The 54,568-nt window shown below is 71.9% G+C and carries 59 protein-coding genes and 2 pseudogenes (2 of these 61 running past the window's edge); 25 read left to right on the top strand and 36 right to left on the bottom strand.

Annotated features, from left to right (window positions below; translation table 11 throughout):
* The 3 genes from IE257_RS18000 to IE257_RS17990 all read right to left on the bottom strand — a co-directional run.
* A protein-coding gene (locus IE257_RS18000) for a bile acid:sodium symporter (protein ID WP_189970182.1) crosses the window boundary here: on the bottom strand, nt 1–592 show its 5' portion. The gene continues 380 nt to the left of window position 1, outside the view; the window shows 592 of its 972 coding nt (coding positions 1–592); its start codon is at nt 590–592; its stop codon lies off the left edge, out of view.
* A 119-nt stretch (nt 593–711) separates the two neighbouring features.
* The gene (locus IE257_RS17995; RefSeq protein WP_189969772.1) at nt 712–1,500 is read right to left on the bottom strand and encodes a MerR family transcriptional regulator; all 789 of its coding nucleotides are present in this window, start codon (nt 1,498–1,500) and stop codon (nt 712–714) included.
* A 122-nt stretch (nt 1,501–1,622) separates the two neighbouring features.
* The gene (locus IE257_RS17990) at nt 1,623–1,940 is read right to left on the bottom strand and encodes a hypothetical protein (protein WP_189969770.1); all 318 of its coding nucleotides are present in this window, start codon (nt 1,938–1,940) and stop codon (nt 1,623–1,625) included.
* A gap of 71 nt (nt 1,941–2,011) precedes the next feature.
* Here IE257_RS17990 and IE257_RS38405 point away from each other — a divergent pair.
* Nucleotides 2,012–2,245, top strand: a pseudogene (locus IE257_RS38405) (TetR family transcriptional regulator); the annotation flags it as partial.
* Nucleotides 2,246–2,330: 85 nt separating this feature from the next.
* Here the strand turns inward: IE257_RS38405 and IE257_RS17985 are convergent.
* Nucleotides 2,331–2,627, bottom strand: a complete 297-nt coding sequence (locus tag IE257_RS17985; protein WP_189969768.1) for a zinc-ribbon domain-containing protein — start codon at nt 2,625–2,627, stop codon at nt 2,331–2,333.
* Between the two features lie 171 nt (nt 2,628–2,798).
* Nucleotides 2,799–3,062 carry a helix-turn-helix domain-containing protein gene (locus IE257_RS17980; protein WP_372453075.1) on the bottom strand — a complete coding sequence of 88 codons (264 nt, stop codon included), beginning with the start codon at nt 3,060–3,062 and terminating at the stop codon, nt 2,799–2,801.
* Nucleotides 3,063–3,173: 111 nt separating this feature from the next.
* Here IE257_RS17980 and IE257_RS17975 point away from each other — a divergent pair, with 111 nt between their 5' ends.
* From IE257_RS17975 to IE257_RS17955, 5 genes are all read left to right on the top strand, one after another.
* Entirely contained in the window at nt 3,174–4,283 is a 1,110-nt protein-coding gene (locus tag IE257_RS17975; protein WP_229920466.1) for an MFS transporter, read from the top strand.
* 248 nt (nt 4,284–4,531) lie between these two features.
* Nucleotides 4,532–5,773 carry a 4-hydroxybenzoate 3-monooxygenase gene (locus IE257_RS17970; protein WP_189969767.1) on the top strand — a complete coding sequence of 414 codons (1,242 nt, stop codon included), beginning with the start codon at nt 4,532–4,534 and terminating at the stop codon, nt 5,771–5,773.
* Nucleotides 5,774–5,878: 105 nt separating this feature from the next.
* Nucleotides 5,879–7,675, top strand: coding sequence for a methyltransferase (locus IE257_RS17965; RefSeq protein WP_189969765.1), 1,797 nt, complete (start codon nt 5,879–5,881; stop codon nt 7,673–7,675).
* 543 nt (nt 7,676–8,218) lie between these two features.
* On the top strand, nt 8,219–8,800 hold the full coding sequence (locus IE257_RS17960; RefSeq protein WP_229920465.1) for a helix-turn-helix transcriptional regulator: 582 nt from the start codon (nt 8,219–8,221) through the stop codon (nt 8,798–8,800).
* Between the two features lie 236 nt (nt 8,801–9,036).
* Nucleotides 9,037–9,543 carry a nuclear transport factor 2 family protein gene (locus IE257_RS17955; protein WP_209468393.1) on the top strand — a complete coding sequence of 169 codons (507 nt, stop codon included), beginning with the start codon at nt 9,037–9,039 and terminating at the stop codon, nt 9,541–9,543.
* A 134-nt stretch (nt 9,544–9,677) separates the two neighbouring features.
* On the opposite strand, the gene IE257_RS17950 is transcribed toward IE257_RS17955, so the two are convergent.
* Nucleotides 9,678–10,349, bottom strand: coding sequence for a DUF4232 domain-containing protein (locus tag IE257_RS17950; protein WP_189969762.1), 672 nt, complete (start codon nt 10,347–10,349; stop codon nt 9,678–9,680).
* Nucleotides 10,350–10,923: 574 nt separating this feature from the next.
* Here IE257_RS17950 and IE257_RS17945 point away from each other — a divergent pair.
* Nucleotides 10,924–11,472, top strand: coding sequence for a hypothetical protein (locus IE257_RS17945; RefSeq protein ID WP_229920464.1), 549 nt, complete (start codon nt 10,924–10,926; stop codon nt 11,470–11,472).
* Nucleotides 11,473–11,518: 46 nt separating this feature from the next.
* Here IE257_RS17945 and IE257_RS17940 read toward each other — a convergent pair whose 3' ends face one another.
* Nucleotides 11,519–12,316, bottom strand: coding sequence for an arylamine N-acetyltransferase family protein (locus IE257_RS17940; protein ID WP_229920463.1), 798 nt, complete (start codon nt 12,314–12,316; stop codon nt 11,519–11,521).
* A gap of 48 nt (nt 12,317–12,364) precedes the next feature.
* A pseudogene (locus tag IE257_RS38400) lies at nt 12,365–12,496 on the bottom strand (flavodoxin); the annotation flags it as partial.
* On the opposite strand from IE257_RS38400, the gene IE257_RS17935 reads away from it, so the two are divergent.
* Complete coding sequence (locus tag IE257_RS17935; protein ID WP_229920502.1) at nt 12,496–12,903, top strand: GNAT family N-acetyltransferase; 408 nt, start codon at nt 12,496–12,498, stop codon at nt 12,901–12,903. The pseudogene IE257_RS38400 and the gene IE257_RS17935 sit on opposite strands and share 1 nt — an antisense overlap.
* 92 nt (nt 12,904–12,995) lie before the next feature.
* On the opposite strand, the gene IE257_RS17930 is transcribed toward IE257_RS17935, so the two are convergent.
* The 4 genes from IE257_RS17930 to IE257_RS17915 form a co-directional block, all read right to left on the bottom strand.
* The gene (locus tag IE257_RS17930; protein WP_030386649.1) at nt 12,996–13,202 is read right to left on the bottom strand and encodes an MbtH family protein; all 207 of its coding nucleotides are present in this window, start codon (nt 13,200–13,202) and stop codon (nt 12,996–12,998) included.
* 49 nt (nt 13,203–13,251) lie between these two features.
* Nucleotides 13,252–13,578, bottom strand: a complete 327-nt coding sequence (locus tag IE257_RS17925) for a hypothetical protein (RefSeq protein ID WP_189969756.1) — start codon at nt 13,576–13,578, stop codon at nt 13,252–13,254.
* Nucleotides 13,579–13,927: 349 nt separating this feature from the next.
* Complete coding sequence (locus IE257_RS17920; RefSeq protein ID WP_229920462.1) at nt 13,928–14,581, bottom strand: serine/threonine-protein kinase; 654 nt, start codon at nt 14,579–14,581, stop codon at nt 13,928–13,930.
* Between the two features lie 342 nt (nt 14,582–14,923).
* Nucleotides 14,924–16,093: an alpha/beta hydrolase family protein gene (locus IE257_RS17915; RefSeq protein ID WP_189969752.1), complete on the bottom strand. Its 1,170-nt coding sequence runs from the start codon at nt 16,091–16,093 to the stop codon at nt 14,924–14,926.
* 396 nt (nt 16,094–16,489) lie between these two features.
* On the opposite strand from IE257_RS17915, the gene IE257_RS17910 reads away from it, so the two are divergent.
* Entirely contained in the window at nt 16,490–16,915 is a 426-nt protein-coding gene (locus IE257_RS17910) for a subtilase-type protease inhibitor (RefSeq protein WP_189969750.1), read from the top strand.
* 17 nt (nt 16,916–16,932) lie between these two features.
* Here the strand turns inward: IE257_RS17910 and IE257_RS17905 are convergent, their stop codons facing one another.
* Nucleotides 16,933–17,313, bottom strand: a complete 381-nt coding sequence (locus IE257_RS17905; RefSeq protein WP_189969748.1) for a winged helix-turn-helix transcriptional regulator — start codon at nt 17,311–17,313, stop codon at nt 16,933–16,935.
* Nucleotides 17,314–17,416: 103 nt separating this feature from the next.
* Between IE257_RS17905 and IE257_RS17900 the strand changes: the two genes are divergently transcribed.
* Nucleotides 17,417–17,824, top strand: a complete 408-nt coding sequence (locus IE257_RS17900) for a RidA family protein (protein ID WP_189969746.1) — start codon at nt 17,417–17,419, stop codon at nt 17,822–17,824.
* A 72-nt stretch (nt 17,825–17,896) separates the two neighbouring features.
* On the opposite strand, the gene IE257_RS17895 is transcribed toward IE257_RS17900, so the two are convergent.
* The 3 genes from IE257_RS17895 to IE257_RS17885 form a co-directional block, all read right to left on the bottom strand.
* Nucleotides 17,897–20,929, bottom strand: coding sequence for an acyltransferase family protein (locus tag IE257_RS17895; protein WP_189970176.1), 3,033 nt, complete (start codon nt 20,927–20,929; stop codon nt 17,897–17,899).
* A 14-nt stretch (nt 20,930–20,943) separates the two neighbouring features.
* A complete protein-coding gene (locus tag IE257_RS17890) occupies nt 20,944–22,626 on the bottom strand; it encodes a glycosyltransferase family 2 protein (RefSeq protein ID WP_189969744.1) in 1,683 nt (560 codons plus the stop codon).
* Nucleotides 22,627–23,379: 753 nt separating this feature from the next.
* A complete protein-coding gene (locus tag IE257_RS17885; protein ID WP_229920461.1) occupies nt 23,380–24,024 on the bottom strand; it encodes a ScbR family autoregulator-binding transcription factor in 645 nt (214 codons plus the stop codon).
* Between the two features lie 274 nt (nt 24,025–24,298).
* Here IE257_RS17885 and IE257_RS17880 point away from each other — a divergent pair, with 274 nt between their 5' ends.
* From IE257_RS17880 to IE257_RS17870, 3 genes are all read left to right on the top strand, one after another.
* Nucleotides 24,299–25,483 (top strand): epoxide hydrolase family protein, encoded by a 1,185-nt coding sequence (locus IE257_RS17880; protein ID WP_189969742.1) that lies wholly within the window; start codon nt 24,299–24,301, stop codon nt 25,481–25,483.
* 79 nt (nt 25,484–25,562) lie between these two features.
* Nucleotides 25,563–26,159 carry an MBL fold metallo-hydrolase gene (locus tag IE257_RS17875; protein WP_189969740.1) on the top strand — a complete coding sequence of 199 codons (597 nt, stop codon included), beginning with the start codon at nt 25,563–25,565 and terminating at the stop codon, nt 26,157–26,159.
* A gap of 65 nt (nt 26,160–26,224) precedes the next feature.
* A complete protein-coding gene (locus IE257_RS17870) occupies nt 26,225–27,532 on the top strand; it encodes an MFS transporter (protein ID WP_189969738.1) in 1,308 nt (435 codons plus the stop codon).
* Here IE257_RS17870 and IE257_RS17865 read toward each other — a convergent pair.
* Nucleotides 27,514–28,011 carry a C40 family peptidase gene (locus IE257_RS17865; protein ID WP_189969736.1) on the bottom strand — a complete coding sequence of 166 codons (498 nt, stop codon included), beginning with the start codon at nt 28,009–28,011 and terminating at the stop codon, nt 27,514–27,516. The genes IE257_RS17870 and IE257_RS17865 overlap by 19 nt on opposite strands.
* Nucleotides 28,012–28,296: 285 nt before the next feature.
* On the opposite strand from IE257_RS17865, the gene IE257_RS17860 reads away from it, so the two are divergent.
* Nucleotides 28,297–29,340, top strand: coding sequence for a S66 family peptidase (locus IE257_RS17860; RefSeq protein ID WP_189969734.1), 1,044 nt, complete (start codon nt 28,297–28,299; stop codon nt 29,338–29,340).
* Nucleotides 29,341–29,407: 67 nt separating this feature from the next.
* On the opposite strand, the gene IE257_RS17855 is transcribed toward IE257_RS17860, so the two are convergent.
* From IE257_RS17855 to IE257_RS17840, 4 genes are all read right to left on the bottom strand, one after another.
* Nucleotides 29,408–30,220 (bottom strand): ABC transporter permease, encoded by an 813-nt coding sequence (locus IE257_RS17855; RefSeq protein WP_229920460.1) that lies wholly within the window; start codon nt 30,218–30,220, stop codon nt 29,408–29,410.
* On the bottom strand, nt 30,217–31,233 hold the full coding sequence (locus IE257_RS17850; RefSeq protein WP_189969732.1) for an ATP-binding cassette domain-containing protein: 1,017 nt from the start codon (nt 31,231–31,233) through the stop codon (nt 30,217–30,219). Before IE257_RS17850 ends, IE257_RS17855 begins: the two co-directional genes overlap by 4 nt.
* 82 nt (nt 31,234–31,315) lie before the next feature.
* Nucleotides 31,316–31,585 carry a hypothetical protein gene (locus IE257_RS17845; RefSeq protein WP_189969730.1) on the bottom strand — a complete coding sequence of 90 codons (270 nt, stop codon included), beginning with the start codon at nt 31,583–31,585 and terminating at the stop codon, nt 31,316–31,318.
* Between the two features lie 148 nt (nt 31,586–31,733).
* The gene (locus IE257_RS17840; RefSeq protein WP_189969728.1) at nt 31,734–32,219 is read right to left on the bottom strand and encodes a lamin tail domain-containing protein; all 486 of its coding nucleotides are present in this window, start codon (nt 32,217–32,219) and stop codon (nt 31,734–31,736) included.
* A 497-nt stretch (nt 32,220–32,716) separates the two neighbouring features.
* Here IE257_RS17840 and IE257_RS17835 point away from each other — a divergent pair, with 497 nt between their 5' ends.
* Nucleotides 32,717–32,962, top strand: coding sequence for a DUF6296 family protein (locus tag IE257_RS17835; protein ID WP_189969726.1), 246 nt, complete (start codon nt 32,717–32,719; stop codon nt 32,960–32,962).
* A 201-nt stretch (nt 32,963–33,163) separates the two neighbouring features.
* Complete coding sequence (locus tag IE257_RS17830) at nt 33,164–34,270, top strand: sugar ABC transporter substrate-binding protein (protein ID WP_229920459.1); 1,107 nt, start codon at nt 33,164–33,166, stop codon at nt 34,268–34,270.
* Between the two features lie 293 nt (nt 34,271–34,563).
* Here IE257_RS17830 and IE257_RS17825 read toward each other — a convergent pair whose 3' ends face one another.
* Nucleotides 34,564–35,745 (bottom strand): carboxylate-amine ligase, encoded by a 1,182-nt coding sequence (locus IE257_RS17825; protein ID WP_189969724.1) that lies wholly within the window; start codon nt 35,743–35,745, stop codon nt 34,564–34,566.
* 366 nt (nt 35,746–36,111) lie between these two features.
* On the opposite strand from IE257_RS17825, the gene IE257_RS17820 reads away from it, so the two are divergent.
* Together IE257_RS17820 and IE257_RS17815 are read left to right on the top strand one after the other, a co-directional pair.
* On the top strand, nt 36,112–36,645 hold the full coding sequence (locus tag IE257_RS17820; RefSeq protein ID WP_189969722.1) for a type 1 glutamine amidotransferase domain-containing protein: 534 nt from the start codon (nt 36,112–36,114) through the stop codon (nt 36,643–36,645).
* A 90-nt stretch (nt 36,646–36,735) separates the two neighbouring features.
* Nucleotides 36,736–37,395 carry an HAD family hydrolase gene (locus tag IE257_RS17815; RefSeq protein ID WP_189969720.1) on the top strand — a complete coding sequence of 220 codons (660 nt, stop codon included), beginning with the start codon at nt 36,736–36,738 and terminating at the stop codon, nt 37,393–37,395.
* 12 nt (nt 37,396–37,407) lie between these two features.
* On the opposite strand, the gene IE257_RS17810 is transcribed toward IE257_RS17815, so the two are convergent.
* From IE257_RS17810 to IE257_RS17770, 9 genes are all read right to left on the bottom strand, one after another.
* A complete protein-coding gene (locus tag IE257_RS17810) occupies nt 37,408–37,863 on the bottom strand; it encodes an ATP-binding protein (protein ID WP_189969718.1) in 456 nt (151 codons plus the stop codon).
* 5 nt (nt 37,864–37,868) lie between these two features.
* Nucleotides 37,869–38,240 carry an STAS domain-containing protein gene (locus IE257_RS17805; RefSeq protein ID WP_189969716.1) on the bottom strand — a complete coding sequence of 124 codons (372 nt, stop codon included), beginning with the start codon at nt 38,238–38,240 and terminating at the stop codon, nt 37,869–37,871.
* A gap of 88 nt (nt 38,241–38,328) precedes the next feature.
* Nucleotides 38,329–39,225, bottom strand: a complete 897-nt coding sequence (locus IE257_RS17800) for a SigB/SigF/SigG family RNA polymerase sigma factor (protein WP_189969714.1) — start codon at nt 39,223–39,225, stop codon at nt 38,329–38,331.
* A gap of 77 nt (nt 39,226–39,302) precedes the next feature.
* Complete coding sequence (locus tag IE257_RS17795) at nt 39,303–40,061, bottom strand: metallophosphoesterase family protein (protein WP_189969712.1); 759 nt, start codon at nt 40,059–40,061, stop codon at nt 39,303–39,305.
* Nucleotides 40,058–40,312, bottom strand: a complete 255-nt coding sequence (locus IE257_RS17790; protein ID WP_189969710.1) for a hypothetical protein — start codon at nt 40,310–40,312, stop codon at nt 40,058–40,060. Before IE257_RS17790 ends, IE257_RS17795 begins: the two co-directional genes overlap by 4 nt.
* Entirely contained in the window at nt 40,309–40,965 is a 657-nt protein-coding gene (locus IE257_RS17785) for a nucleotidyltransferase family protein (protein WP_229920458.1), read from the bottom strand. Before IE257_RS17785 ends, IE257_RS17790 begins: the two co-directional genes overlap by 4 nt.
* Nucleotides 40,966–41,451: 486 nt before the next feature.
* Nucleotides 41,452–41,979 carry a copper chaperone PCu(A)C gene (locus IE257_RS17780; protein ID WP_189969708.1) on the bottom strand — a complete coding sequence of 176 codons (528 nt, stop codon included), beginning with the start codon at nt 41,977–41,979 and terminating at the stop codon, nt 41,452–41,454.
* Entirely contained in the window at nt 41,976–44,213 is a 2,238-nt protein-coding gene (locus tag IE257_RS17775; RefSeq protein WP_189970166.1) for a heavy metal translocating P-type ATPase, read from the bottom strand. The genes IE257_RS17780 and IE257_RS17775 overlap by 4 nt, the downstream gene beginning before the upstream one ends.
* Before the next feature lie 71 nt (nt 44,214–44,284).
* Nucleotides 44,285–44,542 (bottom strand): hypothetical protein, encoded by a 258-nt coding sequence (locus tag IE257_RS17770; RefSeq protein ID WP_189969706.1) that lies wholly within the window; start codon nt 44,540–44,542, stop codon nt 44,285–44,287.
* A gap of 257 nt (nt 44,543–44,799) precedes the next feature.
* On the opposite strand from IE257_RS17770, the gene IE257_RS17765 reads away from it, so the two are divergent.
* Entirely contained in the window at nt 44,800–45,501 is a 702-nt protein-coding gene (locus IE257_RS17765) for a class E sortase (RefSeq protein ID WP_189969704.1), read from the top strand.
* Here the strand turns inward: IE257_RS17765 and IE257_RS17760 are convergent.
* A complete protein-coding gene (locus IE257_RS17760) occupies nt 45,491–45,886 on the bottom strand; it encodes a hypothetical protein (RefSeq protein WP_189969702.1) in 396 nt (131 codons plus the stop codon). The genes IE257_RS17765 and IE257_RS17760 overlap by 11 nt on opposite strands.
* Before the next feature lie 297 nt (nt 45,887–46,183).
* On the opposite strand from IE257_RS17760, the gene IE257_RS17755 reads away from it, so the two are divergent.
* Both IE257_RS17755 and IE257_RS17750 read left to right on the top strand, forming a co-directional pair.
* Nucleotides 46,184–46,975, top strand: a complete 792-nt coding sequence (locus IE257_RS17755; protein ID WP_189969700.1) for a YqjF family protein — start codon at nt 46,184–46,186, stop codon at nt 46,973–46,975.
* 154 nt (nt 46,976–47,129) lie between these two features.
* Complete coding sequence (locus tag IE257_RS17750; protein WP_189969698.1) at nt 47,130–47,594, top strand: hypothetical protein; 465 nt, start codon at nt 47,130–47,132, stop codon at nt 47,592–47,594.
* A gap of 18 nt (nt 47,595–47,612) precedes the next feature.
* Here the strand turns inward: IE257_RS17750 and IE257_RS17745 are convergent, their stop codons facing one another.
* On the bottom strand, nt 47,613–48,038 hold the full coding sequence (locus IE257_RS17745) for a helix-turn-helix transcriptional regulator (RefSeq protein WP_189969696.1): 426 nt from the start codon (nt 48,036–48,038) through the stop codon (nt 47,613–47,615).
* A gap of 171 nt (nt 48,039–48,209) precedes the next feature.
* On the opposite strand from IE257_RS17745, the gene IE257_RS17740 reads away from it, so the two are divergent.
* Nucleotides 48,210–49,142, top strand: a complete 933-nt coding sequence (locus tag IE257_RS17740) for a SigB/SigF/SigG family RNA polymerase sigma factor (RefSeq protein ID WP_229920457.1) — start codon at nt 48,210–48,212, stop codon at nt 49,140–49,142.
* 23 nt (nt 49,143–49,165) lie between these two features.
* Here IE257_RS17740 and IE257_RS17735 read toward each other — a convergent pair whose 3' ends face one another.
* Nucleotides 49,166–49,648, bottom strand: coding sequence for an ATP-binding protein (locus IE257_RS17735; RefSeq protein WP_229920456.1), 483 nt, complete (start codon nt 49,646–49,648; stop codon nt 49,166–49,168).
* Nucleotides 49,649–49,794: 146 nt separating this feature from the next.
* On the opposite strand from IE257_RS17735, the gene IE257_RS17730 reads away from it, so the two are divergent.
* Both IE257_RS17730 and IE257_RS17725 read left to right on the top strand, forming a co-directional pair.
* Nucleotides 49,795–50,883 carry a mechanosensitive ion channel family protein gene (locus IE257_RS17730; protein WP_189969694.1) on the top strand — a complete coding sequence of 363 codons (1,089 nt, stop codon included), beginning with the start codon at nt 49,795–49,797 and terminating at the stop codon, nt 50,881–50,883.
* Nucleotides 50,884–50,935: 52 nt separating this feature from the next.
* Nucleotides 50,936–51,217, top strand: coding sequence for a WhiB family transcriptional regulator (locus tag IE257_RS17725; RefSeq protein ID WP_189969692.1), 282 nt, complete (start codon nt 50,936–50,938; stop codon nt 51,215–51,217).
* A gap of 60 nt (nt 51,218–51,277) precedes the next feature.
* On the opposite strand, the gene IE257_RS17720 is transcribed toward IE257_RS17725, so the two are convergent.
* Nucleotides 51,278–52,360 carry a PI-PLC domain-containing protein gene (locus IE257_RS17720; RefSeq protein WP_189969690.1) on the bottom strand — a complete coding sequence of 361 codons (1,083 nt, stop codon included), beginning with the start codon at nt 52,358–52,360 and terminating at the stop codon, nt 51,278–51,280.
* 164 nt (nt 52,361–52,524) lie between these two features.
* Between IE257_RS17720 and IE257_RS17715 the strand changes: the two genes are divergently transcribed.
* Nucleotides 52,525–54,090: an alpha/beta fold hydrolase gene (locus IE257_RS17715; protein WP_189969688.1), complete on the top strand. Its 1,566-nt coding sequence runs from the start codon at nt 52,525–52,527 to the stop codon at nt 54,088–54,090.
* 17 nt (nt 54,091–54,107) lie between these two features.
* Here IE257_RS17715 and IE257_RS17710 read toward each other — a convergent pair whose 3' ends face one another.
* Nucleotides 54,108–54,568: the 3' portion of a medium chain dehydrogenase/reductase family protein gene (locus IE257_RS17710; RefSeq protein ID WP_189969686.1), read on the bottom strand. The gene runs 577 nt beyond the window's last position; only the last 461 of its 1,038 coding nucleotides appear in the window; the start codon falls outside the window, past its right edge; it ends in the stop codon at nt 54,108–54,110.

The following is a 54,568-nucleotide window of genomic DNA, read 5'->3' as shown; positions in this document are numbered from 1 at the left end:
CCATCGTCGTCGTCGCGGAGTCGGCCACCTTCTGCCCGGCCGGGCGGCTCGCCGCCCATGCCTGCAGTGCCCAGGCCAGCGCCAGAGGGATGACGATCAGGACGACGAAGGCCTCCGCGAACGGACCGGGCTCGACGATGTCGGTCAGGTCGGAGCCCATGAACAGGTACAGGAACCCCGGCAGGAGCAGCATCTGCGCGACCAGGAGGAGCGGGGTGGCGGCCAGCAGGCGGCGGCTGGAGCCGCCGGCCAGGCCGGCGAAGACGATCACGTAGTCGACGCACGGGCACAGCAGTACCAGCAGCACCCCGACGCGAACGGCCTGATCTGCCGGCAGGAACGTGAACATCGCGGCGACGACCAGCGGCACCACCACGAAATTCACCACCAGGGCCGCTGCCAGAAACCGGCCGTCGCGCAGCGAGCGCAGCAGCTCGGTGGCCGGGACCTGGAGGAAGGTGACGAACAGCAGCGCGCCGAGGACCGGGTTGATGGCGTGTTCCAGCCCGGGGCCGGCGGCCGGGGCCAGCCGGCCCAGGAGACCTCCGGCCGTCAGCGCCGCGAGGTAGATCGCGACCTGGTGGTGTTCCATCCGCTCCACCGGGCCGTGCGGTCCCCGCTGCGACACCGTGACCGCTCCCTCGTACTCATGCCCGGGCCACCGGTCCATCGGCCACCGGCCCATCCTCACAGGTGGCCCATCCTCACAGGTCACCCCACCGGATCGGCCACAGGCGAGGATGCGGGCGCTCCGAACAGTTCGGCCAGCGTCCCGGCGGCGCTCTCGGGCGCGCGCACGTCCAGCCGGATGGCGGCTGGGGCCAGGTGCAGGGTGAAGCCGGAGAACGCGCAGCAGCCCTGTTCTGCCGCGGCCAGCGCCGCGATCCGGCCGGCGAGTTCGGCGTCCGGCGGGAAGGACAGGCGCAGCCCGTCCTCGATGTCCTCACGCCGGCCGGCGAGCGCGATCAGGGCGCGCCACTGTTCCGTTCGCTCGCCCAGCTCGGCGGCGTCCAGGGTGCAGACGACCGGGGCGGCCCGCGGCGCCTCGCGGTCCCTGGGAGGGAGCGCCACCGGCTCCGCCCCGGCCGCCGGTGCCCCGGCGGGGGCGCAGCCGCAGTCCGGGCCACAGGCACCGTCCGGCACCGGCCCGGACAGGGCGGCGCGGACGCCGGACAGACGCTCGGAGAAGTCGCGCAACTCCACGACCCTGATGTCGGTGTCCGTGATCCGGGCGGCGACCAGCGGCAGCATCCGGGCCCGCACCGAAGAGCACACGCCCTCCTCGCGGATGTCCAGGAGGGCGCGGATCTCCTCCAGCGCCAGACCCAGCAGCTTCGCCGAGGAGATGAGCGCGAGACGTTCGACCGCGTCCTCGCCGTAGACGCGGTAGCCGGCCGCGGTCCGCCCGGCGGGCAGCAGCCCGGCACCCTCGTAGAAGCGCAGCGTCGTAGCGGGAACGCCGGAGCGTTCGGCCAGCTGCGAGATCCGGTAGGTCGTCATACCTCGACGCTAAACCTTCAACCCGACTCGAAGGTCAAGACCACCTGCCCGAAGCACCGGCTTGACCCACGGCACGAGGGTCGCCGGGGAAATGCGCCACTGCGACACCCTGCGCCCGTGCGTCACGGTCCGGCGATGCCGGTGATCACCGGGTCCCCCAGCGGGGCGGCTTCGGCCGTCAGTCCGACGGAGCGGAGGGCCGCAGTGGCCAGGTCTCGTGCTCGGGCCTCAGCGGTTGCCGTATCGGCGGCCTCGACCTCCAGGTGCAGGCTGAAGGCCGACGAGTCCGGGTAGAAAGTGAGGAGGTCCAGGTCTTCGGCCACGCCCAGGTCCGTCTCGCGCGGGTCGGATCCGCGCAGCGCACGGGTGAGTTCCGTGCGCGCCTCGGGCGTCAGCTCGGTGAGAAGGGTGCCGGGGAGTGTGACAACGTAAATGGTCATAGGGACACAGATGCCCCGACATCGCGGGGACACTCGTGCCCTGCGTCCCATACCGACGTTTGGCCGAACCCATCGCCGGCCTGCCCGACCCCGACCATCCGGCCCGTCGGCTGATCGAGAACCACAAGGCCGATCAGCGGCGCCGTCTCACGGCCATGTGCGAGCGGGCCGGCTCGCACGTGCCCGATGACGTCTCCGCAGAGATCACCTTCCCCCTGGAAGGTGCCCAGATCTGCACGCAGAACGGCAGCGTCGACCGTGCGGGAGAAAGGCTCGTGGCCGCGGTCTCGGCGGTCCTGGACAGAGGGGCGCGGCGCGGGAGGAATGAGCCGCGCGGGCAGGGGGTGGCGCTCCGCCGGAGAGGCGCTCGATGCGCTCGAAGGCGGCCGATCAGGTCCCGGGGTGCCGGTACGGCTGCTGCGGCTGCCCGTACGCCTCGCCGCCGGCCGCAGCTGCGGTGTGTGCCTGCGCCTGCTCGGCCCACTCCTTGGTCACCTCCTGCTCCATGCCGCAGAAGGTGCACTGCGTCGCATACGCCGTCGAGACGGGGAACAACGGCACGAAGAACAACGTGAACTTGGTGACGTGCTTCCTGAGCGTGTGTGCGGCGGAGTAGCCGCAATGACGGCATACCAGCGTGAGTATCGCGAGCTGGTACAGGTATACCTTGGTGCCAAAGATGATCATCAGTTCGGCCCTTCTGGGCTCACTGCCCACTTCCGGGCGGGAGACGGACGCAGACCGAGGCGCTCTCTCGCATTTTCCCAGACGACGCCCGGAGCCGCCCAGGGGCCCGCTTCCTGCATGGATGGGCCCCTGACGTCCGGCCGGCCTCGGCGCGGCCCGTCCGGGTTCCGGTCACCCGGCCCTGTCCGCGCGGAAGGCGCGCCGGTAGGCGGCGGGCGTGGTGCGCAGGGCCTCGTGGAAGCGTCGGCGCAGATTGACCGCCGAGGAAAGGCCGACCCTGCGGGCGATGGTCTCCACGGGCAGGTCCGTCTCCTCCAGCAGCGCCCGGGTGGCGGCGATCCTGCGGTCCAGCAGCCAGCGTCCGGGACTGATGCCCAGCTGCTCGGTAAAGCGCCGGGTCAGTGTGCGGGCCGACACCTGTGAGCGGATCGCCATCTCGGCGACGCTGACGGGCTGGTCCAGCCGCCCGGTCAGCCACTCCAGCAGCGGGGCCTCGTCCTCGGCACCTGGACCGGGACGTTCGTCCTCCTGGTCCTCTTCGGCGGGGTGTTCGCCGACCGGTTCGGCGCGCGCCGGATGATGGTCGGCGCGGACCTCGTCCGGGTGCTCACCCAGGGCGTGCTGGCCGCCGCCTTCTTCGCCGGAACGCCGCCGTTCTGGCTGCTGGTGACCTTGGCGGCACTGGCCGGTGCGGCCGTCGCGATGTTCCTGCCCGGCGCGAACGGGATGATCCTGCAGGTCGCCCGCGAGCCGCAGCGGGCCAACGCCACGCTCAAGGTGGCCGACGCGCTCGCCCACCTGCTCGGCCCGGCCCTGGCGGGCCTGCTGATCGCCCTGACCAGCGCCGGGACCGTGTACGCGATCGACGCGGGCACCTTCGTGCTCAGCGCCCTGTGCCTGGCGTTCATCCGGTTCGCACCCGGCGAAGCGCGCACGGCTACCGCGGCCGACGGCGATGTCGATGCCGGCGCCGACGTCGGTGCCGATGCCGGTACTTCCGTCGTCGATCCCCCTTCCGCCCGCACCGGTGGTTCGCTCCGCCGCGACCTGCGCCGGGGCTGGCAGGAGTTCCGCGCACGTACCTGGATGTGGACGGTCATCCTGATCTGGATGGGCTACGGCGTGCTGGTCTTCGGCCCGCTGGTACCGCTCAGCTCCGCGCTGGTCGGCGCCCGGCTCGGCCCGAACGCGTACGGCCTGGCAGTCTCCTGCCTCGGCGCCGGAACGGTTCTCGGCGGCCTGCTGGCCATCCCGCTGCGCCCGGCCCGGCCGTTGGCCGCCGGTACCGCGGCGATGGCGCTCTACACCGCGCTGCCGCTCTGCGTCGCGCTGGGCGCCGACCTGCCGCTGCTGCTGGCGGGACACGTTCTCGGCGGCGCCGCCATCGCGTTCTGGTCGGTGATGTGGGCAACGAGCGTGCAGACCCACACCCCGCCGGGGGTGCTCAACCGGGTCACGGCGTACGAGCTGGCCGGCTCTGTCTCCGGGATCGCACTCGGTCAGTTACTGGCGGGTCCGGCCACCGCACTGGCTTCCTCCGGCCGGCTGCTTCTGGTGTCGGCGGGTGCCTGCCTGGTGGGCTGTGCCGCGCTGTTCGCGACCCGGCGATCCGCACCCTGCACCGGGCCGCACCCACGCACAACGGTGCACGGGTGACTGCCGTGCGGGTCGGGCGTTGAGTGAGCGCGGACCGATCGCCCACCGCAGCCTCCGGAAGCGCCGGGGCAATGCGGGAGAGTGCGCTCGCCTCCGCACGCCCGGCGCGCACCACCGGCCGGCCGCGGAAACCGGTCCCGGCCCTGCCGCCAACGGGCCGGAAAACCCAGGGCGATTGTCACTCTATTCCCACCTAAGGATGGCTTGCGTAGGTACGTGGATCTTCGCGTGCTTATGCTTCACCCGCTATGACGGAAAGTCAGAACTCCCGCACGTTACGTAGATCAGCCGACGTGGTCGTCCTCGGCGCCGGTCCCGCCGGACTCGTTCTCGGAATCCTGCTGCACAGCGCCGGGATCGACTGCGTGATCCTGGAACGCGCCTCCCGCAACCACGTTCAGACCAGAGCCCGCGCCGGATTCCTCGCCCCGAACACCGTGCGGATCCTGGACCGCCACGGCCTCGCCGACGGCCTGCACCGGCACGGCCACCGCCACGGCACATGCGAATTCCGCACGGAGGACGGCCGGTTACGCCTCGACTACGGTGCCCTGGGCCAGGGCCAGCAGCACCACGTCTACCCGCAGCAGAAGTTGGTCACCGACCTCCTGACGCACTACCTCGGCCTCGGCGGACGCATCCACTTCCACACCGAGGCACTCATCGTGAGTGACGCCGACACCGGCACCGGCACCGGCACCGACGGCGCCCGGCCGTCGGTCACGACGCGCGAGCCCGACGGCCGTCCCACCCGGTGGACCGCCCGGTACGTCGCCGGCTGCGACGGCCGGTACGGGGCGGCCCGCCGCTCACTGCCGCCGGGTGCCGTCCGCCGCCACCACCACGACCACGGCGTGACCTGGCTCGGCCTGCTCGCCGAGACCCCGCCGAGTCTCGACGCCGTCGGCTACGCCATCCACGACCGCGGCTTCGCCGGACACATGGCCCGCACACCGGACGTCACCCGCTACTACCTGCAGTGGCAGCGCGGCACACCCGCCGACGCCTGGCCCGAGCAGCAGATCTGGGACGAGCTCGACCTCCGGATGCGCGCCGCGGACCACGGCCCGCTGCGACGCGGCAGACTCCTGGAACGCGGGGTCTTCGACCTGACCTGCGACGTCGTCGAACCGCTGCGCCACGGCTCGCTCTTCCTGGCGGGCGACGCGGCGAGTCTGCTGGCCCCGGCCGCCGCGAAGGGCGCCAACCTCGCAGTCCTGGAAGCCGAGATGCTGGCCGAAGCCCTCACCGCCGCCCTCACCCGGAACGACACCGCGGGACTGGACACGTACTCGGACCAGTGCCTTGCGCACATCTGGCGGGCGCAGGAGTTCACCGGGTGGATGACCCGGCTCCTGCACGCCACCCCCGACCGGGACCACGATGGCGGATCGTTCTTCCACGCCGCCCTGCAGCGTTCCCGGCTCGCTTCGCTGCGCACCTCGCGCGTCCACCAGGACTGGTTCGCCGAGAACTACGTCGGCGTGTGACCGTCGCGGGCGCTCTCCACCGCATCCATCCGCTCCGTCCGCCGCATCGGCTTCGCCCTGCCCTGCCCCGCCCTGCCCCCGTACCGGCCCGAGGACACCTTCACGATGACGACCACCTTCCCCGACAAAACGTTGCTCCTGGACGACACCGCCAGCCTGCGCACGGCAGCCCGGTTCGTCCGCGAGCACGACAGCGCAGCCCTGCTCCCCCTCCTCCTGCCCGGCCTCGACGGCCCGGACCTTCAGGCGCTGGCCGGGCAATGCCGTTTCGCCCACGCCGGGTTGCTGCTCTTCCCGTCGGACACGGAAAGCCTGCGGTCCCAACTCGCCGACTGTGGACTGGCCGTGGACACTCAGGCCCAACCCAGCGTCGTGGTACGGGAACGCCTCGCCCGGCGCCACCGGCGCGACCCGGCCGAGCTCGACGTGCAGATCCTGCGCCCTCGGGTGCTCGGCTGCGACGGGGAGGTCCGTGCGGTCGAGGTGTTCGCCCTGACCGTGCCCCCGCACTCCGGCCTGGAACCGATCGCCGCGTACGAGCGCACCCGCCAGCACGAGGCGCACCTCGCCTTCGAGGTCGAGCACCCGGAGACGCTGGCCCTGCGCGGCCTCTGCGCGATCCTCGTCCGTCACGGTGCACGGCCCGACGGCGGCGGCTACAACCCGCACGAGGACGGCACCGTCCTGTACTTCACCCTCCCCGCCCGCGCGGCCTGCGACTACCGGCGGCTGGAACTCTACGCACGCGGCGACCACCGGGACACCCTCGCCGCTCACCTGGACCACGACTCCGGCCGTGACGCGCGGCAGCCCGCCGAAACGCTCCTTCATCTCCTCACCGGGGCATGGACGACACAGGCACTCACCGCGTTCGCCCGGCTGGGACTGCCCGAGGCCATGGACACCCGTACCGCCTGCCGCACCGAGGACCTCGCCCGGCTGACGGGCACCGACCCCCGGAGCCTCGCCGTACTCCTGCGCTATCTCGTCATGCTCGGCGCCGTCACCCGGGTCCCGGTCCCGGTCCCGGTCCCGGCCCCTGCCCATGAGCAGCGGATGGAGCAGGTGGAGCAGGAAGGATTCCGCCTGACCGAACTCGGCGCCCTGCTGCGCGCGGACACGCCCGGCTCGATGCGACCGCTGGCCCTGATGTACGGCGGCCCGTTCTACCGTTCCTTCAGCGGCCTCGACCACGCCGTGCGGACCGGGCAGCCGGCCTTCGACCGCATCTTCGGCGAGAACCACTTCGACCACTTCGCCCGCGACCCCGAACTCGCCTCCCTCTTCGACCGGTCGATGGCCGCGAGTTCACGGATGTTCCAGCCGCTCCCCGCCCACCCGGTCATCGCCGCGGCCGCACAGGCACCCGAGTCCGCGACCGTCGTCGACATCGCCGGAGGCAACGGAGAGCTCCTCGGTCTCCTGCTCGCGGCACACCCGCGCCTGCGCGGTGTCCTCCTCGAACGTCCGCACGCGGTCGAGGCCGCCCGCCGCCGGCTCGACGCCGCGGGCTGCGGCGCGCGCTGCGACTACCGCGCGGGTGACTTCGCCGACGTGCCGTCCGGGGGCGACGTCTACGTCCTCTCCCGCGTCCTGCACGACTGGGACGACGACCGCTGCCGCGAGATCCTGCGCCACTGCGCCCGCGCGATGCCCCCACACGCGGACCTGCTCGTCGTGGAACGCCTCCTGCCGGTCGACGGTTCTCCCTCGCTGGCCACCGCCTGGGACCTGCACATGCTGTGCAACGTCGGAGGCCGCGAACGTCACGCCGACCACTACGCGCGGCTGTTCGCCGAGTCGGGCCTCCACCTCATCGGCCACAGCCCCCTGCCCCTGGACGCACACGTCCTCCACGCCCGCAGGGCGCCCGCACCGGACCCCGTCGCCCGACGGCGCTGAGCGGCTACCGCCCACCGCCCACCGCCCACCGCCCAATGCGCACCCGGCCCACGCCTCTTCATCCGATAGCCCCGCCGCGGCCGTTCGCCGCGCGGTACGGTGCTGCACGGACACCGCTCGGATCCGCGGGCGGTGGACGTGGGACGAGCCCGGAGCGCCGGACCGGGCGGAACGGGGCTGCGCATGCCAACGACGGTGGTGGGGTTCCGGCTGGGGTGCGACGGCAGAGGCCGTCAGGTGACCGTGTTCGTCTCGCAGGCCGGCGTGCTCTACCGGTCTGCGGGCCCTTACGGGGAGCGGCCGGTGCTGGTCCGGCCCGAGGTTTGTGGTTCCCGGTCCAATGCCGGAGGTTGTGGCCGAGTCGGGACTGCGCAGCGTGCGCGACGAGGGGAGCCGGGTGGACGCCGCGATCGCGGCCGGCGACGATTTCATCGCCGAGGGCGGACACCCCTTGCACGTCCACGATTTCCACCAGTTCCTGCATGTTCCGGTCGGCCGGATCGTGGTCACCGCGCTCGGCCGGACTACGAGCTGTCGGCCTCGGTGGCACTGTGGATCCCGGCGGGCATCGCGCACAGCGCACGGTTCGGGGCGGACTCCGTCATCGCCGCCGAGGCCTTCGATGCCGAGGGCTTCGAGCTGCCGTACCAGGACGTCACCACGATCAACATCACCGATGCCCAACGCCGCCTCGTCCTCGGCCGGATGCGCAGCACCGTCGCCCGGGACGACGACCCGGAGGTGTTCGCCGCGCTGTCCGCCGGGCACCGCAACTGCCTGCCGCTGCCCCAGCCCACCAGCCACACCGCCGGCGCCGTGGCGCGGGAGCTGGCCCGTACCCCGAGTGACCCGCGCACCGCGACGGAGTGGGCGGAGAACCTCTACACGAGCTCGACCAGCCTGCGCCGGGCCTTCCGCGCGGAGACCGGCATGGCCTTCTCCGAGTGGGGCACCCGGCTCCGGCTCAACCACTCGCTGAGCCTGCTGGAGCAGGGCCAGTTGGTCAGCACGGTCGCCGCCCGGGTGGGATTCGTCAGCACCAACGGCTACATCCTGGCCTTCCGCCGCCACTTCGGGCAGACGCCGGGCGCGTACGTGCGGAGCTCGCTGGACCGCTCGGCGTAGGTACGCGGCGCGGCGCGGGAATCGCGGCCAGGGGCTGCCCCGTCGACCGGGTCCGGGTGGACAGGAGTGGGCAGGGCTGGACAGCGACCGGCCCCGTGGGGCCTGGCGGGTGGACACCGACCGGCATGAGTCTGTGCGCCATGAACGTCGCAGGTACCCGGACGGACGCGGCCCGGGTCGCACCCGCCCCCGTACCCGTACCCGCCCCTGTATCCGTACCCCGAGGAGCTTCCACCATGTCGTCCCGCTCACTCCGTGCCATGACCGTGCTGACCGCCACCGCGGTCCTCGGCGCCACCGCCACCACCGCGTACGCCGCTCAGCACACCGACCGCCGCACGCCGGGCATCGTCGGGGCCTGGGCCCGCGCCTGGAACGGTACCGACCCCCGGGCGCTCGGGGCCGTGTTCACCGCCGACGGCGTCTACACCGACGAGGCCGTGGCCGTCACCTTCCGCGGCCGCAAGGAGATCTCGGGGTGGAAGGCCCGCGCCGACTCCCTGATCGACAACGTCCACGTCACCGTCCGCACCGCCCGCCTGGACGGCGACCGCGTCACCGTCCAGGCCGTCTACTCCGGCCACCTCAAGGGCGCGCCCAAGCCCTTCGCCGTGCCGATGACCGCCGTGCTCGACCTCGACAGGAACCACTGCCGGATCGCCTCCGACAAGGACCACTACAGCCTGGCCACGGTCCTCGCCCAGTCCGGCCTGCCCGCCGACTGGAACCCGTCCGCCGCCTGATCGGCCGCGCGCCGTCCGGCCGAACCGGACCTGCCCCGTCCCCGGGGGTCACGACCCGGGTACGGGGCAGTCGGCTGTCCGTGCCGGTCGCCCTGCCGGTGCTTGCCGGCACGGAAACCTCCGGGGCGTACGGGTCAGCCGCCCTGGCCGGCGCTTCCCACCGGGCCGATCTTCACCGAGGCGCCGCCGCCCTCCGTGACGGGCAGGGTGCCGGCGCCCGGCCAGTCGAGGGTGACCGACTTCGTCTCGTCCGGCGGGGTCACCACCAGCCCCGTGACGCGGACGCCGGAGCCGCCCGACGTGTTGAGCGGGTAGGTGATGCCGAAGTACGTCGAGTCACCCTTCTTGAGGACGGCGGTGTCGGCCTGCTGACCGGTGCGCTTCGCGGACAACGAGCCCGACCCGGTCTTCAGGTCGACACCCGCGTATCCGGAGATCGTGCAGTCCCGGCCGCCGCGGTTCTTCAGCGTCACCGCGACGGTGCCGTCCGCGTCGCCGCCGATGGTGCGTTCCGCGGCCGTGATCTCCAGCTCGTCGGTCCGGCACTTGCCGGCCTTGCCGCTCGCGTCGGAGCCGGTCGCGGCGGCCGTGCCCTTTCCGCCGGAGCTCGTCGTCCCGTCGGAGGCCTTCCCGCCACCCGGATCCGAACTGCCCACCGAGGGCGACGCGGTGGAGGCGGCCGAGGCGGTGGACGAGGGCGACGGGCCGCCGCTCTGCCCCGCGCCGTCCGCGCCGTTCTGGCAGGCCGTGAGCGAGAAACTCGCCGCGACGGCCAGGGCTGCGAAGGTCAGCTGGTGAACGCGCATCGTTGCTTCCTCGGGTTCGGGGTCGGGTTCGGGGTCGGGTCGGCGGTGCGGGCGGTCGGTGCGGTCGCTACGAGCGAGCGTCTCTGATCAGAAGGACCCGCCCGGCCCGGGCAGCCGTTCCACCCGAGCACCCACCCATACCTTCCTGTTACACGCACATCCGGACCCGACACGCGCGCACCCGCTCGGGGCCGCCGCCGACCAGCGGGGACGGCGGTGCCCGCCGGCCTTCCGCACCTTCGGGAGGCGGTCGTCCCCCGGTACAGACCCGTGACCCGGCGGATCTTGACCCCAACGGGTGGGATACCTGCTCGACCCGGCCGTTGCTGCTGTCCCACTCGTTCGGGGCGATGGGCGGCAAGGTGGCGAGCGGAACCTGACCGGTTAGTTCAGCCGGAGCCGGAGCCGGAGCCGGAGCCGGAGCCGGCGCCGGAGCCGGCGCGGAAAGGCTCCCCTGCGACATGACGACCGCCTCCTGCCCACCTGCGGACAGGAGGCGGTCCTCGTCGCCCTGGCGATCATGTGACCGCTTCGTGTCCGGCTCGTTGGTGCGGACACCGGCCGAGATGTTCTCATGGGCGAGCACGACGGGTCGGCGGAGCAGCCGAACACGGGGGAAGGACATGCGGTGGTCGAGCGGAAAGCCGTGGGCGTCACGGTCACGGGATTGATCGAGGCCGCCACGGACGGCCAGAGCGGCGCCCTGTGGCGGCTCCGGAAGAAGGGCCGGCAGCTCGACGCGAACCTGGTGCGGCTCCTGCCCGGCGGAGAGATCGCCGTGCACCGGGAGCCCGAGGTGGACGTCCTGCTCGCCGTGGTCCACGGCGGTGGTTCCCTGACCCTGGACGGCGCCGCCTCGGAGGTCGTGCCGGGCTCCCTCACCCTGCTGCCGCGCGGGGCCTCCCGCTCGCTCCGAGCCGGCCCCGAGGGACTGGTGTTCCTCACCGCGCACCGCAGACGTGCCGGCATGGCCATCGGCCGGCCGCCCCGCACCGAACCGCTCACACCGCAGTGCCCGGTCCACCTCGTCTGCGAGCAGTGCCACCGGCACGCCATCGAAGCCGACGCCCGGTACTGCAGCTGGTGCGGTACCCGCCTCATCGCCCGGGCCGATACGGACTGACTCGCACTGGTGTCCGCCGATGCGTACGGGAGGCGGAGGCAGGCCGCTACGGGCGGGGGTGGAGCGGGACCGGGACCCGGGGCAGGTCGATGCCGAAGTGAACGCGGTAGGCCGCCAGGACCTCGGCGTCGCCGTCCAGGGTCCGCTCGGTCCGTTCCCCGGCGTCCGTCACCGTCAGGACCCGGTCGCCGAGGGTGATCCGGCCGGTCTCCGTCAGCAGCGAACACACCGGCTTGCGGGTGAACCCGGACGCGGGCGAGGTGCTGTGCCACCACGCGCCGGTCACGAAGTCGGCCAGGAGCCGGGGACGCGCCTCCAACCGGTACTGCGGGACGCCGTCCTGGACGACGTCGAGGTCCCCGTGAGCGCCGTCGGCCGGCCCGATCCGGAACACCCCGCCCGGGTCGGGCTGCTCGCCGCGCTCGTCGAGGGCCAGCGGGAAGTGGCTGTGGTCGCCGAAGCCCACGTCCACCAGCCATGCCCGTCCCTCCTCGCACTCGACGCGCAGCGCCAGATGGTCGTAGGGGATGCCCGGCCCGCCGCCGGCCGCGTACACCCGGGCCTGCAGCAGCTCCACCCGGTACCCCAGGGACCGCAGTAGCAGCGCGAACGCCCCGTTCAGCTCGTAACAGAACCCGCCGCGGCCGCCGAACAGCTTGTCGAGCAGCGCGGCCGGCTCCAGCACGATCGCCTGGCCGAGATGGATGGACAGGCTCTCGAAGGGGACGGTCCGCAGGTGCCGCAGGTGCAGGTCGCGCAGGGCCGCCGCACTCGCCGACACGGGGCGCTCGGCCCCGATCCGCCGCAGGTACGCGTCAACCCGTGACGCGGGAAGATCTTCCATCCGGGCAGTCTCGCAACCTGCCCGCCGCCCCGCCATACTCCGCTGGTCCTAGGCCGTCCCCTCACCCGGGAAGCGGGCGAGGGGTGCGTCCTGCGCGAAGAAGGTCTTCGCACGGATCGACGCCCGCTCGTCGGCACGCACCTGGCCCGGCCGGGAAGCGTTGCCGAGCAGCCCCCGCCCTGCACGCCCTCTCGCTGGCTTTCATCCGCTCCGGTGCCCTGCGGCCCCGCAGCATCGACCACTACCTGGCACACGCCGGGGAGTTCATCCTCGCGACCGGTCGAGGCCGTACTGCGGTCCTGGGGTGCCTCGTCCTGAGCGACGAGGGGGACGGGGCCGCCGTGCTCTACAACTTCTGCGTCGCCCGGGGGAACCAGGGCCAGGGGCTGGGCGCCGCGCTGCTGCGCGCCGCGCTCGCCGACGCCGGGAGCCGACTCGTACGGGAGGTCTTCACGGCGACCACGGGCGGTGCCGCCTTCTTCCGGCGGCACGGCTTCGAGCCCGCCGGCCCGGGACGGGCGCCCGCGGTGTGGGCGGGGGCGCTGGACCCCGCACGCGGCTCGGAGGTGCTCTCCCGGAGGCCGTGAACGGTACGGCCCGCACGCGCGCGGGGCCGGACCGGAGGGCGTGCTCCGGTCCGGCCCCTCGCGGGGGACCGGGGGGCCGTCGGCCCCCGGGATCAGCTCCTGGCGACCAGGCTGGCGGGCCGCATGTCGGTCCAGTGCGTCTCCGTGTACGCGGCACAGCCCTCCCGGCTGTCCTCGCCGTGCACGACGGTCCACCCCGCGGGGACCTCCGCGAAGGCCGGCCAGAGCGAGTGCTGGTTCTCGGCGTTCACCAGCACGAAGTAGCGGGCGTCGTCGTCCTCGAAGGGGTTGGTGGCCATGGTGTCTCTCCTTGGGTGATGACCGGGGACGGTCGGTTCGGGGATGGGATCAGTGGTGGACGGGGGAGGCCTGCAGCGAGGCGACCGGTACGTCGGGGGACCGGCAGAGCGCTGCAAGGTCCTGGGTGAACAGACGGGTGAACCGGGACGGTTCGGCTTCGTCGTACAGCGCCGGGTTGGCGTCGAAGTCCAGGCGCAGGCCTCCGCCGGGGCCCGCCGCGGCGGACACCGACAGGTCGTCGACCGGGCCCGAGGCGAGGCTGACGACCCGGCCGCGGATGCCGCCGAAGTCCAGCTCCGTATCGAACGGCCGGAGGTTGACCAGCGGCCCCGGGGCGCGGCCGCCGCCGTACGCCGGCCACAGCTCGCGCGCCAACTCCTCGCCGCGGAAGCCGGAAGGTGTCCGCCCCCCGGACCGGCAGCCGCACCGGCAGGACGTTCACCGCCGTCGCGGGCACCCGCAGCGTTCCCGTGGCGGCCCGGTCGGGGTCGACGGACCACGGCGCCACGGAACGCGGCACGACCTCCTGGGTGGGCATGGGGTATGGGTCGATGGTCACAGGGCCCACGGCTGGATCTCCTCGTTACCGGCGCTTTGCTGGGCGCCGGTGGACGGTGGCCGGAGGATGCCCCCGACCCTCACCGCGTACTTAGCTTTCCTCACCTAAGTATCCCGTTCGGGGTGTGACACGTCCGCCGAACCGGTCCTCGCAGTGAACGGCGCCTCAACCCCCGGGCGGGGTGCGTTTGCTCAACCCGCCCGGGCTGTCGCCCGGTTGACTGTCGGGGGACAGCAGAGGGTCGTCGAGCTGTACGATCCGGTACCCGGGCGGCCTGCCGGCCGCCTTGGGCGGACGGCGCCGCCGGCTCGCGCCGGGCTTCGCCGAACGCGCCCGCTGCGCGGCCGCGATCAGAGCCCCCACCGGTGGTGCCTCCGCGCGCAGGCGGTTGAACCCGCGCACGGAGATCCCGACGAGAGTCGCCGCCGCCGGCCAGGCGGCCCCCTTGCGGATCGCGTTCAGCATCAGCTGTAACGCGGCCGGGGTGGGTGCCGCGCCCGGTCTGAGTCCGTGCGCCTCCGCCAGCGCGTGCGCGGCGCGGAGCGCCGTGGCGAAGCTGGCGTCGATCTCCATCCATTCGCGCAGAATGTGCTCGGGCACCCCGGCCGCGGCCGCGCTCCCGGGGATGGTCAGTCCCTGGGCCGCTCCGCGGAGGGCATCCGCCATCCGGGCGATCGTTTCCTCGCGCTGGCTCGGCGTACGGCGCAGTGCGTCGCGCAGCGCCCGGTCCATCTCCTCCTGGGAGCTCATCCAGGCCAGTACTTCGTCGGCCCATTCGTCCTGCTGTGCGCGGTGTCGCGCTTCATCCTGCATCCCCACACCCCCCACTATTAGGTTAGCCTAACCTAAGAATGAAGTGCGAGGGGAGATGTGCGTCCGTACTCGTGGTGGTCGCGGGACGGGCAGGGCTCGGGTCAACCCGTCCTGCGCGTAAGGCGGCTGAACGATAAACTGTCCGACCGTCATGTGCGATGCCGAGCCGGGTGACGGCAGAGGGCAACCCGCCCGCGAGCCGCTCGGGTCGAGGCCGATGCCGACCGAGACCACCATCGCGCCGGGATGCTCCCGGCAGAAGGCGGCGGTCAACTCGTCCAAGACGATCGCCCGGTGGACCGGGCCGAGCGCGTTGCCTCTGTTCGATTCGGTGCCCCGTACGGGGCCTCAACTGCGATGGAACACGACCTCCGGATCGGCCGCCGACGGGCCGTCCAGGCGCGGCGCCGGCTTCCCGCGCAGGTGCAGGTCGAAGAAGTCGCCGACGTACGCCCGCGTGATCTGCTGGGAGCGAGTGCCCGACAGCGGCGTCTCCGGGTGGGGGTAGCCCACCTGATCGCCGAGTACGGGCCAGTCGGTGCAACCTGGATGGCCGGCCCCCGTGACGGTCAGCCAGCGCTTCCAGCCGTCCAGCCGGGGCCAGGTGTCCTCCCAGGAGGTGTCGGGGAAGTCCGGGGGCAGCAGGGCCGGGTCACCGGCGAGCATCAGGAAAGGGCGTCCGCCGAGACCGGCCCCGGGGACCGGCGTGAAGAAGGTGCCGTCCATGTTGACCCCGGCGTCCACCCGCGGGTCCGCGGCCATGGTCGCCGAGGCCGCCGCCCCGCCGATGGAATGACCGGCCATGCCGATGTGCCGGGAGTCGATCAGCCAGGAGTACTTCCACGCAGGGCGCGAGCCGGTCAGTCGGTCCAGGAGGAATCGGATGTCACCGGCCCGGCCGTCGGAGACCCGGTGCAGCGACCCGTCCGGGAACCCCTGCTCGCACGCCTTGCAGGTGAGGGTCCGTCCGCCGGGGAAGTCGGTGCCGTCCGACTCGTAGGCGTGGTCCACGGCCGCCACGACGTAGCCGCGGCTGGCGAGGTCCTCCGCCAGGGTGGTCAGCGAGGACCGCGGCATGGTGAAGCCGGGGGAGAGCACGATCAGTGGGTAGCGGTGCGCGGAGGGCCGGGGCAGCGCGTCCGTCCGCGCGTTCGTCCGGGTGGCCGCGACGCGCTCGGGGGTGACGTACTCGCCGAGCTGCCCCCGGTCGGTCAGCAGCGACTTAGCCTCGGAAACGCTCATGTAGGGAGCGGGAGTTCCGGTGCGGGCGAGTGCCGGGTAGTGCAGCGACAGCAGCAACTCCCGGTCGGCCGTGGGCACCCAGGGGTCCTTGCGCTCCCGGTCCACCAGGTGGAGGGTGTCGCGGCCCACGGCTAAGTCGCCGGTGGGACGGGGGAGTTCGAGCCTGGTGGGGCCGGCCGGGGCGGGCGCGGCCACGGCGGGGGTGGCGAGCGTGCCGGGCGCGGCGAGGGCCAGGCCGGCCGCCAGCGCCGTCAGTACGCGGATGATCTTCTTCATGGCGGCATCCTAAGTTACTTTTAGGTAAGCCTTACCTAACTTTTCAGAGATGGCGTGGAGTCGGTCCGCTGCGACGGAGGCGTTCCGGGGCGCGACCGTGCATATCCGGTCAAGCTGAGTGGCCGTCCGGTGAACCGCGCGCGGCCGACGGCAGGTCAGCGGGGGCGGGGGTGCATGTCGCGACCGGCGTGACCCGCTCCGACCGTCGGCGAGGTGTCCGCCACGCCCCTCGTGAGCTGCCCGAACGACCATTCGGTCGTCGATATGTGAATGCTCTGTCCGTAAATCGGTCATCAACATGCAACGTGTCTGCGAGTCGGACAGTCTGGTGCCGCAACGACGCGATATCGAAACCAAATATCGCGTTCAACCTTTGAATCGAAAGTGAGTTTCGTCGTGCGTCACCGCATCGCAGCTGCCTCCGCCGCCGCCCTCGTCTGTCTGGTCGGCACCACCGGCATCGCGGCTGCTCAGCCCTCCAGCCTCTACGCCCCGTCCGCCCTGGTGTTCACGGTCGCACAGGGCGACGACGCCGCCACATCCACCGTCCTGCGGGCGTCCACCCTCAGCTGCGCCCCGACCGCTCTCGGTACCCACCCCGACCCGCGAGCCGCCTGCGCCGCGCTCAACGCCACCGGCGGAACGCTGGACCGGCTGCTGGCCGCCCCGAACCCGGACCGCGCCTGCCCGATGCACTACGCCCCGGTCACCGTGACCGCGGACGGCGTGTGGAAGGGCAGCCGCGTCGCCTGGAAGCACACCTTCTCCAACGGCTGCGTCATGTCCGCGACCCTCAACGGGAACGCCGTCTTCTCGTTCTGAGCCCGGTCCCGCGGGCCTCAGGCGTCGAACTGCCGGCGCGAGGCCTCGATATGGCCGAGGTTGTGGTGGGTCCAGTCGCACATGCCGTGAACGGTCTCCCGCAGCCCCCGGCCCGGCGCGGTGAGGGTGTACTCGACCCTCGGCGGCACCGTGGGGTGCACGGTCCGCACGAGCAGCCCGTTGCGCTCCAGCATGCGCAGGTTCTGGGTGAGCATCTTGTGGCTGATGCCCTCCACCTCGTCGCGCAACTCACTGAAGCGCAGGGTGCGCTCGCCCAGGGCCTCGATGATCAGGAGCGCCCACTTGTTGGCGACGTCCGAGAAGATCTCCCGTGCCAGCGAGTCGGCGCGCCTCAGCTCCGCGTCCTCGGGCGAGCTGCCGAACTGCTTGGTCACCATAAGGTTCCTCAGTCACTAAAAAGTGCGTTCTTCCACGTCAGCGGTCACTCTCCTACGGTTCCCCAGTAACCACAAGAGAGCAATGAACAAGGAGGCGGGCACTATGGCGATCAGCCTGATGGACCCCGACGGACTGCCGAAGATCGATGCCTACCGGCAGGTGGCCGTAGCGACCGGGTCGAAGCTGGTCTTCATCGCCGGGCAGGTGGCCTGGGACGCCGAGGGGACCACAGTGGGGGAGGGAGACCTGACGGCTCAGGTCGAGCGGTGCTACCTCAACGTGGCCACCGCCCTCGCCGCGGCCGGCGGGTCCTTCGACGACGTGGCGAAACTGACCCTGTACGTCGTCGACTGGACCCCCGACAAGATGCCCCTGGTCCTGGAGGGCATCGGCCGGGCGGCCGCGGAACTGGGCATCACTCCCGTACCGCCCGGCACACTCCTGGGCGTCGCTGCCCTGGACGTACCCGAGCACCTCGTCGAGGTGGAGGCCACCGCGGTCCTCGCCTGACCATCCCCGTACGCGACGCCCCGCTCCCGGCCCCTTCCCGGCCGGGGAGCGGGGCGTTCGCCCTTTCTGCGCCTACCCCTTCCCTCCCCGGGCCGAGACGGTCACGTGGTCCACCCGCATCGCATGACCCGGCTCGGTCGCCGGACCCGCAACCGCACCGTCGGCGAGCGGCAGGTTGCCACCGACAGCCACGTCGAGGATCAGGAACAGCCCGTGTTCCACCGCGGCCCGCCACGTTCCGGGGTCCATCCGGTCGGCGCTCACCCGGTGGTACACGCGCCCGTCCACATACCAGCGCACCTCCTGCCCGCCGAACGCGAGGTCGACCTCGACGGCGTACGAGTGGAAGGCCGTCCGGCAGCCGTCGCACGGCTGCGGACCCGAGGTCAGGCCGGCCGGCTCCCGGCACGGTCCCCCTTCGAGGACACCGCAGTGCATCGCGGCGGAGACGGTGTCCCGCCCGTTCACGGACTCCATGATGTCGAGCTCCCCGACGCCCGGCCACCCCGTGTACCCGTCGCGCAGCGGCGCCCCCAGCGTCCAGAACGCCGGCCAGTACCCGGCCGCCCGCTCCCCGGTGACGTCCGGCAGCGCGATCGACGCCTCGATCCGCAGCGCACCGCCGGGCGGTGGCGCGAAGTCGGAGCGCCGCGTCTCGATCCGCCCCGAACTCCACTGTCCGTCCTTGCGGGTGGGCACGATCTCCAGCGCACCCTTCCCGTCGAGGCGGACATTGTCCGTCGAGTCGGTCATGGTCTCGATCTCCCCGGTACCCCACTGCGGCGCGGGGCAGCCCGGGTAGCAGGTTCCGAGGTCGTGGAGCCAGTTGACGGCGGACGGAGGGGCGCCCGCCGGACCGTCGAAGTCGTCACGCAGCAAACGCGTCCACCCGTCGGCCCCCGGGGACGCCCCCGGTGGGGCCGCGGCCGTTCCGGCTGCGGCCGGCAGCAGTCCGGCCTCCGTGAACAGCCGCTCCAGCCGGTTGGTCAGGACCACCGCCGCAGCGTTCGTCAGGTGCGCGTCGTCCCGGTAGAGCAGGATCCGGTCGAGCACGGCCGGGCAGGTCGGCCCGTCGCCCGGGCACAGGACCGGGTTCACGCTGATGCTCCGTACGCCGGACAGCGCACCGGACGCGATCCGCGCCGCCAGCGGATCCGGCAGCTGGGCGTCCGCGCGGCCGAACGCGCAGGCGGCCGGGGACCCGGGACTGCCGGAGATGCACGCCGGGATGTCCTTGCCGGGTACGGGGGTGTCCTCGATGTAGACGATCGGCGCCCCCAGCGCCCGCAGCGGCACCAGCGTTTTCTCCCACGCCTCGGCCAGCAGCTTCGCGTCCTCGGTGTACCGGTTGAGCGAGGAGATCACGATGAGGCGCGGCCTGGGCTGCTTCCCCAGCCGCTCCAGGGCATCCGCCCGCCAGGTGTCGCACTCCCGGTAGGCGCGGCCGAGCTGCGGACTGTCCACGGCCAGCTCCGCCAGCGGGCAGCCCTGCTTCACCAACTCCTGGAGGGCCCAGCCCCGCTGGGCGGCCAGCGCCAGCATCGGCGAGAACCACTGCCCGGCGTGCGAGTCGCCGAGCAGCACGATCCGGTCCGGGCTGTCCGCCGCGCCGAACAGGCAGTCGGGGCTCCGGGTCTCGGCCGGGGCGACTTCGCAGGCCCCGTCCGGCGGGAAGTCCGACCGCGCCTGCACCGGGCTGGGCACCACCGGGCCGTCCACGAGCGGGGTGCCCGGGGTGCGGGCGAGCAGCGTGGGGCCCGAGGCGGCGCCCGGTGGCAGCCCCTGGGTGTCGACCGGGGCGGCGGGGCCGAGCACCCGCAGCGTCGTGGTCCCCACGACCAGCGCGAGGACCACCGGCAGCACGATCGCCGAGACGCCCACCGACAGTCCGCGGCGCTGGAGTTCGGAGACCGTCCGGCTGCGGCGCAGCGGCTGCTCGACCCAGCGCCGGGTGGCGAGGGCGGGCAGCACGGCTGCCAGTGTCAGCGCGGACTTCGCGGGCCAGCCGAGCGTGCCGAGCCGGGCCTCGGCGAGCACGAGCACCGGCCAGTGCCACAGGTACAGGGTGTAGGACAGCCGCCCGACGGCGCGGGGCGCCCGTCCCGACAGCAACCGCCCGACGCCCCAGGTGCCCTGGGTGTGCCGTTCGCCCCGGCCCGGTATCGCGGCGAGGATCACGGCGGCGGTCGCCAGGGTCGGCACGAGCGCCGCGAAGCCGGGGTACGGGGTCCCGGCGTCGTACGAAACGACGCACCAGCCGATCGCCGCGGCCCCGGCCCAGCCGCACAGCAGCCGCAGTGGGCGCGGCCCGCGCATCAGGTGCCAGGGCAGCAGCGCGAGCAGTGCCCCGACGCCGAACTGCCAGCCGCGCGAGGGCGTCGCGAGGTACGCGAGCGATTCGGAGTGCTCGGTCCAGTACAGCCCCAGGACGAACGAGCCCACGGTCAGTGGGGCGGCGGCGAGCACCACGACGAGGCGTACGGCCCGGCCCCGGCGGACCGCACGGGCCGCGCACAGCACCAGTACCGCCAGCAGCGGGGCCCAGAACAGGTAGAACTGCTCCTCGACGGCGAGGGACCAGAAGTGCAGCAGCGGGCTCTGGTCGTGCCCGGCGGCGAGGTAGTCGGTCCGCTGCGACACGAACCGCCAGTTGGCGAAGGACAGCGCCGCCGCGACGACGTCGTACTCCATGTCCGTGCGGCGCAGCGGTACGGTCAGCCAGGCCCCGGCCACGGCCACCGCGGCGAGCACCACGGCGGCGGAGGGCAGCAGGCGTCGGGCCCGCCGGGAGAAGAAGTCACCGAGCCGGATCCGGCCGGTCGTGATCGCCTCTCGGACGAGCAGGCCGGTGATCAGGTAGCCGGAGATGACGAAGAAGACGTCCACGCCGACGAATCCGCCGGTCGTCCCGGGAATGCCTGCGTGGAAGGCGAGCACCGCGAGGACGGCGACCGCGCGCAGGCCCTCGATGTCGGGCCGGAACACGGATCGGTGCGGGCTCGGCCCGGACTCGCCGCCGGTGCGGGATCCGGACGGCAGCTCTCCGGCCGGCGGAATTGCGCCCCGGCGCGGCCGGCGCCGGCCGGGTGTGACGAGGTAGGACATGACGATGGTGCCTTTCAACTGAGCCAGGGGAGCATCGGGTCGACCCATCCCGATGCCAGCAGGCCGGTGAGCAGGAGGACCGCCGAGGCGGCCACGGTCTCGGGCCAGCGGCGCGGCAGCATGCCGCTGCGCGAGCGCAGCGCGGCCCGCAGCCGGGAGCGCACCGGTCCCGCGGTCGGGTGCAGTTCGGCCGCCAGGTCCCGGATCAGCGGGACGTTGATCTGGCACTGCACCAGGAGGTAGAGCAGCAGCCCCCAGTTGGGCTCCCAGCCGCCCCGGTGCACGGCCAGCGCGAAACCGGTGACGGCGGCGCCGTTGGACAGGACGAGCCAGACCAGCGAGACGGCGATCACCCGGCGGGCCATCCCGCCCCGGGCCGGCCCCCCGCGCGTACCGGTGGGCACCCATGCGGCGCTGCGCCCCCGCAGCGTGTGCACGAACGCGGTGGCCGCGGCCACGCTCGTCAGGACGTTCGCCCGGATGACCTCCACCCGCCAGCGCGTCCGGCTGATCCTCGGCAGCAGCACGTGCCACAGCCACAGCGGGGCGAGCAGCGGCAGCACGTGCCAGGGCCGGATGTGTTCCGGGTACCGGAACATCATCACCAGTGGCGGCAGCGGCGCCACGAACGTGTTCACCGCGGTGGTCAGATAGCCGACGATGCCCTCGTAGAAGCACAGCCGCATCCGCCAGGGCGCGCGCATGCGCCGCAGCACGGGCGTGCCGAGCAGGTGGAGGTTGCCCATCGCCCACCGGTACTGCTGGTTGACGAAGGAGGTGACCCGGTCGGGCGAGGTGCCCTTGGCCACGAGCACCGGCACGTACAGCGTGCGGAACCCCTGCTCGTGGAGAGCGAGACCGGTGTACAGGTCCTCGCTGTGGTCGAGCCGGGCGAAGCCGCCCGCCCGGTCGATCGCGCTGCGCCGGTACACGGCGTTGCTGCCGCAGCAGATGGCCGCGTCGCTCGCGTCCCGCGACGGCTGGATCCAGCGGAAGAACCACTCCTGCGCGGAGCCGGCCGCCCGCTGGATCCACCCCATGGTCTCGTCGGTGTCGAAGCACTGCGGGCTCTGCACGATGCCGACGGCGGGGTCGGCCAGATAGGGCACCAGGTGGCGCAGGAAGTCCGGCCTCGGGGCGAAGTCGGCGTCCAGGATCGCGATGAACTCGGCGCTGCTCAGGGTGAGCGCGTGGTTGAGGTTGCCGGCCTTCTTCAGGTGGCCCCGGTCGGGCCGTACGACGTACTCGTAGCCGTACGAGGCCGCCAGCGCGGCGACTTCGGGCCGGTCGGCGTCGTCCAGGACCCAGACGGTCAGCGCGCCGGGCCAGTCGACGGCCGCGACGGCGCGGTAGGCGTTGCCGAGCACGTCGAGGGGCTCGCCGCAGGTCGGCAGGTACAGGTCGACGCCGGGTGGCGCGGCGGGCTGCCAGGCGTGGACGAGCACCTCGTGCGACTGCCGGGTGAGTCGGCGCTGGCGCAGGCTGTTGACGGAGGAGAGGGCGAGAGCCACGACGTTGAGGCCGAGGACGGCGAGGAAGGCCCACAGGGCCGGCGTGCGCAGGGCGAAGGTGAACATGGTCGCGGCGGTGAACACGAAGGCGAGCGAGGTACTGACGAGCACCCAGCGGCGCTGCGGGCCGAAGTACCAGTAGAGCTCTTCGTCGGATGGTGGTTGCGGAAGATGATGAAAGGTCATAAAGCCCCCCACGGCTGTGCATGTACCCGTTTCAGGTGGCCCACCCTAGTCCCAAAGGTATAGACCAGTTGTTGCGAGAATGTGGCACCGGAGCCAATGCGCCACGGAATTGGCGCGACTTCATTGGTCCAGACCTCTTGATGTGGCCATTCGACCGGCCGCGCCCGGCCGGTCCGGGAAGGTGCGGGCCACGTGGGGGTGAACAGTCCTGGAACTCGCCGGGGAGGCCGGGTCATTGGTCGCCGGCGGGCTCGGCCGGCCGGGGCGGTGAAGATCCGGTCGAGGTGGTGGTGGAGTACCGCAACGGCCGACTCGGGCTTCCGTCGACCCATGGCGTCCTCTGTGCGGAGGGTGCGTCCACCGTCTCCGAGGAGGACGTCGAGGCGAGCCTCGGCACCACACGCGTCTACCGGTGCGGCCCCGCGGACCCGGCAGCCGAGTGGCGCACGCCCGTCGGCCTGATGCGCGGTCGGGCGGCCGCTCCGCCCAGCGGTGCCCCAACACCCTTGGCCTCGGTGCCGAGCGCCCCGTTCATGCTCTCGACACTCCCGGCGGCCCCGGCCGGAGCGTCCGGCGCGAGCCCGTGTGGCAGCCGGAGCGTGCGGCCCAGTGGATGGACGAAGCCCTCCCCGCCTGCGCCGTTAGGGTCGACGGTGGGTCCGGCCGGTGGTGCGGTTCGGATCAGGGCGGTCTCGGCCACGCCGTGACGAGCACCCCCGTGGTTCGCCACGGCGTGTGCGAGGCCGTCCTGCGTCAGTGGGTGGCAGTCGGCTGTGTGGCCGCCGGCGTGCCCGTGGGGAGGAAGCTGTCGATGCGCTGCGCGGGGACGATCGTGGGGAGGAGGAAGTTCCACAGGTCGGTGACGCGGGTGTGGAGGTCCTCGCGGCGGGTGCGGACGTGCGAGGTGACCTGAATGCCGGTGAAGGCTGCGACGAGCAGCGTCGAGAGGGCCCGCACGTCGAGCGACGGGTGTATGTCACCGCGTTCCTGAGCCGGTGTCAGGCAGTTGCGGCAGGTGTCGATCCAGGTGTCGTAGGGGGTCGGGTCGGGGTTGGTGAAGGAACCGAACTCGATGACCAGGCGGATGCCGGCGCGGATGCGGACGTCGGTCCGCAGCCCGTGGGCCATCCGGTGGGTGAGGTCGATGACGGTCTGCAGGCCCGGCTCCTCGATGGCGGAGAGGTGTTCGGAGACCTGGAACTGCTCGTCCATCAGGGTGCGTGCGAGGGCTTCCTTGGACGGGAAGTGGAAGTAGAGGGCGCCTTTGGTGACTCCGGCGTGCTTGACGACGTCGCTGAGGCTGGTGCCGTCGAACCCGCTGACGTCGAAGGCGGTGGCCGCACCGGTGAGTATGGCCTGGCGGGTGATCTCGGCCCGCTCCTGTCTCGCCCTCGCCACGTGCGCTCGTCTCCCCGGTCGCTTCCCGCGCGCTGGTCGCTGCGGTGTGCCGTCAATCTAGTCGGGCGACTCGAAAGGAAACCAGTCGACCAGTACTTTTTTGTGGCGGCGGGTGATTGGTTCGCGCAGTTGTGTGACCGTTTGCCTGATTGTTTCTCTGCGACGACTTGGGTGGACTCGGTAACAGACCTGTGGAGAAGGTGAGTTGACCGCTCCGCAGGAGGGTCGCGAGGCGGATCCCGATAAGCCCGCCGGACGGCCTAGCATGCGGGCCATGAGTGATCTTGACGAACGAGTGTGCGGGTTTCGGCTCGACGTGGCCGAGGGGGAGCTGGACGAGCTGCGGGAGCGGCTGGGGCGGGTGCGGTGGCCCGACGAGCTGCCAGGGGTCGGGTCGGCGTACGGCATGCCGCTCGCCCGGATGCGCGACCTCGCCCGGTACTGGCGCGAGGAGTACGACTGGCGGGCGGCCGAGGCCCGGCTGAACGAGTGGCCGCAGTTCACCACCGTCGTCGACGGGGCGCGGGTGCACTTCGCCCATGTCCGTTCGCCCGAGCCGGCCGCGACACCGCTGCTCATGACGCACGGCTGGCCCGGATCGCCGGTGGAGTTCCAGCGCGTCGCAGGCCCGCTGACGGATCCCCGCGCGCACGGGGGCGACCCGGCGGACGCCTTCCACCTGGTGCTGCCGAGCATCCCCGGCTTCGGGCTCTCGGGGCCCACGGCCGAACCCGGCTGGGAGTTCAAGCGGGTGGCCCGGGCCTTCGGCGTGCTGATGGAACGGCTGGGGTACCCGTCGTACGGGGTGCAGGGCGGCGACTGGGGAGCCGCGATCTCCCGGGAGCTCGGGCGGATCCGGCCGGACCGCGTCATCGGGGTGCACCTGAACCTGCTGCCCGGGGGCGGGGCCACCACCGAACCTCGGCCGGAGGAGTTGGCCGCACTGACCCCCGCCGAGCGGGAGCGGACGCTGGCGTCCTGGGAGCGGTACCGGATCTGGGCGCGCGAGCGGCAGGGGTACGCCGACATCCAGGCGACCCGGCCGCAGACCCTCGCGTACGGGCTGAACGACTCACCGGTCGGCCTGCTTGCCTGGATCGCGGAGAAGTTCGACGAGTGGAGCGATCCCGCGTGCCCGGTGGACCGCGATCAGATGCTGACCAATGTGATGCTGTACTGGCTCACCGGCACCGCCGGCAGCGCGGCCCGCATCTACTACGAGCGCGCACACGCCGCCTATGCCGGTCAGCCGCCGGAGGTGTCGCACACCCCGACCGCACTGGCCGACTTCCCCCGGGACAACTTCATCCCGCTGCGCCACATCGCCGCGCGGACCGACACCGTCGTGCGCTGGACCTCGTACGACCGCGGCGGCCACTTCCCGGCCATGGAGGTGCCGGAGCTGCTGGTGGGGGACATCCGGGCCTTCTTCCGGCACCTGTCGCCGACCGGCAGGTGAAGCCGCGGTGCCCCGTCGGGGCGAAAGGTCATCGAAGGAGCGACAGGAGAATATCCGCGGCGCGGTACGGTCCGAGGCCATGGTGATCACGAAGTACACCCACGCATGTGTCCGGATCGAGCGGGGCGGCCGTGTTCTCGTCATCGATCCGGGGACGTGGAGCGAACCGGCCGCACTGGCCGGTGCGGATGCCGTTCTGGTGACGCACGAACACGCCGACCATGTCGATGTGCTGCGCCTGGCCGGGCTCGGAGTGCCGGTCCACGCCCCTGCCGACGCGGAGATCCCGGGGCTGGAGGTCAACGGGGTTTACTCCGGAACGGAGTTCACGGCCGCGGGCTTCCGCATACGGGCGGTCGGCGGGCGCCACGCGTTCATCTACGGGGGCCAACCCGACTGCGCGAACCTCGGCTACGTCATCGACGACGCGCTCTACCACCCGGGTGACTCGCTGCACGTGCCCGAGCAGGAGATCGAGACGCTTCTGGTCCCGGTGCACGGGTCATGGCTGAAAACGGTGGAGGCGATCGACTTTGTCAAGGCAGTCGGGCCGCAGCGGGCGTTCGCCATCCATGACGCCCAGATCAACGAGCGGGGCCTCGCCGGCGTCAACGGCTGGCTCGCCGAGGAGACCGACCACGGATACCGGTACCTGCGGCCCGGCGAATCGCTCTGAGACCGGGGAGTTCCGGCCCGACGGGGTGAACGAGCGGCGTCGCAGGGCAGGTTAGGCTCCGTGGAATGGTTCGACAGGGATCCCTCTCCACACTGCGGCACAAGCCGTTCAGGCTCTTTCTTCTGGCACGGCTCGTCTCGATGAGCGGAACGGCGATGGCCCCCGTGGCCCTGGCCTTCGCGGTACTCGGATTCGACAGCGGCCCGGCATCCCTGGCCATCGTCCTCGCTGCCAACACCGCTCCGCAGCTCGTCCTGCTCCTCGTCGGAGGAGTGATCGCGGACCGGTTCTCCCGCCAACGGGTCATGGTGTTCGGCAACTTGGTACCGGCTGTCACTCAGGGCTGCGTCGCCCTCCTCGTGGTTTCCGGCGCGGCCACGACAGGGCGGATCGCCCTGTTCGCGGCGCTGGCGGGCTGTGCGTCGGCGTTGACCCAGCCCGCCATGAACAGTGTGCTGCCGCAGCTCGTCGATCCCGGCGAGCTGCAGCAGGCGAACGCGCTGATGCGGTTGCCCAGCAACCTGATCCGCATCCTCGCGCCGGCGGTCGGCGGCGCCCTCGTCGCACTGGTCGGGCCTGAGCTGACCCTGGGCTGGGACGCCGCCAGTTTCGCGGTCGCGGCCCTCCTCTGCAGCCGTCTCGGCGTGTCCGGACCCGCCAAGACGCCGGCTTCAGTCTTCCGCGACTTCAAGGATGGCTGGCAGGAGTTCTCCCGTCTCTTCTGGGTCTGGTCCTATGTGCTGTCCGGGACGGTGGTCGTCGCCCTCTGGCTCGGCGGTTATCAACTCCTCGGCCCTGTCGTGGCGGTGAACGGCCGGCTGGGCGCGCCCTCCTGGGGCATCGTCCAAGGGGCCTTCGCGGCAGGCCTGTTCCTGGGCGGAATCGTTTCGCTCACCTGGAAACCGTCCAGGATCATGGTCGCGTGCGTGTGCGCCAACGTGCCGCTCGCGCTGCCCCTCGTCGCGCTCGCCGAGGGCGCGCCGCTGGCCGTGCTCGCGGGGGCGGCCGTCCTGGCGGGCATCGGTCTCGACATCGCGATCGTGTGCTGGAGCACCGCCGTGCAGGAACATCTGCCGGCCGAGGTGCTCGGGCGGGTCAGCTCCTTCAGCTCGGCCGGTGAGCTCATGTCCGTGCCGCTGGGCTACCTCGTCGTGGGTGCCGCCGCGACCTCCCTCGGCACGGAAACCGTCCTTCTCTGGAGTGCGGTACTGATGACCGCGGCGAGTCTGGTGCTGCTGCTCGCCCCGAGCGTGTGGGCGGTCCGCAGGCTGTCCGCCGGCCCCGGACCGGCCGCGGCAGCGGCGGGAGACCAGGACCACCGGGACGGCCGGAGCCGGACCGGCCGGGCGCCCGATCAGGTGGCCCGCCCATAACGGACCGCTGAGCTCCAGATCCGCTCCAGCCGCACCCGGGTGCCGGGGCGTGGGGCGTGCCAGATCCGGTTGTCGCCGGCGTAGATCCCGACGTGGGTCATGGTCGCGCCGCTCGGGAAGAAGACCAGGTCACCGGCCGCGCGATCGGCCTCGGGGATGTGGCGGGTGTGCTCGTACTGCTGGTCGGCGGTGCGTGGGAGACGCTTGCCCGCCTTCTTGAAGGCGTAGAGGGTGAGGCCCGAACAGTCGAAGCGCTTTGGGCCGGTGGCGCCGTAGGCATACGGCGAGCCCTGTTTGGAGGCGGCCACCGCGACGGCTCTGGCGCCATACGGGGCGGTGGCGTGCGCCGGGGTCGCGGGGCCGCTGAGGGCGGCGGCCGTCAGGAGGAGCAGGGAGAGGACGGCGCGGGCTCTGGGGCAACAGAACGTGGGGGGAAGGCCCTTGGGGGTCTTTCGGAAGTCGGTCCTGAAGCAGGACATCGTGACACCTCCGCAATCGGTTGGCAGGTAACAGTCAGGTCAGTGGTCGTGGTCCTGTTCTCGGTCGGATGCGTCATGGCTCTGACGGCGGACCAGTTTTCTCCGACGTGACGCGCCGAACCGTGTCGGACACAGTGGTATTTGTCTCGATTTTGCATTCGATTCGAGATCATCGGCATGGATGACTATCCGACGCATATGCCCGAAATGGCGGGTTTAGTCGCGCGTGTAGCCGTGCGCGCAGGGGCCCGTGACGGCCGATCCGCAGACTTCTATGATCATCGGATGTCAGATCCTCGCTATCCCACGAAGCCCCGTCCCGGAGACCGGGTCGCAGTGCTGTCTCCCTCGTCCGGCCTCCCCGGCCTGTTTCCGCTGCCCTACGAGTTGGGCGTGCGTCGACTCCAGGAGGACTTCGGACTGAAGGTGGTGGAGTATCCGACGACCCGGAGGGTGGGTGCGACGCCCGAGGAGCGGGCCGCGGACATCCACGCGGCCTTCGCGGACCCGGAGATCAAGGCGGTGATCGCCAGCATTGGCGGCGACGACCAGATCGCCGTCCTTCCCCACCTCGACCGCGACCTGCTGCGGGCCGGTCCCAAGCCGTTCTTCGGCTACAGCGACAACACCAACCTGCTCTTGTTCCTCCGGGACTTGGGGATCGTCGGCTACCACGGCGGCTCGGTCATGGTCGAGCTCGGGCGGCCCGGCGCGCTGCACCCGTCGACCGCCGCCTCGCTCCGGGCGGCGCTGTTCACCTCGGGCGAGTTCGAGCTCACCTCGGCAAGCAGCTACGGAGACGTCAACGGCCCGTGGGACGACCCGCACACCTTCGCGTCCGAGCCGCACATGGAACCGGCCGACGGCTGGTCCTGGCACTACGCCGATCGCGTCGTCGAGGGCATCGGCTGGGGCGGCAACCTGGAGGTCATCTCCTGGATGCTGATGGCCGACCGGGCGGTGCAACCGGCCGAGACCTACGCCGGCAACGTGCTCTTCCTGGAGACGTCCGAGGAGATGCCGCGCGCCGAAGAGGTGTACCGGATCCTGCGGAGCATGGGTGAACGCGGGTTGCTGCGACAGTTCCCCGCGCTGCTCATGGGCAGGGCGAAGAGCTGGTCCTTCGAGAACCGCCTGGATGCCCAGGGCAAGGCCGGCTTCCGGCTGCAACAGCGCGAGGCCGTCCTGAGGGCCCTCCAGCAGTACGCCCCCGACACCATGGTCGTGTTCGACGTCGACCTCGGCCACACCGACCCGCAACTCGTGGTCCCCGTCGGAGGCCGCATCCGGGTGGACGGCCCGGCACGCAGGATCGTCGTCACCTACTGAACCGCATCGGGAGCCGGATGAGGAACCGGGGTCGAGCCGGACCCGGGTCGGGTCCGGGGCCCGTCGCTCAGTGGCTCTCGGAGCGATAGGCGCGCAGCGCCAGGGGCATGAAGACCGCGGTGATGCCCGCCGCCCAGAGCAGCGACCAGAGGATCGGTCCGCCCGCCGGAGTGCCGAGCAGCAACCCGCGGAAGGCGTCCGACAGATGCGTCACGGGGTTGACCTCGACCCATGCCTGGAGCCACCCGGGCATGGTGTCGACCTCGACGAACGCGCTGCTCGTGAAGGTGAGCGGGAAGATGAAGGTGAAGGCGTAGACCTGCACCTTCTCCGGGTCCCCGGCCACCATGCCGATGAGCACCGCCGTCCACGACACGGCCGCGGCGAATGTCAGCAGCAGCAGGGCCGCCCCGATGAAGCCCGGGGGACCACCGGTTATCTCGAAGCCCAGCACCACGCCCAGCGCGATCATCAGGAGCATGGCCCACAGCTGTTTGGCCAGGTCGGCCGCGATCCGCCCGAACAACGGGGCCGAACGGGCGATCGGCAGGCTGCGGAGCCGGTCGAACACGCCCTTGGTCAGGTCGGTGTTCAGCGACATGGCGGTATACATGCTCATGAACAGCGTGTTCTGAACGATGATCCCGGCAAGCGCGTACTGGAGGTACTCCTGAGGGGAGCCCGCCATCTGCCCGCCGAAGACGTAGGTGAACAGGAACACGAACATGATGGGCGTGATGCTGTAGTCGACGAGCTCCAGCGGATTGTGCTTCACCGAGACCAGGCTGCGCCACGCCATGGTGGCGGTCTGCCGCAGGGCGGGCAGGGGCCGCACCCTTCCGCCGCGGCCCAGGCTGTCCGTGAGGGTCGTGCCGGTCACGACGGCCTCCCCGCTTCCGCGTACGCGCTGTCGTCATCGGCGTCATCGGCGTCATCGGCTTCGTCCCGAGCAGCGCTGCCCGGCTCGGCACGGTGGCCGGTCAGGGCGATGAACACCTCGTCGAGGGTGGAACGACGCAGAGTGAGCTCTCCGACGGGGATACCCGACTGGTCGAGCCGGCGTACGACACGTGGCATGAGCGCCGGATCGTTGACGGGGGCGAGGATGCCGTCGCCCTCGGTCTTGGTCTGCGGACCGGCCTCCTCCGCGACCAGGGCGTGCGCCGCGTCGAGATCGGCGGGGCGGACCGGGCGCAGGTGCAGGACCTGACCGCCGACCTGGGCCTTCAGCTCGTCCGGCGTACCGCCGGCGATCACCCGACCGTTGTCGATCACCACGATGCTGTCGGCGAGCCGGTCCGCCTCGTCCAGATACTGCGTGGTCAGCAGCGTGGTCATGCCCTCCGCCACCAGGAGGCGCAGCATGTCCCACACCTCACCGCGGCTGTGCGGATCGAGCCCGGTGGTCGGCTCGTCCAGGAAGAGGATCTGCGGCCGCCCGACCAGGCTGGCCGCGAGGTCGAGACGCCGCCTCATACCGCCCGAGTAGGTCTTCACGGCCCGCCCCGCCGCGTCACTCAGATGAAACCGGTCGAGCAGCTCGGCGGAGCGGGCACGTGCCCCGCCGCGCGACATGCCGAGCAGGCGCCCGATCATCAGCAGGTTCTCCGTGCCGCTCATGTTCTCGTCGACGGCCGCGTACTGCCCGGTCAGCCCGATGAGGGAGCGGACCCGGCCCGCCTCCCGCACCACGTCGTGCCCGCCCACCTCGGCCCGGCCCTCGTCCGGGCGCAGCAGCGTGGCGAAGATACGGACGGCGGTCGTCTTTCCCGCGCCGTTGGGACCGAGGAGACCGAGCACGGTACCCGCCGGAACTGCAAGGTCCACCCCGGCCAGCGCACGGGTCTCCTTGAACCGCTTGGCCAAGCCCTCGGCCTGGATCGCGTACCTCACGGGATCACCTCGTTCGGCGCAGGATTCGGCATCCCTTCCACTGTGACCCACACCACTGAAGGTCGGCCCGCCGACGGCCCCGTCAGCCGCAGCCGGCCACGACGGTGGCCCGGGTGGCTATCCGCATCCGGTCCTGCGCGTACTCCACGGTCTCGCCCGGGAGGATCAGCAGCCCGGGTTCCTCGTCCTGGCCGGCCGCTCCGATCGGCTGCACCTGCACGGCCGGGCCGAGACCACCGGCCATGAACACCGTCGGGTCGACCTCCCAGCCGTGCACGGCGAGCCACAGCTCCAGCGCCGCCGTGTCCCCCGCCTCTGCACCGCGCGGCCATTCGAACGTCGTGCTCCCCATACCTGCCCCCTGTAGGTGGTCGGATCACCGCCGTTGATCCTGCCACCCACCACTGACAGTCGCCGCCGATTATCGCGCCGTGTCCTGGAACACGGGCGTGCCCGCACCCCCGCCTCGCGCGGGGGTGCGGGCACGACGGACGGCCGGGTCAGCCGTTGCGGTGGTGCCGGCGGCCGTTCCAGGAGTCGCTGTCGACGACGTTGCCGCGGTTGTCGCGCAGGGTGGCGGTGTCGCGCTCGTCCCAGATCTGGTGGCGGCGGTCCTGGTAGACGTCGCGGCGGGTGTCGCGGCCCTGGCCCGTGTGGACCTTGACGCTGGAGCGGCCGTCGAGGCGGAAGTCGGCGAAGCGGTAGCGGTTGCCCTGGCGGTCGGTGAGGGTGAAGCCGCGCAGGTTGACGCCGTGGCGGCCGGTGTTCTTCACCTCGACCCATTCCCGGTTGAGCGCCTGGGCGGAGCGGTCGCGGCCGCCGCTGCCGTACTGGACGTCGCTGATCACGATCGAGGACTGCGGGGCCCGGTGGTCGCGGTCGCGCCGGTGGTCGTCAGCGGTGGCCGGGAGGGCAGCGGCGCCGACCAGGGCGCCTGCGGCCAGGAATGCGGCAACGACCCGGCGGGTGGCGAGAGAAGCAGACATGAAGATGACCCCTTCAACAGACAGCAGCCCTGCCCGGCTCGAGTGAGGCGGGTGGGCTTCGAACAGTTCCCGGCGTCCTGCCGAGGAGCCACACTCTGGCCCTCAAGTGCCATCAAAAGCCACCAATTCGGGGCGTGTTGCAAAATGCGGACCTTTCGGTGACTGTCCCTTGTAGTGGACACATGTCAACTCCACGCTGACGCGCAAGGCGGGGAGAGGTGCGGCAGGCCTTGGCAGGCCCGGCGTCGGGGGCCCGTCTGTCGGGAGGTCGTTGCCCCGCGACATGTTCCGGCCCTGCGCCGAACGGGTTCAGGGCCTCGTAACAGCCGCTCGCACCGTTTCTTCGGACACGCTCGCGCAGATGGTTCTGGTGTTCTGCCGGACTCGGGGTGCCGCGCGGGCGGCAGCCGTGCTCTGCCCGATAATGGGACGGAAAGGGCATTCGCCCGCCGGTGGAACCAGTCGCCCCGAAGGTGTCGGGCGCAGAGGAGGCCGCAATGGGACGGGACAGCACGTACGAACTGGTTTTCGTCGCCCCCGAGCATGCGGCACCGGGTGGAGAGGAAACGGTCCTCGTGCACCGCACCGACCGGTCCGGACCCGGCGGCCACCCGATCTACGCCGACGAAACCGGCATCGTCCAGGCGGAGATCAGCGACCAGGGCGACGTGCGCATGATCGCGAGCGGCGGCCATCAGGAGCCCGCCTCACGGGTCCGGGTTCGGCCGGTATCGACCGGCTGAGCTTTCGATTCATAAGTTGAATCGTTGCAGGGGAATCAATGATGGTGGATTGCCACTGAAAGGCCTGAATGTGCGAATGCGCACAGTGATGGCAACGTTGCCATCACGTTAACAATTCACTTCTTGACGAGGGTGTCAGTGCCGAGTTGACTGCCTCTACCTCGGCCGCAAGGACACGGCCTCGTCAGGGAGGTTTACGTCGTGAACACATATCTGGGTCGTGCCGCCGTTGTTGTCGCAGCTTCGGCGATGACCGTCTCGCTCACCGCCTGCGGCAGCGGGGAGGACGCCGACGGAAGACCGGGCGGCTCTGTCAAGGACGACGCGATCAAGGTCGGTCTGCTGCTTCCGGAGGACCAGACCGCGCGTTACGAGAACTTTGACAAGCCGCTGATCGAGAAGGAGATCGCCAAACTCACCCGCGGCCGGGGCAAAGTGGTTTATGCCAATGCCAAGCAGGATGCGACCGCCCAGAACACTCAGGTCGATGCAATGATCACCGCCAAGGTGAACGCTTTGATCATCGACGCCGTGGATTCCAAGGCGATCGCGGGAGCGGTCAAGCGGGCCAAGGACGCGGGAATCCCGGTCATCGCCTACGACCGGCTGGCGGAAGGCCCCATCGACGCCTACACCTCCTTCGACAACGAGGACGTGGGCCGGGTCCAGGGCAAGGCGCTGCTGGACGCGCTGGGTGACAAGGCCAGGGACGGCCAGATCGTCATGGTGAACGGTTCGCTCACCGACCCGAACGCCAAGCAGTTCAAGTCCGGTGCGCACTCCGTCCTGGACGGCAAGGTGAACGTCGGCAAGGAGTACGACACCGTCGAGTGGAAGCCGGAGAACGCCGGCGCCAGCATGACGGCCGCCCTCTCGGCGCTCGGTAAGGGCCGGATCGCGGGCGTCTACTCGGCCAACGACGGCATGGCCGGCGGCATCATCACCGCCCTCAAGGCGGCCGGTGTCTCCCCGCTTCCGCCCGTCACCGGCCAGGACGCCGAACTCGCCGGTGTGCAGCGCATCGTCGCGGGCGAGCAGTACATGACGGTCTACAAGAGCTACGCCCCGGAGGCCGCGGCCGCAGCGGAGATGGCCTACGCCCTTGCCAAGGGGCAGAAGATCGACGGACTCATCAACCAGATCGTGGACAGCCCGACCACCAAGCGCGTGCCGTCGGTGCTCGTCCCCGGTGTCGCGGTGACCAGGAACAACGTCAAGTCCACCGTGGTCGATGACGGCATCTTCACGATTGCCGCGATCTGCACCGACCGGATCAAGGCTGCCTGCGAGGAGATCGGCCTGCGGTAGCGGGCCCGCGGTGGCGGTGCGGCGGGGGCAGGACAGAGCAGGGGCAGGGGCAGGGGCAGGGCGGGCGGGGGAGTGCCGGGGGCGTGTGGCCAAGGCCACCGTCAAGGCCCGAACATTCCATTTCGGCTGATCGGCTCGCTATCGTGACGATCCGATCCCCTCACCCACTGGTCCGGATGGTCAGCCCGTGTCCGCAGACTTCTCCCTCTCGCCCCTGATCGCTGCGACCGCGCAATGGCTCACCCGGGCCTACCCCGCGGCCGGAGGCGCCCTGCAGCCCACCCCGACCGGCCTCAGGCGCTGATGGTCAGGTGCGCCAGCTCGTCGACCACGTACCGCAGCCGGCCCGCGCGCCGGAGTGCGGCACGCTGGCGGTCGGCCCCCGTGCCCTTCCTGCGGAGCGCGTCGAGCAGCCGGTCGACCTCCGCCTCGTCCCCCGCCGCCCGTAGCCCTGGACCGGCCGCCCTGACCAGGGCGTCGATCAGGGCCCGGGCCGGTACGTAATCGCCTGTGAACGGGTCGAGGGCGACACCGGCGGCGCCGTACCGTGCCGCGCACCGGTGCGCGTCGGACAGCCGCGCGACGGAGATGCCGGGCGGCGGCCGGTCCTCGTCGGCCCGCGCGAGGAGCGTGGCGCACAAGCCGCGCAGCAGCAGGGCGACGAGGAGGGTGGTGTCGAGGTCGGCATTGGTGTCCGTCACGCGGAACTCGATCGTCGGCTGGTGTTCCGACGGGCGCGCGAACCAGTAGATCATCCGGCGGTCCATGAGGACGCCGGATGCCACCAGGGCCTCCGCCGTCTCCTCGTACGAGGCCGGGTCCAGCAGCGGGGCCGGGCCCGCGGTGGGCCAGCGGCCGAATTCCAGGGCCCGCCAGCTGGAGAAGCCGGTGTCCAGTCCGCCCGCGAACGGCGAGTTCACGGCGAGCGCCTGGAGGGCGGGGAGCCAGGGGCGCACGTGGTTGGCCAGGAACAGGGCCTGGGCGCGGTCGGCGGTGCCCACGTGGACGTGGCATCCGCACACGATGCCCAGCCTGCCGTCGACGAGGGCGCCGAAGTGCCGGGCCATGCGGCGGTAACGCGGTGTGTCGGTCACCGGGATCGGCGCCGTCGGCGGCACCACGGGGGTGCCGGAGGCGACGAGCAGGCAGTGCGAGGCACGCGCCGCGTCGGCGACGGTGGCCCGGAGGCGGTGGAGCTGAGCCCGTAGATCGGTGGCGTCGCGCGTGGGCCGGGTGCAGGTCTCGATCATGCAGCGGTAGAACTCCGACTGCACCAGATCCCCCAGCAGGTACGAAGCCTCCCGGATCACCGGGCCGGCGCGTGGCACGGGAGCCCCGGTCAGCCGGTCGACGAGAAGGAACTCCTCCTCGACGCCCACGGTAGACACCACCGGCCCGCCGGTGGCGGAGAGCGCCGGGCCCGGGCGGAGGCCCGGGGCGCCGGCCGGAAGGATGCGCGGCTCAGTAGCGGTCATATAGCCCATTTACCCCGAAAACGACCCTGAAACAGCACCTCCGGGCCGGAGAGCTCGAACCGGCTTGACGCGCGCCCGTTCGGGCAGGCGCAGGATGTACCCGCCACCGCACGAAGGAGCAGAAGGGTGAACCGTACGGAACGGACCACCGAACCGGAGCCCGAGGGGCCCGGACCCACACCCACCTCGCCGGATCCGGTGCCACGGGACCCCCGCCCGGCCGACCCGGGACCGAAACCGCCCGAACCGGAGCCCCCGGGCCCCGCTCCCGGCAAGCCCCCGCCGGTACCGGAGCCCCCGGACTGAGCCGACCGACCCGACCGACCCGACCACCGCACACGACGGCAACCGAAGGATGTGAGCGCTGTGCGCATCGCCTTTCTGACGGCGCCCGAGGGCGTCGAGGAGATCGAACTCACCGAACCGTGGAAGGTTGTGCTCGAAGCCGGCTGGAACCCGCAGCTGGTGTCCACCGAACCGGGCCGCATCCAGGCCTTCCGCCACCTGGACAGGGCGGGCACGCACCCCGTCGACCGGGTCCTCTCGAGCCACACGGCCGAGAGTTTCGACGCCCTCGTCCTGCCCGGCGGCGTCGCCAACCCCGACGCGCTGCGGATGAACCGCCTGGCCGTGGACTTCACCCGGGACTTCATCGCGTCGGCGAAGCCCGTGGCTGCGATCTGCCACGCGCCCTGGCTGCTGGTGGAGGCGGACGCCGTCCGCGGTCGGACCCTGACCTCCTGGCCCAGCCTGGCCACCGACATCCGCAACGCGGGCGGCACCTGGGTGGACGAGACGGTGCAGGTCTGCCATGCGCAGCCCGCGACGCTGGTCACCAGCCGCAAACCGGGCGACCTGGACGCCTTCTGTGCGGCTCTCGTCAAGGAGTTCGGCGGCTGACCACCGTGCCCACGGCCGACCACCGTGCCCGCCGCTCCCGAGGACCGGGGGAGCGGCGGGCACGCCCCATCACGGAGGCTGATCCGCATCATGAACCGAGCCGCACTCTTCGACGTCGACGGAACACTCGCCGACACCAACCACCTGCACGTGACGTGCTGGTGGGAGGCGCTGCGGCAGGCCGGTCACACGGTGCCCATGCATCGCGTGCACCGCGCGCTCGGTCTGCCGGGCGACGACCTGATCGCGCAGCTGCTCGGCGATGACCGCGACAAGAGCGAGGACGACACCCTGAGCACCGCGCACGACACCCTGTACGGCACGTACTTCGACCGGCTGCCGAGCTTCGACCGCGCCGCGGACCTGCTGCGCGAACTCGACCGGAGTGGATGGCGGGTCGTGCTCGTCACCTCCGCGAACAGCAGGGAGCTGGAGGCCCTGAAGAGGGCGATCGACGCCGACGACGCCCTCACCGCCACGGCGAGTTCCGACGACGTGACCGAGGGCAAACCGGCACCCGACCCGGTGCACCATGCCCTCGATCTGGCCGGGGCGGCGGCGAGCCGCGCCGTATTCGTCGGCGACAGCGTCTGGGACATGAAAGCCGCCGTACGGGCCGGGGTCACCGGTGTCGGACTGCTCTGCGGCGGCGTACCGCGTGCCGACCTCGCGGAGGCCGGTGCCCGAGCCGTCTACGGGGACCCGGCGGACCTGCTGGAACACCTCGGCAGCAGCCCTCTCGCGCGGTAGGCCCGCTCACCTTCATGCCTGCCCGGGAAGGCGTATGCCCGGCGGCCACGCCACCTCGCACCAGACGCGCTTGCCGTCCGACCCGGACTCGGAACCCCAGCGCCGCGCCAGGCGTTCCACGATCAGCAGCCCGTGCCCGCCCGGCTGTTCGCGCGCGTTCGGCCCGCGGGCCGGCACGCGCACCGGTGGGGCCGGGTTGCCGTCCGTGACCTCGATCCGCAGACGCTCGGCCGAGCAGTCGAGGACGAGTGCGCGAGGGCCTCCACCGTGCAGGCAGGCATTGGCCACCACCTCCGACACCAGCAGGAGCACGTCCTCGGCGGCCTCGCGACCGTTGTCCCCCACGCCCGGGAGCCAGTGCCAGGCGATCAGGGCCCGGCGGGTGAAGTCGCGGCTGCGCGAGACGACGTCGGTGGTTCCGGACAGCCTCAGGCTCCAGGTCCGGTCCGACGGCCCGCGCTGGTCCATGGTGCTCAGGCCCCTCCGCCGCGCGTCGTCCGCAGGGCTTGCCCCACATCGGGGTGGATGGGGAACACGCCGTCCGCACCGGTGATCCGGAACATGCGGGCCACGGGCCCGTGCAGACCGACCAGTTCCAGAGCGGCACCCGCCTCCTGCGCCGCGAGCCGACTGTTCAGCAGTACGTTCAGCCCGGTGGAGTCGCAGAATCCGAGCCCGGCCAGGTCCACCAGGACCCGACGGCCCGGGGTGAGTGCCGCGTCGAGGGCATCCCGCAGGGGCTGCGCCGTGTCGTGGTCAAGTTCTCCCGCGAGCGCGAGGACGACGGCTCCGTCCACGGCCTCCACCGCGACGGTGAAGCGTTCTCTTTCCGCTTCCGGCACCATCCGGCATCACCCTTCCGTCGTGCTCATCTGCACCTGCCCGGGTTCCAGCGCAATATACCTGTCTGTCCCGTGCGGAAGGCTGAGCGCCTCAAGCCGGATCGGCCTGCGGTTCCTCGGGTTCCTCGGCGAGCAGTCCCTCCCGCAGCCGGCCCAGGATGCGGCCCAGCAGCCGGGAGACATGCATCTGCGACATGCCCAGACGCTCGCCGATCTCGGCCTGGGTCAGCTCCTCGCCGAAGCGGAGGGCCAGGATCGTCCGGTCCCGTTCGGTCAGTTCCCGGAGCAGCGGTTTGAGCGATTCCAGGTCCTCGACCGTCTCGAAGCGCGTTTCCTCGGTGCCGAGGCTGCGGGCCAGCGTGCCGGGGGCGTCGTCCTCCTCCGTCACGGGCAGGTCGAGGGAGAGGCTGGTGAACCCATTGGCCGCGACACGGCCCTCGCAGACCTCCTCCGCGGTGATGCCCAGCCGCTCGGCGAGCTCCTGCGCACTGGGGGCGTGCCCGAGCTCCTGCTCCAGGGCGTCGTTCGCCTTGGCCAGATCGATGCGCAGTTCCTGCAGCCGGCGCGGCACGCGGACGGCCCAGGTGGTGTCGCGGAAGTACCGCTTGATCTCGCCCACGATGGTGGGGAGGGCGAACGACATGAACTCGAAACCGCGCTCCGGGTCGAACCGGTTGATGGCCTTGATCAGGCCGATGGTGCCGACCTGTATGACGTCTTCCCACGGTGCGCTGCAGTGGCGGACGCGGGTGGCCGCGTACTTCACCATGCTCAGGTTCAGCTCGACCAGGGTGTTGCGCACGTACGAGTACTCCGCGGTCCCCTCCTCCAGCGCGTGCAGCCGCCGGAAGAGCGTCACCGACAGGTCGTGGGCATCCGCCGTGCTCACCGACTGCGGGTCGGCGATCTCAGGGATCTCGGGAACGGCGGCCGGCACTGCGTCCGGTTGTAGCGCGGGGGCGGCCCGGACACTCGGAGTAGTAGGCATGAGGCCTCCTTGGGAGTTCCCTCAAGCCCCATACCCCGCTCACCTCCGGTTCAAGCTGTACAGCTCGTGGCCGTACGTCACCCTCTGTGAAGGACCTCGTCGCCGATCGGTTCCCTCGCCCCGAGGTGGTAGACGGCGAAGGCCCGGTCGATGACCGGCATCGCGACGTTGCGTACGCGCACCCCGCCCGCTGTCGTTCCGTGTTCCGTGCCCAGGTGGGCGTGGCCGTGGACGGCGAGATCGGCGCCGGCCTCGTCGACCGCTTCCGCGAGCAGGTAGCTTCCGAGGAAGGGATAGATCTCGGGGGGCTCGCCCGCCAGAGTGTCCGCCACCGGGGAGAAGTGGGTCAGCGCGATCCGCAGGTCGCTGCCCGCCTCGGCGAGCTCCCGCAGGGCTCCCGCGAGATCGTCCGCGCAGCGACGGGTGTACCGGATGAACGACTTCATCTCGGGCTCGCCGAACTCGCTGCCGCAGCGCCCCGCGAAACCGCCGCCGAAGCCCTTCGTCCCGGCGATCCCGACCCTTGTGCCGTCCACGTCGAGCAGCACGCCGTCGCCCTCCAGGACCCGTACCCCCGCCTCCGCCAGTACGCGCGTCACGGCCGTCTGCCGGTCGCTCTGGTAGTCGTGGTTGCCGAGCACCGCGATCACCGGGACCGGGAGCCGGGCCACCTCCTCGGCCACCACGTGCGCCTCCTGCGGGGTGCCGTGCCGGGTCAGGTCGCCGGCGAGCAGCAACAGGTCCGCACAGCCTTCGAGCGTCTCGAAAGCGGGACGCAACAGCCCTTCGCTGCCGGGCCCGAGGTGGATGTCGCCGACGGCCGCGACGCGGATCACGACAGTTCCTCCGAGCGGTCGGGAGGACCGGGGCAGCACACGGTGACGTCCTCGCGCCAGGGGATGCCCGCGAGCTCCTCTTCCGTGATGCGCAGGACCTCCGCGCGGCACTCACCGCTGCTCACGCTGCCCCGGATCAGTACGCCCGCACCGCGTGCCTCGACGCGGACGCCGAGCTCGGCGATCTCCTCGCCCGCCAGGCGCTCCCTCAGGTGCTCGATGCGGTATTCGATGAGGTCGATCGAGGTCACGGCGTCGCCTCCCAGGGATCGGTGATCTGGAGCCGTTCGAGCAGGTACAGGAAGGCGTCCGGCAGCGGTGCGGCCCGGTGGGCGCGGTTCAGCCGGTCCCAGTCGATCTGCTCCCGCAGCATCCGGGCCATCGGCAGCAGGTCGCCGAAGTCGCAGTAGTGCTCGCAGAGCGCGGTGAGCCGGGCGTCCATCAGGTCCGTGGGCGCCAGGACCGGCATCCAGACGGAGTCCACCGGCCGGACCTCGGCCCGATCCAGCAGCGCGGTATTCACCGGACGGCGGGCGAGCTCGAAGATCAGGTCGATCTCCTCCCCGCCCGCCCGGCCCTTGACCAGCCAGTCCTCGGGGGCCCGGCGCATGGCTATGCCGCCGTCCTCCAGCGCCTTGATCACGGCGTCCGCGTCCTCGGGCCGGACGCAGAAGTCCGTGTCGTGCTGGAAGCCGGCCGGCACGCCGTGCGCGAACGCGGCCACGCTGCCCGCGAGGGCGAAGGGCTGCCCGGACGCCTTGAGGAGCGCGGCCACGCGCTTGGTGGTCTCCAGGATCGCCTGGGTGTGGTCGTGCGGGAGGCTCCCGTTGGGACCGTCGCCCCCGGGGAAGGGGACTCCGGGCGCGGTCGCGAACCCCGGCGGAGCGAGAGGATGGTTGCTCACGATGTGCCTCCGGACGCTGGCCGGGATCGTTTCCCTGCCGTCTCGTCATGGGCTGCTGCTAGCCCGGACCGCGCCTTTGAAACCTCCCGGGAGCCGCCGGCCCCGCAGGCCTGGCGTCAGGTGATGGGCTCGGGAGCCGGCACCGGCCCGGGCAGGGGGCCGGGCTGCGGATGCGGATCGGGCCCCGGGGCGGGCGTCGGCTGCGGATCGGGCTCGGGCTGGGGCGGCGCCGGCGGTACCGGATCGGGGCCCGGGGCGGGCACGGGCCCCGGCAGCGGACCGGGTGCAGGCCCGGGGCCGGGTCCGGGAGCCGGCGTGGGATTGGGCGGTACGGGGTCGTCGGGACGGATGGGCACAGTCGTCACCTCGGCTCGTATGGGGGCCGTTCGCTCCTTGCGCGGCTACCCGGCCGGCCCGGGTTGATGCGGACCGGCCGGTACGGACCGGGAGGCCGACGTACGTCGGCGGGCCCGAGTCCGCCGTACCTCAGCCACCGGGGCGGACGACCACCGCAAACACCTTCACCGGCGCGCTGTGCCGGAAGTGGAGGACGAACGGCACCGTGTCGCCCGCCTCCCAGCCGGTCCTCGTTCGCGCCATGACGCTCACGTCGAAGGGGGACATGGCGAGCGTTCCGCCCGCGGAGATCCGCACCGATCCCGTCATCTCCATGGTGTCCGCCCCGAAGCCGGAGCTCCGGTGCCGGCTCAGCAGTGCCTTCTCGATGTCCGGTGACGTCACCCCCGTCAACTGGTCCTCCGCTCCACCGATGTTGGTGATGTCGAAGAAGGCTGCCGTGTCACGGCTGTTGCCGTACGGGAGGAAGACGCGGCCGTTGCCGGCCGCGATCCGCGGCGGGCTGCCCGCCGCGCCGGACGCGGTCCAGATCGTCAGGCCCGCCAGCGCCACCGCCCAGGCGACCACCGGGACGGCCGCGGCGCGCACCCCCTCGCGCACGCGCCGACCGGTCGGGCGCCAACGGCCCGGGTCCTGCTCCGAAGGTGACCGGGTCATCGGCCGGTACCTCCCGTCCGGCCGCTCGTGTCCGCCCGGCGGGAGTACGGCGCGGGCTGCCAGGTACGCAACCGGAGGCTGTTGCCCACCACCATCAGGGAACTCGCCGACATCGCGACGGCCGCGACCATCGGATTGAGCAACCCCACCGCGGCGAGCGGCACGGTGACGACGTTGTAACCGAAGGCCCAGACGAGGTTGGCCCGGATCGTGCCGAGGGTCCGCCTCGCCAACCGGACGGCGTCGGCCACCGCCTCGATGTCGCCGCGCACCAGGGTGACGTCCGCCGCGCCGATCGCCACGTCCGTTCCGCTCCCCATGGCGATCCCGAGGTCGGCGCCGGCCAGGGCGCCGGCGTCGTTCACCCCGTCACCGATCACCGCGACCCGGCGCCCCTGCCCGCGCAGCTCCTTCACCAGTCGCGCCTTGTCCTCCGGAGAACACTGGGCGTGCACCTCAGTGATCCCGAGCGCGGCGGCCACCCGCGCCGCGGTGGCCCGGCGGTCGCCCGTGGCCAGTACCGGCTCCACCCCCAGGCGCCGCAACCGGTCGACGGCCCGGTAGCTGCCCGGGCGCAGGACGTCCCCGAGGGAGATCAGGGCCTGGTCGGCGCCGTCCACCCGGACCAGGACCGGCGTGTGGGCAACCGCCTCCGCCTCGGCCAGCGCCCGGTCCAGCGCCGGATGCAGGTCGGCGCCGGCGGCGCGGACCTCCACGCGGTGCCCCTCCACCACCCCGGTCACACCGATACCCGCGGTGGACCGGAACCCGCTCACCTCGCCGGGCGGCCGATGGCGCACCTCCTGCCGGGAGTATGCGACCACGGCCCGGCCCAGCGGGTGCTCGGAACCCTGTTCCACCGCCGCGGCCAGCCACAGGGCCCGCTCCCGGCCGATCCCGTCGGGCACCGGCGTGACGCGCGCGACGGTCATCCGGCCGGTCGTCAGCGTGCCGGTCTTGTCCAGGACCACGGTGTCGACCCGGCGCAGCGTCTCCAGCGCCCGAGGGCCGCTGACCAGCAGACCGAGCTGCGCGCCCCGGCCCGTGGCCGCCAGCAGGGCGGTGGGAGTCGCCAGCCCCAGGGCGCAGGGACAGGCCACGACGAGCACGGCCACACAGGCCGTGACGGCTGCCTGCGGATCGGCCCCGGCACCGAGCCAGAAGCCGAGAACGGTCGCGGCCAGGGCCAGCACCACCGGGACGAAGACACCGGCCACCGTGTCCGCCAGGCGCTGGGCCCGTGCCTTTCCGGCCTGGGCCTCGGTGACCATGCGGGTGATGCGGGCGAGTTGGGTGTCCGAGCCGACCGCGGTGGCCCGGACGACCAGCAGGCCGCCCTCGTTGACGGCACCGCCGACCACGGCCTCACCGGGGCCCACCTCGACGGGTTCGCTCTCACCGGTGACCAGGGAGAGGTCGAGGGCCGAACCACCGGTGGCCACCACCCCGTCCGTCGCGACCCGCTCGCCCGGCCGGACGATGAACTCCTGCCCCGCCCGCAACTGCCCGATCGGGAGGAGCCGCTCGTGGCCGTCCTCCCACAGGGTGACGTCCTTGGCCGCCAGCCCGGCCAGCGAGCGCAGCGCCTCACCCGTGCCGCGGCGGGCCCGGGATTCGAGGAAACGCCCGGTCAGGACGAACAGCGGGACACCGACGGCCGCCTCCAGATAGATGTGTGCCACATCCCCGCCGGCCGAGGGCAGCAGGCTGAACGGCATCCGCATCCCCGGATCACCCGCCCCGCCCAGGAACAGCGCGTACGCCGACCAGGAGAAGGAGGCGACGACGCCCAGCGACACCAGGGTGTCCATCGTCGCCGCCGCGTGCCGCAGCCCCCGCAGGGCCCGGGAGTGGAACGACCACGCGCCCCAGACGGCGACCGGCGCGGCCAGGACGAAGCACAGCCACTGCCAGTTGCGGAACTGCAGGGCGGGCACCATCGACAGGATCAGGACGGGAACGGACAGCAGGGCGGTGATCAGCAGCCGCTGCGACTCCTCCCGGCCGGGGGAGCCGCCCCCGCCCGGTGGTGTCCCGTCCTCCACCGGGCGGGGAGGCGCGGGCAGCTCGGCGGTGTAGCCCGCCCTCTCGACCGCGGCGACGAGGTCCTGCGCGGTGACCTCCGGCGGATGGCTCACCCGGGCCCGCCCGGTGGCCAGGTTGACCGTGGCGCGTACGCCCTCGATCCTGGCCAGCCTCTTCTCGACCCGGTTCACACAGGCCGCACAGGTCATCCCGCCGATGACCAGATCGGTGCCCACCGCCACAGCCTCCGCCTCTGCTCCCGCCTCCGTGCGCTCGGCCGTCACCGCGTGCCGCCCGTGCCCGTACCGCTCGCGCCACCGCTGTGTCCGTGCGGCCGGCTCAGGTCCCCGTCGAACGCCGGGCTCTCGATCTCGCCGGACCGCATGCCGGGGGCCACCGGCCCGGCGGAGGCGCCCACTGCGTACGCCGCGGCGAACATGCATATGAGGAGTGCCAGGAAGCCGACGAGAGCCGGGGGCGGAGCCCACTGCTTCAGGGTGGTGATCGCAAGGGTCGGGTACTGGGGCCGGTCCGTCATCGTCACTCCGGATTCTTGTCCTCGGTTCCAGACGGACGGGGTGCCGATCATGCTGTGCCGGAGCCGGGACGGCACTCCGTCCGGTGAGGTAGTCGTGGCGGGGCGGAAGGAAGTTCCCGTGACTTCCGGTGCGGTGCCGTCGAGGTCACAGCGTCGGGCCCTTATGGACCTCTTGCTCCGTATGTCACTCTGGCCGGGCGCATCGGCTCACCCGCCTGCCGCATCCCCCGGCCGATCGACCGACACGGAAAACGCCCATGCCCCTGCCGTTCCCGTACCGAGCCGTCCCCGCCGTGCTCGCCGGTGCCGTGAGCGCCCTGCTGGTGGCGTGCACGCCCTCGGTCGCCGCCGGCCCGGCGGCTCCCGCCGCTGCCGCGGCCTCCACGCCCGCTCGGGCGGTCACCCCCGCCGCAGTCCCCACCCCTGCTGTCGCCACCGCCTCCGCATCCGTGGAATCGACGCTGTCCATACCCTCCGCGGGTGTCTCCGGGCTGCGCGTTCTGCCGTACGAGGGCACCACCGACGACGTCCCGGGGACACGTATCCAGGACCTCGGCGTGGCGGCCAGTCCGTACGGGAAGCGGGGCGGGGTCGGGCCCGGTCAGGTGGGAAACTTCCTGGTCACCGCGCACCGTCTGTCGGCCGGCGGCCCCCTGGGTGATCTGCCCTCCGTGAAGCCGGGCGACACGGTCCTCGTGACCGCGGGGGAGGTGGTGTACACGTACGAGATCACCGCCACCCGAAAGACGTCCTTCCGGTCGGAGCGCTCGCTGAGCGAACAGCGCGCCGCGGTGCCCGGGGCGCCGGGGGCGGCACCCACCCAGGCCATGATCACCATCTCGACCTGTGCGACGCCGGAGGACCACGCCGAGGGCAACTACTGGAGCGACCCCCAGGGCAACCCCGAGCACCGCATCGACAAGATAGGCGTCCTGCGCAAGACCTCTCCTACGGGGTGAGCCGGCGGTGCGCGGCGCGCGCGTTGGTGAGCCGCGCGACGACGGTGCCCGTGCCCGCCGCCACCAGGAGGCAGGCGAGGCGTACGAGGTCGTAGGGGGCGTCCCAGGTGAGCCGGCCGATGGGCGCGCTCGCATAGGCGTTCAGGACGAGCCAGCAGAGCAGGGCCGTTCCCGGGGCGGCGGTGAGGCGGGCGCCGGTGCTCACCACCGCCACGGCGAGGGAGAGCGCCAGGAGGTCGATCAGTGGGTCGCCGGGGCCGTCCAGGAAGTTGAGCACGGCGACCAGGGCGACGGCCGCGACCGCCGCCGCGGCCCAGACCGATCCGGTCGCCGCCGGGGTGGGCACGGGGCGCATGCCCGGGCTGATCCGTTTCCACTCGAGCATGCGTCGCCTCCTTCGCGCGGTGGCCCCGCCGTTGGGGCCCTCCGAGATGATGCCCCACCGGGCGCGCGCCTTCCCTGCCGTCGCCACCGGCGCCGCCGAGCCGCCCGCCCGGGCCACGCCTGCGACCGTCTGCCGAGCGTCTTCGGGCGGGCCGTCGGCGCCCTGGCCGCGTCATCCCGTCAACTCTCCCCGAAAGCAAGGGCGCTGAGCCACCGGCCGGCAAGTCGGGCCGGCCCTCCGGACCACCCTCGCCGGCACGAGCGCCTCGGGATGGACGCGCAGGGGGATACTGGCGGCATGCGTCCGACGCCGCCGCCCGCAGCCGCCCCCGAGCCGATAACGGCCGACCCGCCGCACGCGGCGGACCGGCCCCTGCTCACCCAGTCCTGGCTCGACCTCGCCTTCCTGCACTGGGCCGCCGACCCCGCCGACGTCGCCCCGTTGCTGCCGGCCGGTACCGTGCCGGACACCCTGGACGGGGTCACGTACGTAGGCCTGGTGGCCTTCCGGATGCACCGGGTCGGCTGGTTCCGCCTGCCCGGCGTTCCTTACCTGGGCTCCTTCCCGGAGACCAACGTCCGCCTCTACTCGGTCGACGCCGACGGCTGCCGCGCCGTGGTCTTCCGCTCGCTGGACGCCTCCCGGCTGATTCCGGTGGCCGTCGGCCGGACGGCCTTCCGACTGCCGTACGTGTGGTCCCGGATGACGGTCCGTCACGAAGGCGATACGGTGACGTACGCCAGCCGCCGCCGCTGGCCCGGCCCGCGCGGCGCGCACAGCCGGATCGCCGTCCGGGTCGGCGAGCGCGTCGCGGAGCCGACCGACCTGGAGCACTTCGTGACCGCTCGCTGGGGCATGCACACGGAGTTCCGGGGCCGACCGGTGTACCTCCCGAACGCGCACCCCCGTTGGCCGCTGCACCGCGCCGAACTGCTCGACTGCGACGAGACCCTGGTGGCCGCAGGCGGTCTGTCCGCCCCGGCGGGGCCGCCGGTGAGCGTGCTCTATTCGCCGGGGGTCCCCGTACGGTTCGGTCGACCGGTGTTCGGGCGACCGGTGTTCGGGCGACCGGTGTTGGGGCGGCCCTGAGCACCCGGCCAACCCGTGGCATCGGGCGGGCCGGGCGACAGCAGCGACCGGACGTACCGCCGCACCGCATGATCGATCCGAGGAACCGGACGGCTTCCTTCTTCCTCTCTCAGGGCGTACGGACGGGACATCGGCGTAGGTGAGGGAGACGCGTATGAGCGGCACCACGGGCGGGGAGGCGAAGGGCGTGCGCCCGAAGGGGGCCGAGATGGCGTGGCGGCTCACGCTCGCCGCCGTCGCCGCGACCGCCGTGGACTGGGTGCTGGGCGCGTTCGTGATCGAGCCCACCGGCCTGGGTGAACTGACCGCCTACGCCGGAGCGGACGACGCCGCCCGCCGACTCGCGCTGTCGGGCGGCGTCCTGCTCGTGATGCTGGCCGGCTGGCTGGCCGTTGCGGTCAGGATGAGGGCCGGCCGCGGCTGGGCCCGTACGGTCCTCGGTGTCGTGGGCGCCGGCGGTCTGCTGTTCCTGGCCACCGACCTGAGCATGAGCGGGACGCAGCCCGGCATCGGCCCGGCCCTGGCCGGCCTCCCGGAGCTGCTCGCCGCGGCCGCCGTGTTCCCGATGTTCCTGCCCGGGGCGCGCGCCCGCTTCCGGGCCCGCCCGCACCGGGGCTGACCCCGGCGCCGGCGGCGGCTACACCGCGGCGCGGGGCTCGCTGTCGTCCGTCGTGTCTTTTCTCACGTCGCCCGCTCGCACCTGGTCGGCTCGCACCTGGTCGGCTCGCACCTCGCCGGTGGGCACCGTCGGCTGTGTGCTCAGCGGGCCGGCCAGATAGGCCAGCAGGCCGGCGATCTCGTGGCCGGCCTCCGCCGGGTGGCGGAAGCGGGCGCCGGGTGCGACCACGTAGCGGTTGCGCCGGCCGTCCCGGGTCCTGGTCAGGTACCCGTCCGCCTGCAGGTCGGTGACGATCGCCTGCACGGTGCGCTCGGTGAGACCGCAGTCCACCGCGATGTCGCGCAGACGGATGCCCGGGTCGCGCGCGATGGCGATCAGTACCCGGGCGTGGTTCGTCAGGAAGGTCCAGCCGTTGCGGCGGTGACCCGTGTGCTCGCTCTCCACACCGTCATTCTTGAGGGATGACTCACGAAAAGCAATTCCCGAACCGTTTTTCCGGTATTACTTGACGTCTGTCCTCGACCCCGACAAGGTGCAGGGAAGCGGAGGCAGACTTCCGCACGACCCGAGCTATCGAGACGCACCGCAAGCACACGTGCCCAAGGAGCGAAGACGATGTCCTTCACGGCCACGGCCGAGGCCATGACCCCCACGACGACCCCGACGACCGCCACCAACGGTGGTGCCGCAGGTGCCGAAGCCGCCCCCGGACTGGGCGGGCTGCCGGACGTGCCCTGCCCACGGGAGCTGTCGACCAGCGATGCCCGGGAGCTGACACGTCTCTTCTTCGAACGGCTGCACAGCCTCGAAGAGGGCACCCGCGAGTACCAGTACGTGCGCAACACACTCATCGAGATGAACATCTCACTGGTGCAGTTCGCCGCCCGCCCGTTCCGTGACCGCCCCGGCGGACCCGAGAACGAGGACATCATCCAGGTCGGCATCATCGGCCTGATCAAGGCCATCGACCGCTACGACCCCGAGCGGAACACGCAGCTCACCACGCTCGCCCTGCCGTACATCACGGGCGAGATCAAGCGGCACTTCCGTGACACCACCTGGGCCGTACGGGTTCCGCGCCGCCTTCAGGAGCTGCGCCTGGAGCTCGCCAAGGCCACGGAGGAGCTGACCGCCGAGACGGACCACGCGCCGACCCCCGCGGAGCTCGCCGAGCGGCTGGACCTCACCGAGGACGAGGTCCGTCAGGGCCTGGTCGCGGCCAACGGCTACACCACCCAGTCCCTCGACGTGCCCCAGGACAACGCGGCCGGCGGCACCCAGGCGGCCACGGCCGTCCGGGCCACCCGTAGCCTCGCCGAGACCATGGGCGACGTCGACCCCGCCCTGGAGGCGGTCGAGGACCGGCAGGCGCTCGCGCCCCTGCTCGCCGACCTGGACGAACGCTGCACCCACATCCTGGAGCTGCGCTTCGGCCAGGAGATGACCCAGGCGGAGATCGGCGAGGAGATCGGCCTCTCCCAGATGCAGGTGTCCCGCCTGCTCACCCGCACCCTGGGCACCCTGCGCGCGGAGCTCCTCCAGGACTGACCGGAGGGGACCGTCCGGGCCGGTCAGGCCCGGCCCGGACGGTCCGACCGCAGCCGATCGGCATCGAACTCGGCCCAGACGACCTTGCCCTGCTCGATGGTCTCGGCGCCCCAGCGGTCGGCGAGCCTGCGTACGAGCAGCAGGCCGTACCCGCCCGGCGTGCCCGGAGCGCGCAGCCGCGGCGTCCCGGGCGCCAGTCGCCGCAGGTCGCCGTGGCCGTCGTACACCTCGACGCGGAAGGCCTCCCCGCCGCGGAGCAGGAGCTCGTGGCAGCCGTCGGCATGCAGATTGGCGTTGGTGAGGAGTTCGGACACGACCAGGAGCGCGTCCTCCGACGTGGTCCGACCGTCCCAACCCCAGTCCTCCAGCGCCTCGCGGGCGAAGGCGCGCCCCCGCGCGATCTGCCGGCGGGCGCCCCGCAGGGCGAGCCGACGGCGTTGGGGGAACACCGGCCCCCGCGTGTCGCCCGATGCGCGCTCGCCGGTGTCCGCTCCGATGGTCCGCACTACGCCCTCACCTCGTCCTCGGCTCCGATGTCCCGCTATGTCGTGGTGCGCTTGTACCCACGCTCGCGCTGCGGACGCCCCCACCGTCACGCCCGTCCCCCGTTCTCCCGGACCTTTTCGTTCCCGAGACCCATCTCAGAGGAGTCATGGACAACCTTCTGCGACTGCTGGCCGTCCTGGGCGGCTCGATCGTGCTCACCCTCGTCGTGAGCCGGCTCACCGACCTCCTGCTGCGGCGTGCGGCCGCCCGCCATCCCGAGACACCGCTGTGGGGCATGCTGCGCCGCTGCCGTACCTCGGTCCGGGTGCTGCTGTTCACCGCGGTACTGCGCGGTGTGTACCGGCAGATCGAGTGGCAGCCGCTGCGCGATCACGAGGCGGCCGTGGGCCGGATCCTGACGCTCGTACTGATCGGGGCGGGCGCGTGGTGCGTCGTCCTCGTCAGCTCCGCCGTGGTCGAGTCCTCGTACGCCCGCTACGCGCTCGGCACCCGTGACCCGTCCCGCCTGCGCAGGGTCCGTACCCAGGTGACGCTGATCATGAGGATCGTCACCGCCGTGGTCGTCGTGGTGGCCGCCGCCGCGATGCTGCTGACCTTCCCCGACCTGCGTGCCGTAGGCACCTCGCTGCTGGCCTCGGCCGGCATCATCGGCATCGTCGCCGGCGTCGCCGCCCAGTCCACGCTGGGCAACCTCTTCGCCGGCTTCCAGATCGCCTTCGGGGACATGGTGCGCATCGGCGACACGGTCGTCGTCGCCGGTGAGTGGGGCGTGGTCGAGGAGGTCACCCTCACCTTCCTGGCCGTGCGCACCTGGGACGAGCGCCGGATCACCATGCCCGTCTCCTACTTCACCGGGCGGCCGTTCGAGAACTGGTCGCGCGGCGGGATCCAGATGACCGGCACGGTGTTCCTCCACTGCGACCACACCGCCCCCGTGGCGCTGATGCGCGAAAAGCTCAAGGAGGTCCTGGACGGCTGCGAGGCGTGGGACGGTCGGGGGTGGGACCTGTCCGTCACCGACACGACCGCCTCCACCATCGTGGTGCGGGCCATCGTCACGGCGAAGGACCCCGACGACCTGTGGACGGCGCGCTGCACGGTGCGCGAGGAGCTGGTCACCTGGCTGGCGGAGAAGCACCCCTACGCCCTGCCGCGGGTTTCCACCTCCCCGGCCGTCGACCCCCCGTCGTATGCGGACGGTGTTTCGAAACGGGCGCCCGGGTCAGACGCGTGAGGAAGCAGTCCGAGGACGTGCGCAAGGTGGATGAGACGAGAGGAGCGCGGACATGTCGAAGGTGGCACGCCTGCCGGGCCGTGCGGAGCACCTGTGGCAGTGGCAGGAGGAAGCGGCGTGCCGGGAGCTCGGCACGGACCGGTTCTTCCACCCGGCGGGGGAGCGCGGCGAGGACCGCTCGGTGCGGGACCAGGAGGCCAAGGAGGTCTGCGCGCAGTGCCCGGTGCGGGCGGAGTGCCTGAGCCACGCGCTGCGCGTACAGGAGCCCTACGGCGTGTGGGGCGGTCTGACCGAGGACGAGCGGCGGGCGCTGGGCGCGCGCAGGGCCGGCTGACCGACCGGGCGAGCCGCGCCGTACGCGGCGATCCACCCGGTCGGTGCCCGAAGGGACGTATCAGGGGCGCGCGCCCAGCTCCGCGACGATCGAGGCGGGCGTGTGGCCGCTGCCGTCCGAGAGACGGTGGAAGTCGACGGAGACGAAGTTCGGGTCCCGGCCCCCGGTGGCGGTCCGGCACTGCTCGGCGATGCGATTGCGCAGCTTGCTGCCGTTGTCCAGGGCCGCGGTGAGGACGGTGGGCACGTTGCGGTGGTGACTCATCGTGAACAGGCGCCGGAATCCGGGCTCTTGACGGTCCAGCGGCACGTCGGGCCAGCGGCTGACGCACGTGAGGTCATTGCCCAGGTCGCCGAGGCTCCAGAAGTTGCTCACGGTCCAGGACCGGTCGTACATGACGCCCAGGTGCTCGCGGTCGGACCGGTCCGAGAAGATCAGCAGACGCTTGCCCGCCGTGACGAGGTCGGCCACCTTCGGCCAGCCGTGCTGCCGTACGCCCCACTCGTCGGGCCGGAACACCAGCTCCTGCAGGCCCCTGACCCGGCCGAGGGACTGCTGCAGCTGATCGGCGCCGACGTAGTCCTCCAGGAAGACGGTCACGACCTCCTGCGGATGAGCGGCGAGGAAGTCCACCACGGTCTGCATCGTGCCGTGGAAGGACTGCCGCGGCAGGGCGTACGTGGCTCCGGCGAAGGTCTTGCAGTCCCCGTGGCACAGGTACACGTCGCTCGGGTAGCAGTCGCTGCCGAAGCTGATGATGCACAGCCAGGTGCTGCGTTCGTACCAGTGGGTGTCCAGGCTCAGGCCGCGGACGCCGTTGTCGAGCTGGGCGCGCACCGACTCGGACTGGTTCACCGAACTCCAGCGCGAGTCCTCGTAGTTGGTGAAGGCGTTGTGGGTGGTGAGGAAGGTGACCTCGTCGAGCCGCCGGTCGCCCCAGCGGGCGGCCGTGGCATCGGTCGGGGCGGCTGCCGCCGCGGCGTCGATCGTGCGGGTACCGGCCGTGGCCCCGGTGGGGGTGGCCCCGGCCCGGGGTTCGGCGGCCGCCGTGGTCGCCGTACCCAGCAGGGCCAGCAGGAGGAGGCACACCAGGAGGCGCAGGCTGCGCCGCGAGCGCGATCGCTGCATGTCCATGTCAATCATGGCGCGGAGGATAGCGCGCACTCCGCCGCTGCGCTGCCCTGCGGACAGGAGCGGCCGGATGCCGCCCCGGCTCCGGCCGCCCGTGGGCCCCGGCTCGCGCGCGCCACCGTATCGCGGTTTGGTTGAAGCAGGGGTGCGTACAGGTGAGGCGGAGGAGGGCAAGGATGCCCGGACCCGGCCCGATGTCCGGCCGCCGCCGCGCGGCGGCCCTCGTCACGGCAGCGATCTGCTCGGCGGTGCTCACCGTGCCGCCACTCGGCGCCCACGCGGAGCCGTCCCCCTCGGCGACCGTCCCCCGGCTGGACTGGAGTCCCTGCAAACCCGGCAGCCCGTACGACTGCGCCACCGCCGAAGTCCCGCTCGACCACGCCGATCCGGCCGGCCGCACCATCGATCTCGCGGTGGTCCGGCGCACGGCGGGGGACCCCGAAAAGCGCGTGGGCACCCTCTTCGTCAACCCGGGTGGACCCGGCGGCCCCGGCACGGTGCAGGTCCCGCAGAACTACGACTCGTTCCCCGAGGAGCTGCGGGAACGCTTCGACATCGTGAGCTGGGACCCGCGGGGGATCGGCAACAGCACGGCGGTGAACTGCTTCGACAGCCTCGAGGAGGCGAAGACCTGGGGTGCGGACAAACCGGTCGGCTTCCCGGTGGGCGACAAGGAGCGCGCGACCTGGATCGACGCGTACGAGGACCTCGGCCGCCGCTGCGAGAAGCGCGACCCCGCCCTCCTGCGCCATGTCTCGACCGCCGACACCGCGCAGGACCTGGACCTGCTCCGTCGGGCGGTGGGAGAGTCGCAGCTCAACTACCTCGGTGTCTCCTACGGCACCATCCTGGGCGCCACCTACGCCAACCTGTTCCCCGACAAGGTCCGGGCCATGGTCCTCGACAGCAACATCGACCCGCTGGCGTGGACGAACAACGACTCGCCGAGCGAACCGCGCACCACGACCCTCCTGCGGATGGGCTCGGACCGCACCGCGGCGGCCACCCTCGACAAGTTCCTCGACCTCTGCGGATCCGCCGGCACCGCCCGCTGCGCCTTCTCGGCCGGCAGCCCGCAGGCCACCCGCGACAAGTTCGACCAGCTGATGCAGCGCCTGCGCGAGCACCCGGTGGGCCCGTGGACGTACGCCGCCGCCGTCGCCGACACGGTCGGCAGCCTGTACATCGTCCGGCCGGGCTGGACCGATCTCGCCGCCCGGCTCCAGGACCTCTGGCAGGGCCGCACCGCGAAGCCGCCCCAGTACCCGCCCCCGCCCCCTGTTGCGCAACCGAATCCGTACCTGGGGGAGGAGCAGGCGGCAGCCGTGTGGTGCGCCGACAGTCCCAACCCGCGCGACCCCGCCGTCTACCGCGGCCTCGAAGAGGACAGTGCCCGGCGTGCGGGCGACGCCGGACGGTACTGGACCTGGTCCGGCGAGCCGTGCGCCACCTGGCCGGCCCGCGCCGCCAACCGGTACGACGGCCCGTGGGACAGGCCCACGGCGCACCCCGTCCTGGTCATCGGCACCACGTACGACCCCTCGACGCCCCACTCGGACGCCCAGGCCATGGTCAAGGAGCTGGCCGACGCCCGCCTGCTCACGAACAACGGGTACGGCCACACCGCACTCTTCAACAACTCCAGCACCTGCATCAAGACCTACGAGAGCCGCTACTTCATCGACGGCACGCTCCCGCCGCCCGGCACGACCTGTCAACCCGACAGGCTGCCCTTCTCCTGACCGGCCCGACGGCCGGGTCACGGGACGAGGACGACCTTGCCGGCGACCGTGCCGGACTCGGCGAGGCGCATCGCCTCGGCGGCGCGGGCCAGCGGGATCTCGGCCGCGACCCTGGCCGTGATCTCACCGCGCTGCAGGGCCGAGAACACCTGGGAGAGGTCGGAACGCAGCCGCGCCCGGAAGCGGTCCTTCGCGTAGGCGCGCCCGGCCCACACGTTGAAGAAGTACGCACGGCGGCCGTTGGGCAGGGCGTTCCACACCCACACCCGGCCCAGCAGCCTGAGCACCGGCCACGCGCCGGAGCCCTCGTCGTCGCGGGTTGCGGCGCTGCCGTAGGAGACGAGCGCGCCGCCGGGCGCCAGCAGTCGCCAGGAGCCGACGATGCCGTCGCCGCCGACGTGGTCGAAGACCGCGTCCACCCCGCCGGGTGCGAGGGAGCGGACCCGTGCGGCAACGTTGCCGGACCGGTAGTCGATGG

The sequence above is a fragment of the Streptomyces avidinii genome, assembly GCF_014650695.1.
Classification (GTDB): domain Bacteria; phylum Actinomycetota; class Actinomycetes; order Streptomycetales; family Streptomycetaceae; genus Streptomyces; species Streptomyces avidinii.
This window is presented reverse-complemented; position numbering and strand designations above follow the sequence as displayed.

Bases quoted from the DNA above. Each gene is read 5' to 3' on its own strand.
- IE257_RS17995 (WP_189969772.1), bottom strand. From the start codon at position 1,500: ATGACGACCTACCGGATCTCGCAGCTGGCCGAACGCTCCGGCGTTCCC.
- IE257_RS17990 (WP_189969770.1), bottom strand. From the start codon at position 1,940: ATGACCATTTACGTTGTCACACTCCCCGGCACCCTTCTCACCGAGCTG.
- IE257_RS17985 (WP_189969768.1), bottom strand. From the start codon at position 2,627: ATGATCATCTTTGGCACCAAGGTATACCTGTACCAGCTCGCGATACTC.
- IE257_RS17980 (WP_372453075.1), bottom strand. From the start codon at position 3,062: ATGGCGATCCGCTCACAGGTGTCGGCCCGCACACTGACCCGGCGCTTT.
- IE257_RS17970 (WP_189969767.1), top strand. From the start codon at position 4,532: ATGACGGAAAGTCAGAACTCCCGCACGTTACGTAGATCAGCCGACGTG.
- IE257_RS17965 (WP_189969765.1), top strand. From the start codon at position 5,879: ATGACGACCACCTTCCCCGACAAAACGTTGCTCCTGGACGACACCGCC.
- IE257_RS17955 (WP_209468393.1), top strand. From the start codon at position 9,037: ATGTCGTCCCGCTCACTCCGTGCCATGACCGTGCTGACCGCCACCGCG.
- IE257_RS17950 (WP_189969762.1), bottom strand. From the start codon at position 10,349: ATGCGCGTTCACCAGCTGACCTTCGCAGCCCTGGCCGTCGCGGCGAGT.
- IE257_RS17945 (WP_229920464.1), top strand. From the start codon at position 10,924: ATGGGCGAGCACGACGGGTCGGCGGAGCAGCCGAACACGGGGGAAGGA.
- IE257_RS17940 (WP_229920463.1), bottom strand. From the start codon at position 12,316: ATGGAAGATCTTCCCGCGTCACGGGTTGACGCGTACCTGCGGCGGATC.
- IE257_RS17930 (WP_030386649.1), bottom strand. From the start codon at position 13,202: ATGGCCACCAACCCCTTCGAGGACGACGACGCCCGCTACTTCGTGCTG.
- IE257_RS17915 (WP_189969752.1), bottom strand. From the start codon at position 16,093: ATGAAGAAGATCATCCGCGTACTGACGGCGCTGGCGGCCGGCCTGGCC.
- IE257_RS17905 (WP_189969748.1), bottom strand. From the start codon at position 17,313: ATGGTGACCAAGCAGTTCGGCAGCTCGCCCGAGGACGCGGAGCTGAGG.
- IE257_RS17900 (WP_189969746.1), top strand. From the start codon at position 17,417: ATGGCGATCAGCCTGATGGACCCCGACGGACTGCCGAAGATCGATGCC.
- IE257_RS17895 (WP_189970176.1), bottom strand. From the start codon at position 20,929: ATGTCCTACCTCGTCACACCCGGCCGGCGCCGGCCGCGCCGGGGCGCA.
- IE257_RS17890 (WP_189969744.1), bottom strand. From the start codon at position 22,626: ATGACCTTTCATCATCTTCCGCAACCACCATCCGACGAAGAGCTCTAC.
- IE257_RS17880 (WP_189969742.1), top strand. From the start codon at position 24,299: ATGAGTGATCTTGACGAACGAGTGTGCGGGTTTCGGCTCGACGTGGCC.
- IE257_RS17875 (WP_189969740.1), top strand. From the start codon at position 25,563: ATGGTGATCACGAAGTACACCCACGCATGTGTCCGGATCGAGCGGGGC.
- IE257_RS17870 (WP_189969738.1), top strand. From the start codon at position 26,225: ATGGTTCGACAGGGATCCCTCTCCACACTGCGGCACAAGCCGTTCAGG.
- IE257_RS17865 (WP_189969736.1), bottom strand. From the start codon at position 28,011: ATGTCCTGCTTCAGGACCGACTTCCGAAAGACCCCCAAGGGCCTTCCC.
- IE257_RS17860 (WP_189969734.1), top strand. From the start codon at position 28,297: ATGTCAGATCCTCGCTATCCCACGAAGCCCCGTCCCGGAGACCGGGTC.
- IE257_RS17845 (WP_189969730.1), bottom strand. From the start codon at position 31,585: ATGGGGAGCACGACGTTCGAATGGCCGCGCGGTGCAGAGGCGGGGGAC.
- IE257_RS17840 (WP_189969728.1), bottom strand. From the start codon at position 32,219: ATGTCTGCTTCTCTCGCCACCCGCCGGGTCGTTGCCGCATTCCTGGCC.
- IE257_RS17835 (WP_189969726.1), top strand. From the start codon at position 32,717: ATGGGACGGGACAGCACGTACGAACTGGTTTTCGTCGCCCCCGAGCAT.
- IE257_RS17825 (WP_189969724.1), bottom strand. From the start codon at position 35,745: ATGACCGCTACTGAGCCGCGCATCCTTCCGGCCGGCGCCCCGGGCCTC.
- IE257_RS17815 (WP_189969720.1), top strand. From the start codon at position 36,736: ATGAACCGAGCCGCACTCTTCGACGTCGACGGAACACTCGCCGACACC.
- IE257_RS17810 (WP_189969718.1), bottom strand. From the start codon at position 37,863: ATGGACCAGCGCGGGCCGTCGGACCGGACCTGGAGCCTGAGGCTGTCC.
- IE257_RS17805 (WP_189969716.1), bottom strand. From the start codon at position 38,240: ATGGTGCCGGAAGCGGAAAGAGAACGCTTCACCGTCGCGGTGGAGGCC.
- IE257_RS17800 (WP_189969714.1), bottom strand. From the start codon at position 39,225: ATGCCTACTACTCCGAGTGTCCGGGCCGCCCCCGCGCTACAACCGGAC.
- IE257_RS17780 (WP_189969708.1), bottom strand. From the start codon at position 41,979: ATGACCCGGTCACCTTCGGAGCAGGACCCGGGCCGTTGGCGCCCGACC.
- IE257_RS17775 (WP_189970166.1), bottom strand. From the start codon at position 44,213: ATGACCTGTGCGGCCTGTGTGAACCGGGTCGAGAAGAGGCTGGCCAGG.
- IE257_RS17770 (WP_189969706.1), bottom strand. From the start codon at position 44,542: ATGACGGACCGGCCCCAGTACCCGACCCTTGCGATCACCACCCTGAAG.
- IE257_RS17765 (WP_189969704.1), top strand. From the start codon at position 44,800: ATGCCCCTGCCGTTCCCGTACCGAGCCGTCCCCGCCGTGCTCGCCGGT.
- IE257_RS17760 (WP_189969702.1), bottom strand. From the start codon at position 45,886: ATGCTCGAGTGGAAACGGATCAGCCCGGGCATGCGCCCCGTGCCCACC.
- IE257_RS17755 (WP_189969700.1), top strand. From the start codon at position 46,184: ATGCGTCCGACGCCGCCGCCCGCAGCCGCCCCCGAGCCGATAACGGCC.
- IE257_RS17750 (WP_189969698.1), top strand. From the start codon at position 47,130: ATGAGCGGCACCACGGGCGGGGAGGCGAAGGGCGTGCGCCCGAAGGGG.
- IE257_RS17740 (WP_229920457.1), top strand. From the start codon at position 48,210: ATGTCCTTCACGGCCACGGCCGAGGCCATGACCCCCACGACGACCCCG.
- IE257_RS17730 (WP_189969694.1), top strand. From the start codon at position 49,795: ATGGACAACCTTCTGCGACTGCTGGCCGTCCTGGGCGGCTCGATCGTG.
- IE257_RS17725 (WP_189969692.1), top strand. From the start codon at position 50,936: ATGTCGAAGGTGGCACGCCTGCCGGGCCGTGCGGAGCACCTGTGGCAG.
- IE257_RS17720 (WP_189969690.1), bottom strand. From the start codon at position 52,360: ATGATTGACATGGACATGCAGCGATCGCGCTCGCGGCGCAGCCTGCGC.
- IE257_RS17715 (WP_189969688.1), top strand. From the start codon at position 52,525: ATGCCCGGACCCGGCCCGATGTCCGGCCGCCGCCGCGCGGCGGCCCTC.